The sequence below is a fragment of the Streptomyces sp. NPDC030840 genome, from assembly GCF_055572015.1.
On the sequence record NZ_JBVIEE010000006.1, the window covers coordinates 72499 to 129035 of the forward strand.

The window sequence follows — 56537 nt, forward strand, 5'->3', positions numbered from 1 at the left end:
GTCATGTTCCCGATCGTGTCGGCGGCCACCATCGTGCCGGTGCTCTACCTCGGCCTGGCCGGGCACTCCTCGCTCATCGCACTCCTGGTCGGCGGCTTCTTCCTCGGCATCGGCGGTACCGCGTTCGCCGTCGGCGTGCCACTGGTCAACGCCTGGTTCCCGCCCGAGCGGCGCGGCCTCGCCATCGGTGTCTTCGGCGCCGGCATGGGCGGCACCGCGATCAGCGCCCTGACCACGGTGAAGCTGGTCGAAGCGAACAGCATGGCCACCCCGTTCCTGATCACCGCCGCGGTGCTGGCCGTGTACGCCGTGGCCGCCGCGCTGCTGCTGCGTGACGCCCCCGGCCGCACGGTGCCGACCGAGCCGCTGGCCCGGCGCCTGGCGGCCACTGCCCGGCTGCCCATCACCTGGCAGGCGTCCGCGCTGTACGCGGTCGCGTTCGGCGGGTACGTGGCCTTCTCCGTCTACCTGCCCACCTACCTCAGGACCGGCTACGACCTGACCCAGGCCGACGCCGCGAACCGGATGGCCGGGTTCGTGCTCCTGGCGGTGGCGATGCGCCCGATGGGCGGCTGGCTGTCCGACCGGCTGGGCCCGGTGCGGGTGCTGGCCGGCTCGCTGGCCGTGGCCGGGGCGGTCGCGCAGTCCTTCACCCTCCCCCTGGCGCCGGTGGGCACCCTCGCCTTCCTGGCCATGGCCGCCGCGCTCGGCGCGGGCAGCGGGGCGACCTTCGCCCTGGTGGCCGCGCGGACCCCGGCCGACCAGGTGGGCTCGGTCACCGGCGTGGTCGGTGCCGCGGGCGGCCTGGGCGGCTTCCTGCCACCGCTGGTGATGGGCTCGCTGTACGGCGAGTACGGGACGTACGCGGCCGGCCTCGCCCTCCTCGCGATCGTGGCCACCGCCGCGCTGGTCTACACCCTCACCGGCGTCCGCACGGCAGCCGGAGGCGGCGAGCGCAAGCGCACCGGCAGCTCGCGCGGGCACCGCGCCGCCGGCACCACCGCGTAACGGCGATCGGACCAGACCCCCAGCGCGCGGCAACCGGCCCCGGACACGGGGCCGAACGGCACCAGAAACCGACACCATGCCGCGTGGTAGGGTGACGCCACCGGAAGTAAAAACGTGAGATGTCACCGCTCACGCGCACACGCGGTATCTGACGAGCCGCCACTTCTTCACATCGAAGGAGTGGGCAGTGAGTACCCGTCATCACCGCGAAAACGTGGAGAACTCCGCAGCACCGGCCAAACCTTCTCCCTCCCCGCGATCCCTCCGAGAAGCGTGGGCGGCACTCGCCGGCCTTGCGGCCGTGTTCCTGTTCGAGATGCTCGACAACTCGATCCTCAACGTCGCGTTGCCCACCATGGGGCGCGAGTTGTCGGCGTCGACGACCGCGCTGCAGTGGGTCACCAGCGCGTACGCCGTCGTGTTCGGCGGGCTCATGCCGGCCCTCGGCGCGCTGGCCGACCGGGTCGGCCGACGCAGGATCATGCTGACCGGGCTGGTGCTGCTCGGCGTGACGAGTCTGACCACCGCGTTCGTCACCACGGCGGAGCAGCTCATCGCGGTCCGGTCGGTGATGGGCCTGGCGGCCGCGATGACGACACCGGGCTCACTCGCCCTGGCCTTCCGTCTGTTCGATGACGACGGGCTCCGCGTCCGCGCGACCACCCTCATATCGACGGTGGGTCTGGCCGGGCTCGCGGTCGGGCCCACGGCAGGTGGCTTCGTACTCGCCTTTGCCCCGTGGCAGGTCCTGCTGCTGGTGAACGCGCCGATCGCCGCGCTCGCGTTCGCCGGCATCCGGCGCGGCATCCCCGCTGACCAGGCGGACGACCTGCACCGCGACCCGTACGACACCGCGGGCGCTCTGCTCGGCACGGCGACGATCGTGCTTGCGCTGGTCGCGCCGACGTTGTTCGTCGAGGTGGGCGCCGGGTCGTACGTCCCGTGGCCGGCCACGGCGGGCGCCCTCGTGATGGGGGTCCTCTTCGTGGCCCGCGAGCGGTCGACCCGCTACCCGCTCCTCGACATCGAGCTCGTTGCCCGCCCCCTCGTGTCGAGCGGCCTGGCGTTCAAGGGGGCGGCCGGGCTGGCGACCGCCGGCCTCGGCTACCTGGTGACGCTGCAACTGCAGCTCGACTGGGGCTGGACACCGGCGCAGGCGGCCATCGGGATGCTGCCGCAGGTCGTGGTTCTCATCGTCGGCGGCGCGGTCATCGGTCCCCTCGTCAAACGTGTCGGTCTCGACAAGGCCGCCTGGCTCAGCGCCGGAGCGGTCGTGTGCGGACTGGCCGTCTACGGGCTGCTGGGCCGCTTCGGGTACCCGTGGGTCGCCACCGCGCTCGTGCTCGGCGCCGCCGGCACGCGCGTGGTCGGCGTTGTCGCCGGGACCAACGTGCTGCGCGGCCTCCCGCAGAACCGCACCACCGTCGGCGCGGCGCTGGTCGACACCGCCGGGGAAGTCACCACCGCGATCGGCATCGCTGTCAGCGGCACCATCCTCGCGGCGCTCTTCACCGGCGACATCGCCGCCTCGCGCTGGAGCGCCCGTCAGACCGCGGAGTTCCGCGAGGCGGTCACGTGCGCCGGCCTCGTGCTGACCGCCGTGGCCGCGGCGCTCGTCGGATGGGGCATCGCCCGTGCCCGCGTCGCCGGCCACACGACACCATCGACCGCCGCCGACGCGCACACAGAGTAGACATCGGTGCTGATCTCCCACCGAGCCGGGCTGTCACGCCTGGTTACTATGCTCACTTCATCCCGGAGACCCGAAGCAAGGGGCGCACATGCTGAGAAAGGTCATCGCCACCCGCTACGTCGCACCCCTCCGCACCGGCGGTTCCGTCCCCGGAATCGTCGAGGCCGACGACCTCGGCACCTACGTCGTGAAGTTCACGGGCTCCGCGCAGGGCCGCAAGGCACTGGTCGCCGAGGTGATCGTCGGTGAGCTGGCACGGGCCCTGGGCCTGCGCTTTCCCGAGCTGGTCCTCGTCCACTTCGACCCGGAGATAGCCGCGCACGAGCCCCACCAGGAGGTCCGGGAACTCCACGGGGCGAGCGCCGGCGTCAACCTCGGCATGGACTACCTGCCGGGCGCCGAGGACTTCACCCCGGAGGTCGCCCAGAGGTTCCCGGTCGATCCGCTGGAGGCGGGCAGGATCATCTGGCTGGACGCCCTCACGGCCAACGTGGACCGCACGATCCACAGCTCGAACCTAATGGTGTGGCCCACGTTCGGCGTCGCGCCCCCACGCCTGTGGCTCATCGACCACGGTGCCGCCCTGGTCTTCCACCACCGCTGGGACACCTCGGCGCCCGACAAGGCGTACGACTTCCGCCACCACGCCCTGGGTCACTACACCCCCGACACCCGGGCGGCCGACGCCGAGCTCGCGCCGCGCGTGACCGACGAGCTGCTGCGCGAGGTGACGTCGGAGGTCCCCGACGCCTGGCTGGCCGACGACCCCGGCTTCGCGACGCCCGGCGAGGCCCGTGAGGCGTACGTGACCTTCCTGTCCGCACGGGTGAGGGCGTCCGCGACCTGGCTGCCCACGGACTTCCCCAGCCGCGAGGAGCTGGCCGCCGAGAACGCCCTCCGCGCGGCGAGGACACAGCGAGGCCGCCCGGACTGGCTCAAACGGGTCCCCGACCTGCACGGCAAGCCGGCGGCGAAACAGGATTGGTCGGTGCACCTGGGATGACGGAGCCCTCCTTGACCGAGATCAAGCGCGTGCAGATCGAGTACTGCACCCAGTGCCGCTGGCTCCCGCGCGCGGCCTGGCTGGCGCAGGAGCTGCTGACCACCTTCGAGACCGAGCTGACCGAGCTGTCGCTGAAACCGGGCACCGGGGGAGTCTTCGTCGTGCGTGTCAACGACGAGGTGGTGTGGGACCGCCGCGAGCAGGGCTTCCCGGAACCGACGGCCGTGAAGAGGGCCGTACGCGACCGAGTGGCCCCGGGCAAGTCCCTGGGCCACTCGGAGAGGTGAGCCGGTCGGGCGTCAGCCCTTGAGCTGCTCGTACGCCGGCAGCGTCAGGAAGTCGGCGTAGTCCTCGTCGAGGGCGACCTTGAGCAGCAGGTCGTGGGCCTGCTGCCAGTTGCCCGCCGCGAAGGCCTCCTCGCCGATCTCGGCCCTGATGTTCCCGAGTTCCTCGGCGGCGACCTTGCGGGCCAGGTCGGCGGTGACCTTCTCGCCGTTGTCGAGGACGACGCCCGCGTTGATCCACTGCCAGATCTGGGAGCGGGAGATCTCGGCGGTGGCCGCGTCCTCCATGAGGTTGAAGATCGCGACCGCGCCGAGGCCGCGCAGCCAGGCCTCGATGTAGCGGATGCCGACCTGGACGGCGTTGACGAGACCGGCGTACGTCGGCTTGGCGTCGAGGGAGTCGACGGCGATCAGGTCGGCCGCCTTGACGTCGACGTCCTCACGCAGACGGTCCTTCTGGTTCGGCCTGTCGCCGAGCACCCTGTCGAACGACTCCATGGCGATCGGGACCAGGTCCGGGTGGGCGACCCAGGAGCCGTCGAAGCCGTCGTTCGCCTCACGGTCCTTGTCGGCGCGGACCTTCTCGAAGGCGACCTTGTTGACCTCGGCGTCCCGGCGGGACGGGATGAACGCCGCCATGCCGCCGATGGCGTGGGCGCCGCGCTTGTGGCAGGTACGGACGAGGAGTTCGGTGTACGCCCGCATGAACGGGGCCGTCATCGTCACCGCGTTGCGGTCCGGGAGGACGAACTTGGCGCCCCCGTCACGGAAGTTCTTGACGATGGAGAAGAGGTAGTCCCAGCGGCCCGCGTTCAGCCCCGAGGCGTGGTCGCGGAGTTCGTAGAGGATCTCCTCCATCTCGTACGCGGCGGTGATCGTCTCGATGAGTACGGTGGCGCGGACCGTGCCCTGCGGGATGCCCACGTAGTCCTGCGCGAAGACGAACACGTCGTTCCAGAGGCGGGCCTCCAGGTACGACTCCGTCTTCGGGAGGTAGAAGTAGGGGCCCTTGCCGAGGTCCAGCAGGCGCTGGGCGTTGTGGAAGAAGTACAGGCCGAAGTCCACGAGCGCGCCCGGGACGGGGGTGCCGTCGGCGTCGACGAGGTGGCGCTCGTCCAGGTGCCAGCCGCGCGGGCGCATGACGACGGTCGCCAGCTCCTCGTTCGGCCGGAGGGCGTACGACTTGCCGGTGCGCTCATCGGTGAAGTCGATGTTCCGGGTGTAGGCGTCGGCCATGTTCACCTGGCCGAGGACCACGTTCTCCCAGGTCGGTGCGGAGGCGTCCTCGAAGTCCGCGAGCCACACCTTGGCTCCCGAGTTGAGGGCGTTGATCGTCATCTTGCGGTCGGTGGGGCCGGTGATCTCGACACGGCGGTCGTTCAGGGCGTCCGGTGAGGGGGCCACCTTCCAGGAGTCGTCCGCGCGGATCGCGGCGGTCTCCGGGAGGAAGTCGAGCGTCGAGGTCCGGGCGATCTCGGCGCGGCGCTCCGCGCGGCGGGCGAGCAGCTCGTCACGCCGCGGCGTGAACCGCCGGTGCAGCTCGGCCACGAAGGCGAGGGCCGCGTCGGTGAGGACCTCGTCCTGCCGGGGCAGGGGCTCGGCGTCGGCGATGGCCAGCGGGGACGGCGCTGGTGCGGACATGACCTGTCACTTCCTTCAGCGAGCTGACGTGAGTACTCCGCGGCACCGTGTGCCAGGGGCATCGGACGCGGCCGACGGTGCCTGATGAGGCGGTCAGCCGCTTCTGGGCTTCTGATCAGTGGATACTAGTTTCCTCATGGTGGAAGTTCAATTACTCAAGGTGGACGAGGTCGCTCTCGGTGTCGATGTCGTACGGCCGTGCCACGTCCCCGCACTCGACGAGCGCCACACCGTCCGCGTGCGCCCTCAGATACGCGCGTGCCCCCCGGTCGCCGGTCGCCGTCGCGGCGATTCCCTCCCAGTGGGCGGCGCCGAAGAGCACGGGGTGGCCCCTCTCCCCGTCGTACGCGGCTGCCGCGAGCGACCTCTTTGACCGGTACGCGGCGCGTACGCGGGCCACCGCCTCCGGCCCGATCCCAGGCTGGTCGACCAGGGACACGAGGACGGCGCGGGCCTCGGTGCCGGCCAGCGACTCCAGCCCCGCCCGCAGGGACGACCCCATGCCTCGCTCCCACTCCGGGTTGTCCACGAGCGTGCAGCCGGGCAGCACGGCCCGCTCGCGTACCGCCTCCGCCTCGGCGCCGAGCACCACATGGATCCGGGAACAGCCGCCCGCGCGCAGTACTCCGGCCGCGTGTTCGACGAGAAGGTGTCCCCGATGGGGCAGCAGTGCCTTGGGGCGTCCCCCGAGGCGCCGTCCGCCGCCCGCGGCCAGCAGCAGCCCGGCGACCTGGTCATTGGCGTGCGTCATGCACCCTGCATACCCGACGGGGCCCGCGCGTGCCCAGGGACTCCCCCGTGGGCGTTCCGATGCCCGAGGGCTGAATTTCCGTCCGCATGGTGGCGCCCGCGGTGTGCGGTGGCGTTTACTGGCCCGCATCTCCGGGCGGCTGACCAACGCTGGGGGCGTTGGGTCGTACGAACGGTGCCAGCGGTACGAGCGGTACGGCGGTACGGGAACGACGAGGGCACGAGGACGTCATCGCGCACGAGGGCGTGCGAGGGGGGAGAGCTGTGTTGCGGAGCTTGGGACAGAGGCCAGTGACCGGCAGCGGTGAGGACCCGAGGGTGGCGGAACTGAAGTACGCCGTGTCCCGGCTGCGCCGTGAACTCGCCGCGCATCCCGCCGAGTTCCCCGACCGGGCGATAGCCGAGGACGAGCTCGCGGCGCTGGCCGCCATGGCCGTCGGCGGGAGCCCGGAGATTCCGCGCCTGCGGCGGTCCCTGCTGCTGATAGCGGGTTCCATCGGGTCGGTCAGCGCGCTGGCGAGGGGGCTGGCGGATGTGAGGCGCGCGGTGGAGTTGTTCGGGGAGCCGCCGCGGGGGTGAGGGGTGGGTTGGTCTCGCCCCCGCCGCCCCTACCCGTCCCACCCCCCGGGGGCTCCGCCCCTTCGACCCCGCTCGGGGCTCCGCCCCGGACCCCGCTCCTCGAACTCCCCCAGCTACCGCTGGGAGGTGCCCCCAAGGGGCTGATTGTTTCAGCCCGTCCGGCGTTCGAGGACGAGGCCGAAGGCCGATACGCGGGGGGCTGGGGGCGCAGCCCCCAGGGACGGTGGGGGTCCCCCGCTCGAGCGAAGCCGAGAGTGGGGGAGGGTAGGGGCAGCGGGGGCGGACAACTCCTGCCCCCGGAGGGTCAGGCGCCCGGCCCCGAACTCGCCAGCGCCTCCGACAACTCCACGGCGACCTGCTGCAGCACCGGCACGATCCGCTCCGTCGCCGAGTCCGTCACCCGCCCCGCGGGCCCCGAGATCGAGATCGCCGCGGCGGTGGGGGAGTCGGGCACGGAGACGGCCAGACACCGCACCCCGATCTCCTGCTCGTTGTCGTCGACGGCGTAACCGAGACGCCGCACGTCCTCCAGCGCGACGAGAAACCCCTCAGGTGTGGTGATCGTCTTCTCGGTGGCGGCCGGCATCCCCGTACGGGCGAGCAGCGCGCGCACCTCCGCGTCCGGGAACCCCGCGAGCAGCGCCTTGCCCACCCCCGTGGAGTGCGGCAGCACCCGGCGCCCCACCTCGGTGAACATGCGCATCGAGTGCTTGGACGGCACCTGCGCCACGTACACGATCTCGTCGCCGTCCAGCAGGGCCATGTTCGCCGTCTCCCCGGTCTCCTCGACCAGCCGCGCGAGGTAGGGGCGCGCCCAGGTGCCCAGCAGCCGGGAGGCGGACTCGCCGAGCCGGATCAGGCGGGGACCGAGGGCGTACCGCCGGTTGGGCTGCTGGCGGACGTAACCGCAGGCCACCAGCGTGCGCATCAGCCGGTGGATCGTGGGAAGCGGCAGTCCGCTGCTCACCGAGAGCTCGCTGAGCCCCACCTCGCCGCCGGCGTCCGCCATTCGCTCCAGCAGGTCGAAGGCGCGCTCGAGGGACTGGACGCCACCGGTCGCGGCGGACGGCTTGTCGGTGGTGCTGGCGCTCGACGACGGCACGGCGCGTTCCTTTCGGCTGGCAGGCAAGGCGACAGCCTACCTGTGCGTCGCTTCCCGCCCCGGTCGTGAAAAACTACGTTCTGCGCACTGGAATGTTAATTCCGTCTTATGGAAACGTACAGAGCGCGGGAGATGGGTGCACAGTGGGCGAGGGGCCTCTTGACGCTCCTGTCGGCGGAGTGAAAACTCCTTCAACAGATCGTTGAAAGCCCTGGTGCGGTAGGGCTCGAGAGAGGAGTCCGAGTGTCCGGCGACAGAGGGAACGAAGTCGAGCTGGTCCTGCGTTCGACGCGCGTGATCACCCCGGAGGGGAGCCGCGCCGCCTCGGTCGCGGTCACCGGCGGCAGGATCACGGCCGTGCTGCCGTACGACGCGCGGGTGCCGGCCGGAGCCCGGCTGGAGGACCTCGGCACCGACGTCCTGCTGCCCGGCCTCGTCGACACCCACGTACACGTCAACGACCCGGGCCGTACCGAGTGGGAAGGCTTCTGGACCGCGACACGCGCGGCGGCGGCCGGCGGCATCACCACCCTCGTCGACATGCCCCTCAACTCCCTCCCGCCGACCACGACGGTCGGCCACCTCCGTACGAAGCGGGAGGTCGCCGCGGCCAAGGCGAACATCGACGTGGGCTTCTGGGGCGGCGCGCTCCCCGACAACGTGGCGGACCTGCGGCCACTGCACGACGCGGGCGTCTTCGGCTTCAAGGCGTTCCTGTCGCCGTCCGGCGTCGACGAGTTCCCGGAGCTCGACACCGGGCAACTGGACCGGTCGATGGCGGAGATCGCCGGGTTCGGCGGACTGCTGATCGTCCACGCCGAGGACCCGCACCACCTGGCCGCCGCCCCGCAGCAGGGCGGTCCGAAGTACGCCGACTTCCTCGCCTCACGCCCGCGCCGCGCCGAGGACACGGCCATCGCGACCCTCATCGAGCTGGCGAGGCGGCGTGACGCCCGTGTGCACGTGCTGCACCTGTCGTCGAGCGACGCGCTGCCGCTGATCGCCGAGGCCAAACGCGACGGCGTGCGCGTCACGGTGGAGACCTGCCCGCACTACCTGACCCTGACGGCCGAGGAAGTCCCCGACGGCGCCAGCGAGTTCAAGTGCTGCCCGCCGATCCGTGAGGCGGCCAACCAGGACCTCCTCTGGCAGGCCCTGGCCGACGGCACGATCGACTGCGTGGTCACCGACCACTCCCCGTCCACGGCCGACCTCAAGACCGGTGACTTCGCCACCGCCTGGGGCGGCATCTCCGGCCTCCAGCTCAGCCTGCCGGCGGTGTGGACGGCGGCGCGCGAGCGGGGGCACGACCTGGACGACGTGGTCCGCTGGATGTCGGCCGCCACGGCGCGGCTGGTGGGACTCGACGACCGCAAGGGCGCCATCGCGGCGGGCCGCGACGCCGACTTCGCCGTGTTCGCGCCCGACGAGACGTTCACCGTCGACCCCGCTGCCCTCCAGCACCGCAACCGCGTCACGGCGTACGCCGGCCGGACCCTGTACGGCGTGGTCAGGTCCACCTGGCTGCGCGGCGAACGCGTCGTCGCGGGCGGCCGGTTCACCGAACCGAAGGGCCACCTGCTCACCCGGCCCTCCTGATCCCGCTCCCCACCCGCGTCCGCACCCGCGGTGGCCGACTCCGAAAGGCAGACCTGATCACAGTGACGGCGCTCCCCAGCTTCACCGGCGACGCGAACCCCTACGGAGGCGGTGACCCCTACGCGGACTACCGCACCGCCGACTTCCCCTTCACCCACCACGCCAACCTCGCCGACCGCCGGCTCGGTGCCGGGGTCATCGCCGCCAACGACGAGTTCTTCGCCCAGCGCGAGAACCTGCTCGTACCCGAGCGCCCCGAGTTCGACCCCGAGCGCTTCGGGCACAAGGGCAAGATCATGGACGGCTGGGAGACGAGGCGCCGCCGCGGCGCCTCGGCGGACCACCCGTGGCCGGCCGCCGAGGACCACGACTGGGCGCTGGTCCGCCTCGGCGCGCCGGGCGTCATCCGGGGCATCGTGGTCGACACGGCCCACTTCCGCGGCAACTACCCGCAGGCGGTGTCGGTGGAGGGCGTGTCCTTCCCCGGCACCCCGTCGCCGGAGGAACTGCTGGCGGACGACGTGAAGTGGACGACGCTCGTTCCCCGCACACCCGTCGGCGGTCACGCGGCCAACGGCTTCGCCGTCCGTGTCGAGCAGCGCTTCACGCACCTGCGCCTGAACCAGCACCCCGACGGGGGGATAGCGCGCCTGCGGGTCCACGGCGAGGTGGTCCCGGACCCGGCGTGGCTCGCGGCCCTCGGCACGTTCGACGTCGTGTCCCTGGAGAACGGCGGCCAGGCGGAGGACGCGTCCAACCTCTTCTACTCGCCCGCCACGAACTCCATCCAGCCGGGGCGGGCGCGAGTGATGCACGAGTGCTGGGAGACCCGGCGCCGCCGCGACCAGGGACACGACTGGATCCGCTACCGCCTGGCCGCCCAGTCCGAGATCCGCGCGATCGAGATCGACACGGCGTATCTGAAGGGGAACGCGGCCGGGTGGGCGTCGGTGTCGGTACGCGACGGCGAGGATGGTGAGTGGGTGGAGACCCTTCCGCGCACCCGTCTCCAGCCCGACACGAACCACCGTTTCGTCCTCGGGACCCCGGCCGTCGCCACGCACGCGCGCGTCGACATCTACCCCGACGGCGGCATCTCGCGACTGCGGCTGCACGGCTCGCTGACGGAGGAGGGGGCTGCGGGGCTGGCGGCACGGCACCAGGAACTGGGCGGCTGAGAGGCCCGGAAAGGGGCGCGGGGCTGTGCCGGCACGCGGCTCCGCCGCGTGGGCGCGACCAGCCCCGTCGCCCCTGGACGGGACGGGTGGGCGCGGCGGGCGGAGGCTACGCCGCGTGCCCGCCGTCCACCGCCAGTTCCGCTCCCGTCACGTAACCCGCCTCGGCACCCGCCAGGTACGCGACGAGGGACGCCACCTCGTCGGCCGTGCCGAAGCGGCCCACGGCCGTCATGGCCGCCTGGGCGGGGGCGAACGGGCCGTCCCCGGGATTCATGTCGGTGTCGACGGGCCCGGGGTGGACGAGGTTCGCGGTGATCCCGCGCTCGCCGAGTTCTCTCGCGAGCGCCTTCGTCAGACCGGTCAGGGCCGCCTTGCCGGTCGCGTAGAGCGTGCCGCCCGGGCCGGGCACCCGCTGGGTCATGCACGAGCCGATCGTGATGATCCTGCCGCCGCGGGACATACGTGCCGCCGCGGCCCGGGAGGTCAGCAGGACGCCGCGGACGTTCACCGCGAGGACCCGGTCGATGTCGGCGAGGGCCAGCGACTCCAGGGGGCCCAGCAGACCCACTCCGGCGTTGTTGACCAGGACGTCGAGGCGGCCGAGGGCCTCCACCGCGCGGTCGACCGCCCCGGGAGCCTCCGTCGCGTCCCCGGCGTCGGCGCGCAGGGCGAGCCCGCGCCGCCCCAGCGCCTCGACGCGCCGTACGACGTCCTCGGCCGCCTCCTTGCCCTGGACGTAGGTGATCGCCACGTCCGCACCCTCCCGGGCGAGTCGTACCGCCGTCGCGGCGCCGATGCCACGGCTCCCGCCGGTCACGAGGGCCACCCTGCCGTGCACGCCGTCATGAGATGCCGATGCCGATTTCGCTGCTGATGTCGATGTCATGCCTCCATCCCAGCGACCCCGCGCACCCCGCGCTGGCGGCGAACGGACGACGACCTCGCAGAAGGCGCAGGGCGGCGGACACACGCGGGGTGGCCCGAAGGGCCGACCGATGAGTTGCCGGTGCCGGCGGGGTCTGCACTGATGACACCTGACGGCAGCAGACCACGCGGACGGCAGCAGGCCTCCGCGCCGGTCTCCCCCTCGCGGAAGGCACCCCACCATGGGCAAGCTCACCCTCACCCAGTTCGTCACCCTCGACGGCGTCTACCAGGCCCCCGGCGGCCCCGAGGAGGACCGCCGGAACGGCTTCGAGCACGGCGGCTGGACCGTCCCCTACGCGGACGAGGACTTCGGCCGGTTCATCGACGAGGTCTTCGCCCGCGTGGACGCGTTCCTGCTGGGCAGGCGGACGTACGAGATCTTCGCCGGTTACTGGCCGAAGGTCACCGACCCGGCCGACCCGGTCGCGGCCAAGCTCAACTCGCTCCCCAAGTACGTCGTTTCGGGCACCCTCACCCAGCCCGAATGGCAAAACACGACCGTCCTCGCGGGTGACCTCGAGAAGGAGGTCGCCGACCTCAAGGAGCGCACCGAGGGCGAGGTGCAGCTCCACGGCAGCGGGGCCCTCGCCCAGTCCCTCCTCGCCCTCGGCCTGATCGACACCGTTCACCTGCTGACCTTCCCGGTCGTCCTCGGCTCCGGCTTCCGCCTGTTCGCGCAGGGCCTGGTCCCGACCGCGTTCCGGCACACCGGGGGACGGATCACCGGCCGGGGCGTCTCCATCCAGACGTACGAACTCGAGGGGCGGCCCACGTACGGCTCGTACGACCTGCCCGAGAACGCGCAGGGCTCCGCGACGTCCTGAGACCGGAGGCTTCCCGGGCGAGGGCCTGCCCGCCTGCCAGTCGCGGGCGGCCCGCCGTAGCGTCAGGCGGTCTTCCGCCGCGTCGTCACCGGTCGGACCGGCTGTCGGCCACCGCGAACAGCGCGAGGGCCAGGACGATCAGCGCGACGCTCACATAGATCTCGTAGCCGTCGAGGGCACTCCAGCGCTGCGTGATCCCCCACTTCAGCTTGCCCGTGAGCTCGTACACCAGACCGCCCGAGCCCTGCAGCAGGGCGATGAACCCGAGAAACTCCAGTAACTGCTTCATGTGCAGGATCCTCGCCCCGCGGCCCTTCCGTGCCATCGGCCGCGGGGCGAGGTGTGTCCGACGGAAGTCCCCGCTCCGCGAGCGGGCGGGCGCCGAAAGTCTCCGGGCGTACGACTTTGGTCGTGCATCAGGTGCGGGGGGAGGTGCCGCCCGCCGTCACTGCGTAGATTTGCCGACCGTGAGAGGTGACAATCCGGCCCCCGGGCTGCCGCAGGCCCCCGGAGGGCCGGAGATGCTGCCCCGGGGGGAGTCCGAGGCGTCGCTCGCGCAGGCGCTGTCCGGGCGGCGCTGGCTGCTGCCGTCGGCCGTGGTCAGCGCACTCGACCCGGACCGGCCGCAGCGCGTCACCCGCTCCGGCCGGCCCCGGCGCACCGCGCGCGACTGGATCGTCGACTTCGCCGCCTTCCTGGTGGCCGTCCTCATCGGCATGATCGGCGCGGACGAGGTCTCCAAGGACCCCGAGATCCCCCAAGCCCTGGCCGATGCCGACCAGTTGATCGGAGCTCTCGCCTGCGCGGCGGTCTGGCTGCGGCGCCGCTGGCCGGTGGGCCTCGCCGTGGCGATGCTCCCGGTCAGCCTGGTCTCGAGCACCGGGGGCGGGGCGGGCCTGGTCGCGTTCTTCACACTCGCCGTGCACCGCCCGTTCCGGTACATCGCCTGGGTCGGGGGTGTCTCCCTCGCACTCAACCCGATCTTCTTCTGGTGGCGCCCCGATCCCAGCCTGCCCTACGCCGTGTCCGTCGTCCTCGCGACCCTGCTCGGCGTCGCGATCATCGGGTGGGGCATGTTCGTCCGGTCCCAGCGGCACCTCATGCTGAGCCTGCGGGACCGGGCGCGGCGTGCCGAGACGGAGGCCGCGCTGCGGGTCGAACAGGCGCAGCGGCTCGCCCGCGAGGCGATCGCGCGCGAGATGCACGACGTGCTCGCCCATCGCCTCACCCTGCTCAGCGTGCACGCGGGAGCGCTGGAGTTCCGCCCCGACGCACCCCGGGAAGAGGTCGCCCGCGCGGCGGGCGTCATCCGGGAGAGCGCGCACGAGGCGCTGCAGGACCTGCGGGAGATCATCGGAGTGCTGCGCGCGGGCGACGCCGACGACGCCGGCCGTCCCCAGCCGACGCTCGCCGCCCTGGACACGCTGGTCACCGAGTCCCGCCAGGCCGGCATGAAGGTCCTCCTGGACAACCGCGTCGGCGAGCCCGCGGCCGTCCCGGCCTCCGTCGGCCGCACCGCGTACCGCATCGCCCAGGAGGGACTGACCAACGCCCGCAAGCACGCACCCGGAGCGGAGGTCACCGTGACCGCCGAGGGCGCCCCGGGCGACGGGCTCACCCTGCGCGTACGGAACCCCGCGCCTCCCGGTGACGTCCCGCCCGTCCCCGGGTCGGGCCAGGGCCTCATCGGCCTCACCGAGCGCGCCACGCTGGCCGGTGGCCGCCTGGAGCACGGCCCCGAGGAGGACGGGGGGTTCCAGGTGCGGGCCTGGCTCCCGTGGGGCTGACCGACCGGCGGGAGCCGGGGGGTACCCGGAGCGTACGAGGAACCAGGCGCTGACCGTCCGTCCCGTACACCCGCGCCGACGTGTCCTCGATAACTCCGAGGGTGACCCGGACCGGGAGTCAACCACCGCGGCCGGGGAGAGCGATCGCATCGTCGGCGAGCTGCCCACCTCGGGCCGCCCTGCCGGCCACCTATGGCCGAACCCGCGCGCTCCGGCGCGTACGGCCTCGCGACCCGCCCTCATTACGGTGGCCGCATGACTGCGATCCGAGTGCTCCTGGTCGACGACGACCCCCTGGTGAGAGCCGGCCTGACCTTCATGCTGGGCGGCGCCGACGACATAGAGATCGTCGGCGAGGGCGCCGACGGAGGCGAGGCCGAGGCGCTCGTCGACCGCACCCGGCCGGACGTCGTCCTCATGGACATCCGGATGCCGACGGTGGACGGACTCGCGGCCACCGAGCGGCTGCGCGCCCGCAAGGACGCCCCCCAGGTCGTCGTCCTCACCACCTTCCACGCCGACGAACAGGTACTGCGCGCGCTGCGCGCGGGCGCGGCCGGGTTCGTCCTGAAGGACACCCCTCCCGCGGAGATCGTCGAAGCGGTGCGCCGCGTCGCGGCCGGTGACCCGGTTCTCTCGCCCGCCGTCACCCGCCAGTTGATGGACCACGCGGCGGGGCCAGGGCCCGACACACGCCGTACGCACGCCCGTACCCGCGTCGCCGCCCTCAACGACCGCGAGCGCGAGGTCGCCGTCGCGGTCGGCCGGGGCGCCTCGAACGCCGAGATCGCCGCCGGACTGTTCATGAGCGTCGCCACCGTCAAGACCCACGTCTCCCGCATCCTCGCCAAGCTCGGCCTCAACAACCGGGTGCAGATCGCGCTGCTGACCTACGACGCGGGACTCCTGGAGGAGCGGGAGGAGGACGGGCACTAGCGGGGCGGCCCGTGCGTTGTACGGGCTGAACGGGCAAGGGAGACACGCGGGTTGTACGGGATCGAGGGGCAGCTCATGGGGCAAGTGATCGATCTGGGGGAGTACGGGCCTGCGTTCACCGATGACCCGCACCCCGTCTACGCCGAACTGCGCGCTCGCGGGCCGGTGCACAGGGTGCGGCCGCCGGGGGCGGAGTCGCACGAGGCGGTGTGGCTCGTCGTCGGGTACGAGGAGGCGCGGGCCGCGCTGGCCGACCCCCGGCTCGCCAAGGACGGTTCGAAGATCGGAGTGACGTTCCTCGACGAGGAGCTGATCGGCAAGTACCTGCTGCTCACCGACCCACCGCAGCACACGCGGCTGCGCAGGCTGATAGCGCGCGAGTTCACCGCCCGCCGCCTTGAGCGCCTGCGGCCGCGGGTCCAGGAGATCACCGACTCGCTGCTCGACGCCATGCTGCCGCGAGGACGCGCCGACCTCGTGGAGTCGTTCGCGTACCCGCTGCCGATCACCGTCATCTGCGAGCTGCTCGGCGTGCCCGAGCTCGATAGGAAGACGTTCCGTGCGCTGTCGACGGAGACGGTGGCGCCGGTGAGCGCGGAGAGCGAATACGACGCGATCGTGCGACTCGGTGAGTACCTGACCGAGCTCATCGAGGACAAGCGCTGCTCCGCGCCCGCCGACGACCTGCTCAGCGCCCTGATCCGGACGACCGACGAGGACGGTGACCGGCTCTCGGCGGAGGAACTGCGCGGCATGGCCTTCATCCTGCTCATCGCCGGTCACGAGACGACGGTCAACCTCATCACCAACGGGGTGCGGGCGCTGCTCGCCCACCCCGGCCAACTCGCCGCGCTGCGAGGCGACATGGGCCTGCTGGACGGGGCGGTGGAGGAGATACTGCGGTACGAGGGGCCGGTGGAGAACGCGACGTACCGGTACGCGGCCGAGCCCCTCCACATCGCCGGCACGCCCATAGCGGCGGGGGAGGGGGTGATGATCGGCCTCACGGCGGCCGACCGCGACGCGGCGCGCTTCCCGGCCCCCGACCGCTTCGACATCCACCGCGCCCCTCAGGGCCACCTCGCCTTCGGCCACGGCATCCACTACTGCCTGGGCGCCCCTCTGGCCCGCCTGGAGGGCAGCATCGCCCTCCAGGCCCTGCTGGAACGCTGCCCTGATCTGGCGCTGGACGGTGCTGCGGGGGGCTGGCTGCCGGGGATGCTGATACGGGGGGTGCGGAGCCTGCCGGTGCGCTGGTGAGGGTTTTCCGCCCCAGCCCTACCCATTCGCGTCCCCTGGGGGCTGCGCCCCCAGACCCCCGCTGTCGGCCTGATGGCCTCTGCCGCGAGAATTCAGCCCCTTGGGGGCACCTCCCAGCGGTAGCTGGAGGAGTTTGAGGAGCGGGGGTCCGGGGGCTGGCCCCCGAACGGGGCCCGGGGCGGAGCCCCGAAAGACCGGGTCGGGGGCGCACCCCCCGACGTGCCCGGGGGTCCAGGGGGCGCAGCCCCTGTGGCCGGGGTTCAGGGGGTGCCCCTGGCGGGGTTCAGGGGATGCAGCCCCTGGCGGGGTCGAAGGGGCAGCGCCCCTGGGGATGGGACGGGTAGGGGCGGCGGGGGCGAGAACAAACCCCCGGCCGAGCGCACGCTCTCAGTCCCGCGCCCCCGCGATCTCCCCCAACTGCACAGGACGCCGCTCCAGACGCGACAGCTCGCACGCCTCCGCGATTCGGAGAGACTGCAGAGCCTCACGACCGTCACACGGATTGGCCCGCTCCCCCCGCACCACCTCCACGAACGCCCCGACCTCCGCCTCGTACGCGAGCGCGAACCGCTCCAGGAACCCGCTCCACGGCTTGTCGGCCGGCGGTGGCCCGGACGGCTCGGTGGACGCGACCGGCGTTCGGTCGTCCAGCCCGACCACGATCGTGTCCAGCTCCCCGGCCAGTTCCATCCGCACGTCGTACCCCGCCCCGTTCTGCCGCGCGCCCATCGCCGTCGCCAGCGTCCCGTCCTCCAGCGTGAGCACCGCGACGGCCGTGTCCAGGTCCCCCGCCTCACGGAACATCGCCGGCCCGGCATCGGACCCGGTCGCGTACACCTCGGCGACCTCCTGCCCGGTCACCCAGCGCAGGATGTCGAAGTCGTGCACCAGGCAGTCCCGGTAGATCCCCCCGGACAGCGGCAGGTACCCGGCCGGCGGCGGCTCCTGGTCCGCGGTCGTCGCCCGCACCGTGTGCAGCCGCCCGAGCCGGCCGGACCGCACTGCGTCCCGCGCGTGGGTGTACCCCTCGTCGAAGCGGCGCTGAAAACCCATCTGCAGCACGGTCCCCGCCGCGTCCACCTCGGCCAGCGCGTTCAGCGTGGCCGGCAGGTCTAACGCGATGGGCTTCTCGCAGAAGACGGGGAGCCCGGAGCGTGCCGCCCGGCCGATCAGTTCGGCGTGGGCCGTGGTCGCCGCCGTGATGACCACGGCGTCCACCCCCCAGGTGAAGATCTCGTCGACACCGGGCGCCGCCGTTTCCCCCAGGCGGTCCGCGAGCTCATGGGCCCGAGCGGTGTCGACGTCCGTGATGATGAGCGAGCCGACATCGCGGTGGCGGCTGAGCGTGGTCGCGTGGATCGTACCGATGCGACCCGCACCTATGAGTCCGATGCGCATGGGAACAAACTGATGTCGAACACAGCTTCGTGTCAATGGTTTGTCCGGACAATCGGACTACACAACTTCCCGTCAACAAGAGCCGGAGCTACGCTCGGGCCGTGCCGAAACCAGAAGTGGACCCGACCGTGTCGCTCCAGCTCAGCGTCGACCGCAGCAGCCCGGTCCCGCTGTACTTCCAGCTGTCCCAGCAGCTGGAGGCCGCCATCGAGCACGGAACCCTGACCCCGGGCAGCCTGCTGGGCAACGAGATCGAGCTCGCCGGCCGTCTCGGACTGTCCCGGCCGACCGTCCGCCAGGCCATCCAGTCCCTCGTCGACAAGGGACTCCTGGTGCGCCGCCGCGGTGTCGGTACCCAGGTCGTGCACAGCCAGGTCAAACGCCCGCTGGAGCTCAGCAGCCTCTACGATGACCTGGAGGCGGCCGGCCAGCGCCCCGCGACCCAGGTGCTCACCAACACCTTCGTACCCGCCTCCGCCGAGGTCGCCGCCGCGCTCGGCGTGGGCGAGGGCAGCGAGGTGCACCGCGTCGAGCGGCTGCGACTGGCCCACGGCGAGCCGATGGCGTACCTCTGCAACTTCCTGCCCACCGGACTGCTCGACCTGGAGAGCGCCCAACTGGAGGCCACCGGCCTGTACCGGCTGATGCGCGCCGCCGGCATCACCCTCCACAGCGCCCGCCAGACGATCGGCGCCCGCGCGGCCACGGAACGGGAGGGCGACCGCCTCGGCGAACCCGAGGGCGCCCCCCTGCTCACCATGCAGCGCACGACGTTCGACGACACGGGCAGAGCGGTCGAGTACGGCACCCACACGTACCGCGCGTCCCGCTACTCGTTCGAGTTCCAGCTGCTCGTACGCTCGTGAAGTAGCCGGGGAGCCGTACTGGGCGGGGCCGCGCCCCCGTCCTTCAAGGGGCGCGGGGCTGTGACACGTGCGGCTCCGCCGCGCGGCGCGACCAGCCACATCGAACCCGCACCCGAGAACGAACCGCACCGCAACTGCGCCCCCCGCAGCACTCAGCGGCAGCGTTACGGCAGAATCGGCCCGATGAGCACCTACCGCGACTTCACCCACCGCGGCTCCGCGCGGGCCACCGTCCTGCGGACCGTGGGAACGCGCGAGCGCCGTTCCCACCTGACCGCCCCGCGCGTGCCCACGGTCGGCATCGACATCGGCGGTACGAAGGTGATGGCGGGCGTCGTCGACGCCGACGGCAACATCCTGGAGAAGCTCCGCACGGAGACCCCGGACAAGTCCAAGAGCCCGAAGGTCGTCGAGGACACCATCGTCGAGCTCGTACTGGACCTCTCCGACCGGCACGACGTGCACGCGGTCGGCATCGGCGCGGCCGGCTGGGTCGACGCCGACCGCAACCGCGTGCTGTTCGCCCCCCACCTGTCCTGGCGCAACGAGCCGCTGCGCGACCGCCTCGCCGGACGCCTCGCCGTCCCCGTCCTGGTCGACAACGACGCCAACTCCGCCGCATGGGCCGAGTGGCGTTTCGGGGCCGGCCGCGGCGAGGACCACCTGGTCATGATCACGCTCGGCACGGGCATCGGCGGCGCCATCCTGGAGGACGGTCAGGTCAAGCGCGGCAAGTACGGCGTCGCCGGCGAGTTCGGCCATATGCAGGTCGTGCCCGGCGGCCACCGCTGCCCGTGCGGCAACCGCGGCTGCTGGGAGCAGTACAGCTCGGGCAACGCGCTGGTCAGGGAGGCCAAGGAGCTGGCCGCCGCCGACTCCCCGGTGGCGTACGGGATCATAGAGCACGTCAAGGGCAACATCTCCGAGATCTCCGGCCCGATGATCACCGAGCTGGCCCGTGAGGGCGACGCGATGTGCGTCGAGCTGCTCCAGGACATCGGCCAGTGGCTCGGCGTCGGCATCGCCAACCTCGCGGCGGCCCTCGACCCGTCCTGCTTCGTGATCGGCGGCGGTGTCTCGGCCGCCGACGACCTGCTCATCGTCCCCGCGCGGGACGCCTTCCGCCGCCACCTCACCGGCCGCGGCTACCGGCCCGAGGCCCGTATCGCGCGCGCCCAGCTCGGCCCCGAGGCAGGCATGGTCGGCGCCGCGGACCTCGCCCGGCTCGTCGCCCGCCGCTTCCGCCGCGCCAACCGCCGCCGGGTGGAGCGGTACGAGCGCTACGCGCGGTACGCCGAGGCCCGCCGCACGACCCAGGACTCCGCATGACCGGTCCGGTGTCCCACCAGGGGGCGTCCGCGGACGAGCCCGGGCCGCCGGAGGACCGGCGCCATGTGATCCGCCGCCGCGCGCTGACCCTGCTGATCATCGTGCTGCTCATCGGCGTGCCCGCCGGCTACCTGGTGATCTCCGCCGCCCAGAGCCGCGACAGCGGCAAGGACAAGGAGAAGAAGTACTCGGCGACCGGCCTGACCGAGGGCTGGCCCTCCCGTGTCCAGCGGCGTCTCTACCAGGTGCCCATCCAGCCGTACTCGGACCACGTGGCGTACTACGAGACGAACAACTGGAAGACCAGCCGCCTGTACGTCCAGTTCCGCACCAGCAACGAGGGTCTTGACCGGTTCCTCTCCGAGGTCGGCGCCGAGACCGACGACCTCGAACGGGGCGAGATCGTCATCAGCACCCGCGACCGGCGGATCGTCGGCTGGGAGTTCACCGGCAAGGGCCCGTGGCTCGGGCTCGTCCGCGCGCGGAAGAACCCCACGCCGACGCTGGACATCGTCGTGAACCGCTCGAACTCCCGGCACCCCATGGTGTACGTCGTCTCGCGGACGACTCCGTGACGGTCCCCCGGGGCGTGCGCGAAGGGCCCGCCGACGGCCGCGGGAGCCGATTGTCAGACCCCGCCCGTAGAGTCGGAGACGTCTGATCCGACTGACGGGCGGGAGGTGACCGGGCGTATGGGGGACGGGGCTGTCGTGGCGGCCGAGGGTGCGGCGCGGGCGGTCGCGCCCGGAGCCGACGGCGCGCCCGTCGTCTCCGTGCGGCTCGCGGCCGTGTTCCTGCCCGCGCCGCTGCCGCGCCAGGGCCGGGTGGCCTTCTGGGACCCGGACGGCGAGCCCGTGCCCGCCTCCGCCGGGGGCCGGGACGGGGGCGTCGGGGACGGCGGCTCCGAGGACGGGGGTGCCGGCTCAGGGGAGTCCGCACGCGACGCCGGGCTCACCGTCGTACGACCGCACGGCGCCGGAGTCCGCAGGGCCACCGTGCCCGCGGTGACCCTCCCGGTCGGCGAGGCCCTGCCCCTGCTCGCCCGGGCCCGCCGCGATCCCGCCGCGCATCCCGCCACGGCCTGCTGGGGCGCCGCGGCACTGCACGCCCTGCGGCTCGTCGCGCGGGGGCGGCTGCTGCCGGGGCTCACGGCCGAGGGGCACGACGCGTGGCGGGCCGGGCCGCTCGACCCGGACGACATCGCGCACCTGAGAGCGGTGGCGGCGGCCCTGCCGTACGAGGGCCACGCCGTCCCGCTGCCCGGAAAGGGGCCCCTGCGCCTGCCGGAGCCGGAGGCGCTGATGCGGTCCTTCCTGGACGCGGTCGCCGACACGCTGCCCCGCACCCCGGCCGCGTCGTACATCTCGGGCAGGCCGTTCGCGGCGGCCGGACCACAGCGCCTGCCCGGCGCGCGCGACTGGGCCGCGGAGGTCGCCGCGGGCATGGACGCGGGCGTACGGATCTCGCTGCGGCTCGACCTGTCGGCGTCCGACCTCTTCGACGACGGCGAGGGCGCGCGGCGGGCAGGTGCGGCCGTCGTCCAGGTGCACAGCCTCGCCGACCCCACCCTCGTCGCCGACGCGGCCGCGCTGTGGGCGGGGGACACCGGGGACACGGCCGACGCCTTCGGGCCGCGGGCGCGCGTGGACGCCGCTCTCGCCGTTCGCCGGGCGGCCCGCGTCTGGCCGCCCCTGCAGCGGCTCTCCGAGCAGGACGTGCCCGACGTCCTCGCCCTCTCGGAGGAGGAGCTGTCCGACCTGCTGGGTGTGGCGGCCACCCGGCTCGGTGCGGCCGGTGTCGCCGTCCACTGGCCGCGGGACCTGGCGCAGGACCTGAGCGCGTCGGCCGTGGTCCGGCCCGCGCCGGGCTCGGCCACCGACGGCACGGGCTTCTTCGAGAGCGAGGAACTGCTGCAGTTCCGCTGGCAGTTGGCCCTCGGCGGTGATCCGCTCACCGAGGCCGAGATGGACGCCCTGGCCGAGGCCCACCGTCCGGTCGTCCGGCTGCGGGACCAGTGGGTTCTCGTCGACCCGGCCCTCGTCCGCAAGGCCCGCAAGCGCGAACTCGGCCTGCTGGACCCGGTCGACGCGCTCTCCGTCGCGCTCACCGGCAGCGCGGAGGTGGACGGGGAGACGGTGGAGGCGGTGCCGGTGGGCGCGCTGGCCGCGCTGCGGGACCGGCTCACGGCCGGGGTGGAGGCCGTGGAGCCCCCGGCCGGACTGGCCGCCCGCCTGCGCGACTACCAACTCCGGGGCCTGGCCTGGCTCGACCTCATGACGACCCTCGGTCTTGGCGGCTGCCTCGCCGACGACATGGGCCTCGGCAAGACCATCACGGTCATCGCCCTGCATCTGCGCCGCGACCGGCGCGAGCCGACCCTCGTCGTCTGCCCGGCGTCCCTCCTGGGCAACTGGCAGCGGGAGATCACCCGATTCGCGCCCGGCGTCCCGGTCCGCCGCTACCACGGCCCCGACCGCACCCTCGACGGCCTGGACGGCGGCTTCGTCCTCACCACCTACGGCACGATGCGGTCGGCGGCGGCCACGCTGGCCGAGCAGCCGTGGGGGATGGTGGTCGCCGACGAGGCACAGCACGTCAAGAACCCGTACTCGGCGACCGCGAGGGCGCTGCGGACCATCCCGGCACCCGCACGCGTGGCCCTCACGGGCACACCCGTCGAGAACAACCTCTCGGAGCTGTGGGCCCTGCTCGACTGGACGACACCGGGCCTGCTGGGCCCTCTGAAGTCCTTCCGCGCCCGCCACGCGCGCGCCGTGGAGAACGGCGAGGACGAGGAGGCGGCCGACCGTCTCGCCCGCCTGGTCCGCCCCTTCCTCCTGCGCCGCAAGAAGTCCGACCCGGGCATCGTCCCCGAGCTCCCGCCGAAGACGGAGACGGACCACCCGGTGCCGCTGACCCGCGAACAGGCCGCGCTGTACGAGGCGGTGGTGCGCGAGTCGATGCTCGCGATCGAGACCGCGGACGGTATCGCGCGCCGCGGCCTGGTCCTCAAACTCCTGGGCGCCCTCAAACAGATCTGCGACCACCCGGCGCTGTACCTGAAGGAGGAGACCCAGGGGCAGCCCCACGGGGCCGACCGGCTCTCGGCCCGTTCCGGCAAACTCGCCCTGCTGGACGAGCTCCTGGACACCCTCCTCTCGGAGGACGGCTCGGCACTGGTCTTCACCCAGTACGTGGGCATGGCCCGCCTGATCACCGCGCACCTCGCCACCCGCGCGATCCCCGTGGAGCTCCTGCACGGAGGCACCCCGGTCAAGGACCGCGAGCGGATGGTGGACCGCTTCCAGAGCGGAGCCACCCCGGTCCTGGTCCTCTCGCTCAAGGCGGCGGGCACGGGCCTGAACCTCACCCGCGCGGGTCACGTGATCCACTTCGACCGCTGGTGGAACCCGGCCGTCGAGGAGCAGGCCACCGACCGGGCCTACCGCATCGGCCAGACCCAGCCCGTCCAGGTCCACCGCCTCATCACCGAGGGCACGGTGGAGGACCGCATCGCCGAGATGCTGGAGTCCAAACGCGCCCTCGCCGACGCCGTCCTCGGCTCCGGGGAGTCGGCCCTGACCGAGCTGACGGACCGCGAGCTGTCCGACCTGGTGTCGCTGCGGAGGACGTCATGAACGAAACCCACGGTTCGCGGCCCGCCGACGCCGCTCGCCGGGCGCTGAGGGCCGCACGCGAACGGGACACCCGCGAACGCGACGAGCGTGAAGCCGCGCCGCCCGCGGAGCGGGAGGCACGGCCGGGCGACGCGGCGAGGGAGGCGCTGCGGCGGGCCGTACGGGGAGAGCGGGTGCGGGAGGCCACAGAGAGCCCCGGAGAGCCACCGCTTCGGGATGAGGGCGTCCCTGCCGAGCAGGGGCCCGCCGAGCAGGGCGCCGGATCCGACACGGCCGAGGCGGACACCGCCGAGCCCGACACGGCCGAGCCGGACGCGTCCACGTCCGCTCGCCCGGGGGACATCGCGCGCGAGGCGTTGCGCGCGGCCCGGCAGTCGCGCTCCGAGGCCATGGCCAAGGAGGAGGCCAGGTCACCGCGCCGCGCCGCCCGCCCCGCGCCGCCCCGTTCCGGCGCAGCGAGCCGGGACCCCAGGGCCCAGGAACGAGGCGGCCGGGTCCGGCAGCTGCGCGAGCTGCTCGCGGACGTCTTCGAGCCGCCAGCCGCCGGCGACCCGGACGAGGCAGCGCACAGGCACCCCGGCACACCGCCGCACCACGCGGCGCCCTCACCGCACCACGCCGCACCGCCGCGCTCCCACGCCCTCGCACAGCCGGCGGCACCCGCCGCCCCCGCCACCCCTCACCTCCCCCGATCCATGGCCGCCCCCGCCCGGGACAGCGAGCTGCGCCGTACCTTCGCCGCCTTCCCGCCGCGCTCCGCGCCCCAGGAGGACGCCGGAAGGTTCGCCGGGACGTGGTGGGGCAACGCCTGGGTGACCGCGCTGGAGGAGGGCGCCCTCGACGCGGCCCGGCTGGCGCGGGGACGGGCGTACGCCCAGAAGGGGCACGTGGACGCGATCACCGTCACCCCCGGGCTCGTGCTCGGCTACGTCCAGGGGAGCCGGCCCCGGCCGTACCGCGCGCAGGTGCGGCTGCGGACGCTCTCCGACGCCGACTGGGACCGCTTCCTGGACGTGGCGGCCGAACAGCCGGGCCGCATCGCGGCGTTGCTCGACAAGGAGATGCCCCACTCGCTCGCCGAATGCGGAGTACCGCTGCTCCCCGGCCCCGGCGACCTCGAACCGCGCTGCAGCTGCCCCGACTCCGGCCACCCCTGCAAGCACGCGGCGGCGCTCTGCTACCAGACGGCACGGCTGCTCGACGAGGACCCCTTCGTCCTGCTCCTCCTGCGCGGCCGGGGAGAGCGCGAGCTGCTCGACGCGCTGTCCCGGCTGAGCGCCGCGCGCGCGGCCCGCGCCGCGCAGGACCAGGATCCCGCACCCCTGCCCGGCGTCCGCGCCCGAGACGCGCTCGCGCCCCGCGCCCTTCCACCGCTGCCGGCGCCGCTGCCCCCGCCCCCGCACCCGGAACAGCCCCCGGTCTACCCAGGTGTGCCGGGCGGCCCGGACCCCTTCGCGCTCGACCAGCTGGCCACCGACGCTGCCGCCCGCGCCCATGCCCTGCTCACCACGGGCCGCGACCCGGTCGCCGACATCACGTTGTGGCAGGACGCGGTACGGCTCGCCGCGGCCCGCCCCGGATCCGGCCTCACCGCCGGCACCCGCGCCCTCTACTCGGCGCTGGCCACCGCGACCGGCCGTACACCGGCCGACCTGGCCCGCGCGGTCGCCGCCTGGCGTCAGGGCGGACCGGAGGGGCTCGCCGTGCTCGAAGAACCCTGGGACCCGCCCGCTGGCCGCTTCGACCGGGCCCGGCCGCTCCTCCTCGCCGCCGACCTGCCCGCCTTCCGCCCCCGGCGCAACCACCTCACCCACCCGCACGGCCACGTCCAGCTCCGCCTGGGCCGCGACGGCCTCTGGTACGCGTACGAGTCGGAACCGGGCCGCGAGGACTGGTGGCCCAGAGGGTCCCCCGACCCGGACCCGGTGGGCGCCCTGACAGGGCTGGGAGCGGCCGGCGGGATATGAAGCCCTCGCCGGCCGCGCGCCGGCCGGCGAGGGTTGCCTGGGCCGCGGTAATCGGCGACCGCCCGGCCGTGTCCTGCCGCAGTCTCGTGGTGTCTGACGACACGTCACTCCGTGTGTCGTACGAGGGGAGCACCCATGTCGCATCTGAAGGCGCTGTCCGCCGAACTGACCGCGTTGCGGCCCCGTATGGACGCCGTCAGCCTGTCCATCCACGCGCGTCCCGAGCTGAAGTTCGCCGAGTTCCACGCCCAGCGGGTGCTGACCCGCTGGCTCGCCGAAGAGGGCTTCGCAGTGACGGCACCCGCGGGCGGCCTCGACACCGCTTTCGTGGCCGAGCACGGGGGGAGCCACCCGGGGCCCCGTGTCGCCGTACTCGTGGAGTACGACGCGCTGCCCGGCGTCGGCCACGGCTGCGGCCACAACCTCATCGCGGCCGGAGGGGTGGCGGCGGCCCTCGCCGTCGTACGGACACTGCCCGAGCATCCGGGCACGATCGCCGTGATCGGCACCCCGGGTGAGGAGATGGGCGGCGCGGGCAAGGTGCGGCTGGCCGGTGCCGGGATCTTCGACGGGGTGGACGCGGCGCTGATGTTCCATCCCGGGGACCGCTGGCTGACCGGTCGGCCCGGGCTCGCGGCGGCGCACCTGCGGGCCGTGTTCACCGGGGTCGCCGCGCACGCCTCGGTGTCCCCGTGGGAGGGGCGCAGCGCGCTGGCCGCCGCCCAGCTGTTCCTGGCCGCCCTCGACGCGATGCGGCAGTTCGTACCGCCGAGCGCCCGGCTCCACGGCATCGTCGTCGACGGCGGGCAGGCACCCAACGTGGTCCCCGCGCGGGCCGTGGTCGACCTGTACGTCCGGGACCGCACGGCCGCGTCGGCCGAGGCACTGGTGGAGCGCGTGCGTGCGGCCGCGGAGGGGGCGGCGCTCGCCACCCAGACACGGGCGGAGGTCTGTGAGACCGGGCCGCTGTACGCGGAGCGGCGCAACAACGCCGTTCTCGCGGAGCGGTTCGCCGACGCGGTGCGCGAACTCGGCGGGGACATCGCACCGTACGACCCCGACAGCCCCGCCGGATCGTCCGACATCGGCAACCTCTCCGCGCTCGTGCCGGTCATCCACCCTTACGTCCAGATCGCCGACGCCGGCACACCCGCCCATTCCGAGGCGATGCGAGAGGCCGCGGCGACGCCCCTCGCGCACGACCGCACGCAGATCGCCGCGACCGCGCTCGCCGAGGTGGCCGCCGCCCTGCTCACCGAGCCGGCGTTGTCGGCGGCCGCGCGTTCCGCGTTCGAGGGGGTGCCGGTGTGAGACCGCCGTACACTCCCGCTCATGTCGGTCGTGTTCGTCCTGGAAGGCGCCGCCTCCGACCGGTTCACGGTCACCGTGTCACCACTGGCGGAGCTGGCCGCGAGCCTGCACGTGCTGACCGGGCACGCCCACCACACCGAGCACGCCGCCTGGGCCGAGAGGACCACCGCCGCCGCGCCGGCCGCCTTCCGGGCCGGACTGCGACGGTTCGCCCCGCTGTGGACGCCGCTGCGCTGGCGGGGCTTCTATCCCGGGTTGGAGACACCGCTGGCCGAGCTCCCGGTGGACCGGTTCGCCGAGCTCACCGCGTACACCTGCGCCAGCGGCTACCGCGCCTTCCGCTTCGGCAGCGTGCTCCGCGACCTGGCACAGGCACGGGCGCTGCGCCAGGCCGCGTCCGCACTGCCGGATCCGCACTCCGCTCTGGCCGAGGACCTGCTGCGCGGCCCGGAGGCCCTGCGCGCCGACGTCCTGGACTTCCTCGACCTGTGCCGGCGCGTCTACTTCGACGAGTTGTGGTCGCACACCGAGCCCGTCCTGTCCCGGGCCGCACACCGGATGCGCCGACGGCTCGCGGACGAGGGGGCCGAGGCGGCCCTGCTCTCCCTCAGCCCGTCCAGCGCCCGCCTGCACAGCCCGGCCCGGGTCGTCCTGGACAAGGTGCACCACGCGGTGATCAGCCCCGCCCGTACTCCGCTGCTGCTGATCCCCACCCGGTACGGTGCCCCGCACCTGCTGGTGAAGGACGAGCCGGGACTGCCTCCCGTCGTGCACTTCCCCGTCGACGCCCCGGAGATCGGCGTCACCCTGGCCCGCAGCCGCATGCTGGCCCTCACCGACCCGCGCCGGGTACGACTGTGCCGCCTCATCGCGCGCCAGGCGATGACCACCGCGGACCTGGCGGACCGGCTGTCGATGACCCGCCCGCAGGTCTCGCGGCATCTGCGCGCCCTGCGCGATCTGGGGCTGGTCCGGGTGGAGCGCCATGGCCGCTATGTGCACTACGGGCTCGACCTCACCGCCGTCGAGCGGATCGGACACGACGTGGCGACGGCCCTGCAGTACTGAATTCGGCACCGAACTCCTCGCCGGGGAGCGCCGCATGAGGGATCGTTACCCGATCGTCCGGCACCGCGAGCTGCGGCCCGGCTGGCGGTGGAACGCCTGGCGCGAGCGGCGCCGTCCGCTGGTGGCGGGACACGGTCAGGTTGTTGTGCGCCTCGTCGAGGGGGAGTACACGACCGGGCCGGCCGATCCCGCGCGGTGCGGTGCGGTGACCCTGGTCGATGTCCGCCCCGACAGACACGTGTACGCCCACTGGGAGCTGACGGCGTCCGGCAGCGACTGGGACTTCCCCGTCACGGTGGCGCTCCGCTGCGCGGTCGTCGACCCCGTCGCGGTCGCACGCAGCCGGCGTACGGGCGCCCCGTGGAACGTGGCGTACGTCCTCTCGCAGGACCCCAGGCCAAGGGAGCTGACGCGGACGCACCCCGTGGGTGACGAGGACGGCCTGCGCCTGGCCCTGATCGCGCGGCTCCAGTCGCGACCGGCCCACCGGGACATCGCCGGGGTGCGGGTGGAGCTCGCGGAGGTGAGTGTGGGGGAGGCCCGGTTCCTGTCCGTCGACGAGGCGTGAAGCCCGGGGTGGCAGCCGCTCCGAGGCCCCGCTCGCTAGCGCGCCCGTAGCGGGCGCTTCACTCGTGGCGCAGGACGACCTTGAGGGCGCCGGTGTCGGTGCCGTGGGCGAAGACCTCGTAGGCGTCCTCCATCTGGACGAAGGGGAAGGTGTGGGTGACGAGCTGCGAGATGTGCAGGCGCCCGGATGCCACGAGGTCGAGCAACCAGGGTGTGGAGGAGGTGTCGACCTGGCCGGTGCTGATCGTCAGGTTCTTGCGTCACAGGGCCTCGAGGTGCAGCGTGGCCGGCTTGCCGTGCATGCCGACGTTCGCGATGTGCCCGCCCGGACGCACGACACGTGTGCACAGGACGAAGCTCTCCGGGACCCCGCCGGGCCTGGCTGACCGATCCCGGCAGCAGCCCGGCGAAACCGCCTCCTTACTCATGCGGTACGACGGCCACCGGGCAGCCGACGTGCTGGATGACGGCGTGGGTGACGGGCCCGGTGCGCGGACCCACCGGCCGCTCGGCCAGCCGGTGGCCGACGACGAGCAGGCTCGCTCCCGAAGCGGCCCGGACCAGCGCGGTCACAGCCTTGCCCCGCGACACCGACTCCACGACCTCGACGTCGGGGTACTTGTCGCGCCACACCTGGAGTACGGCGGACAGGAAGCCCTGCCACTCCTCCTCGCGCGTCGGGTCACCCACCAGACCGATGTCCCCGGGGCCCAGGCTGAGCGGGGAAGGCGCGCGCCAGGCGTGGACGACCCGCAGCCGGGCGCGACGCAGCCGGGCCGCCGCGAAAGCGAACTCGATCACCTCGTCGCACCGGTCGCCGACGTCGAGGCCCAGCACCACGTCCCGGTATCCGGTCCGGGTGGAGGCGCCCCCGTCGTCCGCCGGGAGACGCTCGTCCGCCGCCTCCTCCCCCGACCGTACGAGGACGACAGGAAGCGTGGCCCTCGCCACCACGTCCTGTGCGACCGAGCCCACGACGAAACCGGCGAGGCCGCTCAGCCCGCGCGAACCCAGCACCAGCAGGTCGGCCCGATCGGCCGCCTTCAGCAGGGCCGCCGCCGCGGGTCCCTCGACCTGCTCGTCGCACAGGCGCACGCCGGGCACGGCACCGCGGATCCGCTCCTCCGCCTGGCGCAGGGCACGCCGGGCCAGGTACCGCTGAGCGGCGTCGGCCGTCACGCCGTCCGACTGGCGGGGGTGCCAGTTCCAGGCGTGCACCAGCCGCAGTGGTCGGTCGCGCCGTTCGGCCTCGCGGGCGGCCCACTCGGCCGCGGCCAGACTCTCGGCGGATCCGTCGACTCCGGCGATCACGGGCTGCAGCATGACGCGCACCTCCGGCGCTCTCGGTCCTTCTCGGTCTGCTCCTCATTGACCAGCGTCACGCCGCGGCGGCCGGGCCGCGAGGGGCTGTCCGGGACCTCACCGGGGCCGACCGGCCCATCTCAGGGACAGGCAGGTGAGCCAGAACGCGTCACGGTGTCCGGCCCAGGTGCGGATGCCGGCGGGTGGAATGGCGAAGCCGTTGAGGAAGAGCCGGCACAGAACGGCCGTGCCCGGGGCTGCGGTGAAGCGGGCGCGCAGTCCCAGCGGGGCCGCGAGCAGGGACAGAACGGCCTGGGCGAGTGCGGGCCGATTCGGACCCGCGAGCGTGTTGAGGAGTGCCACCAGCAGCAGTGCACCGCCGGACGCCGCAGCCCGCACCAGCGGCGTTGCCACGGGCCGGGGGACGGGCGGGGCGGGCGGCCAGCAGCAGTGTGGCGGGCCGCAGGCTGCGACGCCGTCGCCATCCCCATCGCCGCCGGCGCGCTCAACTGGGCCGGGATCAACATGCCGCCCGCCCTCGCCGCAGTGCTGATGAGCGTCTCAACCATCGTCGTCGCCCTCAACGCACAGCTACTGCGCCGAGTCGACCTTCGCCCTCCAGGGATCAGTGAGGACGTTCGGCAACCTGCGACCACCCGCGCGACGCCGTGAACGCACGAAGAACCGCCCATCGGGCGGTGCCCGGACCGACGGCGGAAGCAGCGCCCGGCCGTGGTCGCCTCACCATGGTTCCGGCTTCAGGAGGAGGTCACGGCGGCATGAGCCAGGGCAGCGGTCTCCTGCGGCGTACCGTCGACCGGGATGGCCGCGCCGAGTTCGTCGTCGCCCAGCGTTTCGAGGTCGGCAAACTGACTGTCGAGCAGGCCGGGCGGCATGAAGTGGCCCTTTCGCGCAGTGATCCGTGCGGCAATCAGCTCACGCGAGCCATCGAGGTGCAGAAAGAAGACGTGCCGCGCGGCGGAAACCAGCCGGTCACGGTAGCGCCTCTTCAGCGCTGAGCATGACACCACTCCTCCGCTGTCCGCATGATCAGCCAGCCATCGTGCGATCTCGTCCAGCCAGGGACGGCGGTCTTCGTCATCGAGCGGGTGGCCGGCTCGCATCTTCGCCACATTGGCTGGGGGGTGGAAGTCGTCCGCCTCGGCGTAAGGAACCCCGAGGCGCTGCGCCAGCAGCTGTCCCACCGTGCTCTTTCCCGAGCCCGACACGCCCATGATCACGACCAATGGAGCGGTGTTGTGCGACATCCGTCCAGGCTAGGGCCTGCCTCCGGATCGTGCCCGCTACAACTCGATGACCACCTTGACGTCGTCCGGTTGCGGCGTGAACGCCTCTGCCGCGCGCTCCAGCGGCACACGCCGGGTGATCAGGCGCTCAAGCCATGACAGGTCGGCCCTGGCCAGCGCGTCGGCAGCCTGGCGGTAGTGCCGCAGGTTGGCGTTGACCGATCCCACTACCGCGTCGTTCTCCAGCACGATCTCCCTGTTGATGGCACCCGCGTCCACGGTCACCCTGCGGCCGGCGGGCGACACACCGGTCAGGCACACCACCCCGTAGGGCGCGGTGCCCGTCAGCGAGGCGAAGACAAGCTCGCTCGCGCCCGTGGCTTCGATGACGACATCCGGGCACACGGCGGAGATGACCTGCTCAATGTCCTCAGTGTGGAAAGCGGCACCCAAGTCCCGAACCAGAGCGGGCTTGAGCCCTTCGGTCACCCGGTCGAGCACGTGCACCTCCAGCCCGCGCTGTGTACCCAGCAGGGCGGCGAGCATGCCGATGGGCCCCGCACCGGTCACCAGGACGCGGCGCGGCTCGAACCACGAACGGGCACCGACACGCTCGACCTGTTCCCATGCCTTCGCCACCACGGTGGTCGGTTCCATGAGCACACCGACGCGCTCCAGATGGGGCTCCAACCTCACCGCGTAGTCGGCTTCCACGCACCACTCCTGCGCGCCGTAACCGTCGATTTCCTTGATGCCGCGTTCGGTGTAGCGGCCGTTGCGGCACATGTCGAACTCCCCCCTGGCGCAGGCCCCACAGGGCTCGGGGTCCGGCCGGCGCACCACCCCGGCGACAAGGTCACCGGACGAGAAACCGCTGCCAGGAGGCGCCTGGCGCACCCGCCCGAGAGACTCATGTCCGAGCACCAGCCACTCACGGCCCGGAGGGGCCGAGCCGTAGTCACCGCGTGCGATCTCCCTGTCCGTTCCGCACACCCCCACCGCCAGTCCCCGCACCAACAGATCACCGGCTGCCGGGAGGGCCTCCGGCACATCCCGTACCTCAACGGATCCCCGTGCGCCGGGCCGCACCGTCAATGCACGCATCGCCAACCTCGTCCCACTCGTCCGTCGGCGCCTCGACTCCGCGCGCCGCTGCTTTCCGTCTGTCCCTCCTTGAGGTGTGTCCCGCTCAGAGCCTTTCAGCACCGGATGTCAGGCGGGAGGGACGCGTCCTTGCGCCGCCTTCCTGCCACCGGAAATCGGGGCCGAGGGCGGCAGCCGTACGCCACTACGTTCCGTGCCCGGATTGCCCGCCGGCGATGTTGTGGCACCTCCGCGCTCGGCGCGAGTGCGGAGCTCACCCCACCGCCGCTGTCAGTCCCGGAGCAACTCTGCGAGTACTTCGGCTTCGCTGATCTCGGGATGCTTGGTTGCGGTGAGCAGTGTCAGGGTCCGGTTCTGGGCAAGCTCGCGCAGGTGTGCCACAGCCGCTGCGTGCTCGGGGTCTTTGAGTTCGGTCCGGTAGCGGCGGCTGAATTCAGGGAATCTCTCAGGGGCGTGGCTGTACCACTTGCGCAGCTCTGTCGAGGGTGCGACCTGCTTGCACCACTCGTCGAGTTGGGCGTGCTCCTTGGTCATTCCCCGAGGCCAGATGCGGTCGACCAGCACTCTGGTGCCGTCGGTCCGCGCAGGCTCCTCGTAGACGCGGCGCACGTGAACGGCCCTTTTGTGTGCCATCGGGGGACCTCCTGGTGGGTGTCATACCCAGTAGCGAGCGATGATCTCGGGCCGCGCCACTTCGTCGGGTCCTGAATGGGCCACCAGGACGGGCAGGCCGCTGGGGTCCCGGCCCTCGATGAGGGTGAAACCGTCCCCGTGCCGGGTGTCGACACGCTCGGAGCGTGCTCCGAGCACGCGCTCGCACCGTGGCGGTGCGGACCGTGATCCATCCTCAGCAGTTCCTGGTGGAAGTCCGCTGATCAGTCGTGGTCGTGGACGAAGAGCACGACCGAGGCCAGGTTCTGTACACATTCCCCGTTCCCTTTCCACGCTACTGGGCCTGCGTCTTGCCCATCGGGATCACGCAGGGAAACGCGTTGTCAGGCCGGCCAGGCGAGGAAGCCTCCGACGAGGGTTCCGTAGGCGAGGTGTGCGGCCAGGGTGACGGTGGGGGTGCTGGGACCGTAGTTGAGCATGAGGAATCCGGGTGGTTCGAGGAGGGCGACGTCAGGAGCACTGGTCTGGGAGGTGCCCATTCGCGGGTGGATGAGGGGCAGCAGGATGTTGACCAGTGCGGTGGCGGCGAACAGGCCGTGGACGAGGCCGAAGACACATCCCAGCCACCAGCTGCAGTAGCCGATGGCGACGAAGACCGCGTAGTACAGCAGGGCGAAGATCTGCCCGTTGATGAAGTGCGCGCCGTAGCCGAGGGCCTTGGCGCGAGTCCGGTCGCCGGTGAAGGCGGTCCCCAGCAGGAACGGCAGGTCAATGCGGGTCAGATTGAGAGCGTTGGCTGCGCGCAGACCCGTGGTCAGGACCAGGGTGCCGGCGAATCCGCCCGCCAGGGCCGCCCAGACGCTCATCGCGCCGCCTCCCCGATCGCGCAGGCCGCGCTGATCAGGGCCAGGTGAGTCAGACCCTGGGGCAGGTTGCCCAGGAAGGCACCGGTCGGCGGGTCGATTTCCTCACTGTAGAGGCCGACGTCGTTGCCGAGCGCCACGAGCTGCTCCATGAGGGACACGGCTTCGTCGGCGCGGTCACAGCGGGCGAGGGCTTCGGCGAGCCAGAAGGAGCAGGCGAGGAAGGCGCCCTCGCTGCCGGGGACGCCGTCCGCGCCGAGGTAGCGGTGGACGTAGGGGCCATCCCGCAGAGCCTGCTGGACGGCGGTGAGGGTTCCGCGCATGCGCGGGTCGCCGGGCGGACGGTAGCCGTGCAGCAGCCCGAGCAGCAGACTGGCGTCCACGTCGTCACTGCCGGCGGAGCGCACGTAGCTGTTCAGCCGCGCGGAGAAGCAGCGATCGTCGACGAACTCGGCGATCGCCTGTCGCGCGTGGTGCCACCGGGCCGCGTGCCGGTCCGGGATCAGCTGCCGACGGGCGAGGTCGAGGGCGCGGTCAAGGGCGATCCAGCACATCATCTTGGACTGCGTGAAGTGTTCAGGGGGGCTGCGTACCTCCCAGATGCCCGCGTCCGGCTGCTGCCAGACGGTGCAGACGAAGTCGGCGGTCTCGGCCAGTCGGCGGGCGATGTCGGCGTCGAGCCGGTTGCCCGCGGTGGTGTACAGCCAGGCGGTCTGCAGCAGTTCCCCGTAGGTGTCCAGCTGGAGTTGGTCGGCGGCGGCGTTGCCGACGCGTACGGGCGCCGAGCCGCGGTAGCCCGCCAGGGGAAGCGTCCTTTCCGGTGCGTGGGCGCCGCCGTCGAGGCGGTACAGGACGTGCAGGCGGGGGTGGGTGAGCTGGGAGGCGTGCATCAGCCACCAGAAGTAGCCGGTCGCCTCCGGGGCGCAGCCCAGCCTGAGGAAGGCGTTCAGGGTGAAGGCGGAGTCGCGGATCCAGCTGAAGCGGTAGTCCCAGTTGCGTTCCCCTCCGAGCCTCTCGGGCAGAGAGGAGGTCGCGGCGGCGGCGACCGCGGCGGAGGGCGCGAAGACCAGCAGCTTGAGGGCGAGCGCGCTGCGCAGCACCTCGTCGCGCCAGGGGCCCGCGCGTGTGCGCTTGTCCGCCCAGTGCCGCCAGGTGGCGCTGGTGTGCTCCAGGCGGGCCTCGCACTCGGCGCGCGTGGGCAGAACCAGCGGTTCTTGGTGCGCGTACGGCAGGGCGAGCAGAGCCCGGGTACCGGCCTCGGTCCGGAACCCGGACGCGACGGCACCGCCGGTGAGCCGCGGCTGTCCCGCGTTCCAGGCGCAGACCGCGACGGCATCGGGTCCGAAGGTGGCCACCGGGACGCCGGCACGGTGGGTCACGTGCGGCGCCCGGGCACCGTAGCCGAAGCGCGGCTCGACGCTCCAGCACATGGGGACGCTGCCCGCAAGGCCCTCGATCCGCCGGACCAGCTCCCGCCCGGGTGCCAGGGCGTGAGGGGTGGCGATGGTCAGTGCGTCGGTGACCCTCACCGTGCCGCCGGCAGTGGTGAACGTCGTCTCCAGCACGTTGGTGCCGGGCAGATACCGTCGGGCGGTGCTGTACGGAACGTCGGGCTGGAGGAGGAACCTGCCACCGCGGACGGGGTCGAGGATGGCGGCGAACAGCGTTGGCGAGTCGAGGTCCGGCCAGGCCAGCCAGTCCACCGAGCCGTCCCGTGCGACGAGCGCGACGCAACGGCCGTCACCGATCACCGCGTAGTCCCGCAGCTCCGCGTACCCGTCCACGCGTACCGGCCGCCCGGCCGGGACATCTGCCGGATCCGGCAGGTCCGCTCGCCGGCTCCAGGATGTGCCGGGCGACGGCGACGCGGGCCCCGGACTGGACGGTGTGGAGGTCACGAAGGCACCCTCCCGGTAAGGGGTGCGTCGGCGTCACACGCCTGGTGACGCCGGCGGTACGCCTCAGCCACAACCGCGCTGGACGCTGGTCTGGCCCGGCTCGACACGACTGTTGTGCTGGCGGACACGTCCGTCCGTTCAGCTTCGGCCGGGAGCGGCCTGCCTGCGCCTGATCAACTCACGCGGTGCAGGTGGAGCGGTTGGGCGTTCTGCACCGCCTGTTCATCGCTTTCCTGGAGGGGGGTGAGCCGGATACCGACGTGGTAGTCCTGGACCAGCATCCAGCCCAGGAAGCCGGCCCCGAGCGTGCAGGCGAGTCCGGCCGCGGACAGGGCCAGTCCGGGAGTGGCGCCAGTCGCGGGGCCGTCCCAGTGGGTGGCGTAGATGGCAAGGCTCGCGCCGAAGAGGCCGAGCGCCGCGACATTGAGACTGCCGTGGGCGATGCCGACGGTCTTGGCCGCTGACCGGCGGGGAATGCCGAACGCCAGATCGGCGATGCCTGGCAGGGCTGCCAGCAGTGCTGTGCCGACTCCCGCGATGTTGAGGGCGATGGCCAGGTTGAGCCAGAACTGCTGCCCGTTGGCCGCATAGACGGCATAACCCACCAGGGTGCCGGTGTAGCAGGCCACGGGGTAGCCGATGAGCATCGGGTGGATGGGATGACCTGCGATGGTGACCTTGCTGTACATGGCACCTCCAGGCGGTTGTTCGTGCTCTTCCAGGCTCTCCCCCGATGGACAGCAGCGCCAACGGGGGCCCACCAACGGTTCCGGGACTGCCGCCCGCCGAGGATCGTTTGCCTCTCTCCTCTGTTGGCCCGAAGGCCTGTCAGGGCGACGGGCGGTTGTCCACTACGGAGAAGCTACCGAGCGGGCCGCCGCCCCGACGGTGGTCGCTCGTCTCGCGGTGCTGGGGGGCGCAGCCTTCTCATCGCGAAGGCGATGGGGAACAGGACGACCAACGTGAGCAGCGATGTCACAACGACCATGGCATTGACGCGAGGGTCGTGGAAGCTCTGCGTCGCGACGACCATGGATGCCGCGATGTTGCGTTGCGCCGTACCCAGCCCCAGCACCTCGCGGCGGTGTCGTTGTTCACCACCGAAACCGTAGCCGATCACGAAAGCACCCACGATCGCTGAGACGCCAGCCAGAATCGGCGTCCCTTGACCGAGCAGGTCGGCGATCGCGGCGGCATTGCGCCATATCGTTGCCGCGACGAACACCAACAGCGCCACCGTCGAGACGGTCTGCAGCCGCCGCAGCAACCGGGGTGCCCACTCCTTCAGTCGCGCGTGGAAGATCAGCCCGACCACCAGTGGCAGCAACATGGTCAAAACGAGCGGTGTGGCGATGGCCACCGCGCTGACCTTGGTCCCAGGCACGAGCACGGGCACGGCGAGAGGCATGTACAGCACCGTGACCGGCAGCAGAGCCACCAGTAGTGCCGCGCTCGTTCCCATCCGTCCCTCGGCGGCCTCGGTCAGCTTGACCAGAAACGGTGCTCCTGCTGCCGTGGCGAGCAGCAGCAGACCGGTTTCCAGCGGCCGGTCGAGTGGCAGGAGCCGCAGGATTCCCAAGGCCAACAGTGGGACCAGGACGAAATTGGCGATCAGGGCACGTGCCACCGCACCCACATCGCGCAAAGGCCCCAGGACATTTCGCAGAGCGGTACCCAGGCCGACCGAGAGCATGGAGGTCACCGAGTACACCAGCACCGCTACCGGGATGATGTAGGAGAGCGAGTTCGACACACGGGGTCCCTCTCCTGTTCATGGATACCTGCGGGTTGTCAGTCGGGTTCACTGACCACCAGCCCCTCGCGAGGTACGCCCGGATGTTCTGGAGGATAGGGGAGCAGTTCGGATTCGATGCGATCCCACGTGGATTTCATCGCGGCGAGCAGGTCAGGATGGTGCTCGGCGAGGTTGGCCTGTTCCCGGCCGTCGACCGTCACGTCGTAGAGCAGGTGGTATTCGCCGGGCCAACGTGGCCAGTTGCCCAGCACAGGGCGATCGCGCTTGTCGAAGAGATACTTGAGTCTGCCTCGCCGCAACGCCCCCTGGTTGGACGTGCGCCAGAACAGATCGTGCTCGGGAAAGTCCGCGCCGTCCAACAGCCACGGCAGCAGGCTCATCCCGTCCAGCGGCCAGTCGGGCTCTGGAGAGGTCCCCGCGGCATCGATCAGGGTGGCTGTCCAGTCCATGGTGCTGACCGGCTTGTCGCTGACCTGGCCAGCCGCCACGGCCTCAGGCCAGCGCAACAGATGTGGCACCCGGATACCGCCCTCGGTGAGGTCTCCCTTCTCACCCACGAACGGCCAGTTCTTCGACCAGCGTTCACCGCCGTTGTCCGACGTGAACACCACGATGGTGTTGTCGCTCTTCCTCGCGTTTGCCAGCGCTGTGAGAACGCGGCCGATGCCGGCGTCCATGGCCTCGACCATCTCGCCGTATTTCGCAAGCGATCCCCGGTCGAAATGCATCAGCGGCGAATGGGTCCAAGCCTCTTCGTACCTGCGGCGAATCTCCCTACCGACCTCGCGGTCGTGAGGCCCCTCCCACGGCCAGTGGGGCGCCGTGTAGTTGAGCTGCACATAGAAGGGTTCGGCGGATTCCGCGGCGACGAACTCGGCCGCCCGGTCGGAGATGAGATCCGTGTAGTAACCCACGCGTTCGACCGGAGTCTCGCCCTCGTACAGGTCGTGCTCGCCGATCGTGTTGACGTGCTCGAAGTAGTCCATCGCGCCGTCGAAATTGCCGAAGAAGGTGTGGAAGCCGATGCGCAAGGGGCTGTACCAGGGCAGCCAGCCGCAATGCCACTTGCCGAACATAGCGGTCCGGTACCCCACCTCGGCCGTCAGCGAGGGCAGCGTGGGATGTCCCTCCGGGATGCCGTTGCCCTCGGCATGTGTGGCGAGAGGTTCTTCCAAACCCGCCGGCAGTCTGGTCGGGAACCGCCCCGTGTACAGGCTGATCCGGGTCGGGGAGCACCACGGTGAGCCCGCATAGGCGTGAGTGAAGCGGACTCCTTCCGCGGCCAGACGGTCAATGTTCGGTGTGCGGATCGATGGCGAGCCGTAGCACGCCAGGTCGCCCCAACCCAGATCGTCGGCCAGGATGTACAGGATATTGGGAATTCTGGCCGGTCGACCGCCCCTCAGGCTCTCGAACGAGAATTGCCTGCCCGGGATAATGTTCGACATAGAACTAGCCTCCACTCTTCTCGCGGAGCCGCCAGCTTTCAGAAGCCGTCCTACTTCGACCGGACATACCACGGCAGGCCCGCCCACAACGCGGTGAACAGGACCAGGGCCGCCCCGGCGGCAGCCGCCCCCTGGGCCCGGCCGAGCGTGAAGTCCACGACGAGCAGCACCGAACCGGTCAGAGCCAGGGCGAGGATGACGAGCCCCAGGATCGTCATCCGGGACGACAATTCGGCGATCTGCCTCTTGGCGTGGCGGCGGTAGAGTACCCGGTGCAGCGGGGCGGGGGCGGTCAGTAGCGCCATGGCGGTCACCGAGAGCAGCAGCGTGACCACATAGGTGCCGCGCTGGAAGTCGTCCAACTCGGCGAACCTCGGTGCGAAGGCCAGGGAGAGCAGGAAGGCGACGAGGATCTGCACGCCCACCTGAGCCACGCGCAGTTCCTGCAGCACCTCGGCGTAGTTGCGGTCGGCCTGCTCCATCTCCGTCTCGCGCCGCCCGATGTCCCGGCGGTCGGACGCGCCGGAACCGAGATCGGTGTTTTCTCTCTCTCCCTGGTTCATGAGGAGAATCCTTGTCCGCGCGGCGGCGCCGACCCACCGCGCCGCCGTGCGCCCGTGCGTCCGTCGTCCTGCAACCGCACCTGGCCTGACGGGCGGCTTCGAGTCTCAGCGGCTTGCCTGAACTTCTGCGCGTAATCCATAGCAGTGTCCATCTGGGCCGATGGCTGCCGGTGCGAGGACTTCGCCGGGTACCGCGTCAGGGTTGGAACAAACCGCAGCAAACCTGGCGCGATAAGGCCAAGTATGTGCCCGGTATCCGTGTCTGCTTCTCAGAGCGTGGCCGCCAGCGCGAAACAGGCGAGTGCCACCGTGCAGGCCGCCGCGGCGACCGCGGCACGCCGGGCGAGCGGCACCGGCCGGGCGGCCGTCAGGGCTTTGATCCGCCAGTGCGCCACCACCAGGAAGCCCAGCCAGAGCAGCGCGCTCAGCGCCACTGTCACCGCCCGAGGCGCGGTGACCCCCTCGTGGACGGCCTGTCTGCCGGCCAGTACAGCGACGACCGTGCAGGCCAGCGTCGTACGCCGCCAGGCGAGCCGAGTGCGCTCCGGCTGCAGGCCGGGATCCCTCAGTCCGGCGTCTGGCGGGCCGGACTCCCGGGCGCCGCGGTCTCGAGGGCCGGGATTGCTGGGCCGGGGGGCCCTCATCGTCCTTCGCCCCAGCCGGACAGCACGACGGCCAGCATCACCAGCGCCACGACGCCCACTACCAGACTCAGCAGCACCGGGAATCGGGATACCGGCAGCTCCTCCCCGCGCCGCACGGCCCGCTCACACCGCGCCCAGTGATGCATCGCCCACAGGGCCACCGATGCGCCCGCCGCCAGAAGTGTGAGCGCCGTCCCGATCCGGACGGGCGCCCACAGGTCCGTCAGGAACAGGCCCACCGCGAAGCCCCCGACCACGAGGGCGAGTGCGGTGCGGATCCAGGCGAGGAAGGTGCGCTCGTTGGCGAGCGAGAAACGGTAGTCGGGGGTCCGGCCCTCGTCACGCATCCGCTCGGGCGCGAACCACAGCCGCAGAATCGGCATGAAGCCGGAACCGGAGCCAATCACGGCCGCACCCTGCTCGGCCTCGGACTCCTCTCCGTGACCCCGAGCGCAATATGCGAGTGTCCGATCAGCCGCGTTTTCCGATGTTGATTCCCCACGCGGGTCGCCGACTCTGCCGACCTGCGAGGACGCACCAACCGAGCTGACTGTCGACAGTCGCCTGACCTACAACTACGAGACCAGACCCGAACGCTCCGAGAGCATGATCCAACTCGCCGCACATCCCCAACCTCGCCAAACGAGGAATCGGCGAAACTGCCACAAAGTCGCGAGACGCATACGGCGCAATCGCTCATGAACTGCATCGAATCAGACGCCCTCGTAGTGTTCAAGGACTGCTCGGGACAACCTCGTCGCGTTCGAGGAGCCCGATGGGGATCTGGTCGTGGTGGCCGAGGGCGTCTGCTACGACGGGGGTGTCCCCGTACTCGTCTTCCTGGCGGCCGTGCAAGGTCTCGCCGGAGAGGCGGCGGACGGCCGCCTGGGCATGGGTTGCTCGGCTGCGCCGCCGGGAAGGGCGAGGGCAGCAAGGCCGACCGCTTCTGGACCATCCGCACGGGCACCGTTGCTCTCGACATCCGCGTGCCCGGCCGCCCCGCGGCGGTCATCGAGAGACTCGGCGTCGGGGAACTGCCGGGCTGGTCCTGGCTGGTCCCTCCCCATTACTGGTACCTGGGAGCCCAGGCCACCAGCCCGGTGCGCGCCTACGAGTTCGACGCGACGGTGGTCCGTGAGCTGTGCGGGAAGGACCCGGAGCCGCGGCACGAGCTGTGGGCCTGTGTCGCCGAGGTGATCGGAAGCCGGCTCAGAGCCGCCCCGGTGCGACTGCTCGACCTCTACGCGCCCTACGGCGCCGGCGGTGTGCGGATGCGGGCCACCGGGCTTCCAGAGACGATGGAGCGACAGGCAGGCTCTGGTGCGGGCTGCGGACGAGCAGCAGGAAGTTCGTCCGCTTGGCGCGCGGGAGGAGCGGCAGCGTGATGAATCCCTTGGACGCACTGAGCGATGCCGGCGTGTCGATCTGGCTGGACGATCTCAGCCGGGATCGGCTGGTGTCCGGGAGCCTCGCGGACCTCGTCGCGCGGGACCGGGTGGTGGGGGTGACCACCAATCCGACGATCTTCGCCAAGGCCATCACCAGCGGCGATGCCTACGACGCGCAAATCCGTGACCTGGCCGCTCGCGGAGTCAGGGTCGGTGAAGCGCTGCGGGCACTGACCACAACCGACGTCCGGTGGGCCTGCGACGTGCTGCGCCCGGTCTACGACGCGACGGACGGCGTCGACGGGCGGGTCTCCATCGAGGTCGATCCTCGGCTCGCGCACGACACCGTGGCGACGATCGCTGAGGCGCGAGCGCTGTGGTGGCTGGTCGACCGCCCCAACCTGTTCGTGAAGATCCCGGCTGCCCGTCAGGGCCTGCCGGCGATCGCCGCGTGCCTGGCCGAGGGCATCAGCATCAATGTCACGTTGATCTTCTCCCTCGCTCGCTACGACGAGGTCGTGGATGCCTTCCTCGACGGTATGGAACGTGCCCGCGATGCGGGCCGGGAACTCTCCGGGATCGGCTCGGTGGCTTCGTTCTTCGTCTCCCGCGTAGACGCTGAGGCAGACGCACGCCTGGACAAGATCGGCACCACGCAGGCGGCCGGGCTGCGCGGCCGGTTGGCGATCGCCAACGCACGGCTTGCCTACCAGCACTACGAGCGGGTTCTCTCCTCACCCCGCTGGCAAGCCCTTCGGAGGGCGGGAGCGCATCCGCAGCGTCCGCTGTGGGCTTCGACCTCTGTCAAGGACCCCGCCTACCCCGACACCCGCTACGTGACCGAACTGGTCGCACCCGGCGTGGTCAACACCATGCCGGAGGCCACCTTGCGCGCCGTCGCCGACCACGGCCACGTACCGGCCGACCCTGTCGCCACCCACTACGGCGACGCTGAGCAAGTTCTCGCTGGGCTGCGGGCCGTCGGCGTGGACTACGGCGACCTCGTGCAGACCCTTGAGGACGAGGGCGTGTCGAAGTTCGACGCCAGCTGGGAGCAGCTCTCCGAGCAGCTCGCCGAAACGTTGCGGAGCCGTCCCGCAGCCCAGGGAGGGAACTGACGATGCCCATGAACGACACGTGTGTGATCGTCGGGGCCGGCCTGGCCGGGGCCAAGGCCGCGCAGACCTTGCGTGATGAGGGCTTCGACGGCCCGCTGGTTCTGATCGGGGACGAAAGCGAACGGCCCTACGAGCGGCCGCCGCTGTCCAAGGGCTACCTGACGGGTAAGGACGCGCGGGGAGCAGGTCTACGTCCATCATGACACTCGCCGACGGCAGCCGGGGGTCGGCGCGTCCAGCCATGCGGGACTGTTCGAACGGCACACCAGCGGATGGAAGCCACACATACCTGGAGACCGCACACATGCAGGAGATCTCCCTGGACGCACAGGCCCGCGAGCAACTGGAACGGGCCGCTTCCACCTCCAGCGGGCGCAGCGCCACCACCGTCTACGGCGGCCATGAGCACACCCTGCGCCAGACCGTCCTCGCCCTGACCGGCGGCACGTCGCCGGCCGAGCACGGGAACCCCGGAGAGGCAACCCCGCTCGTGCTGCGCGGACGGGTGCGGCTCACCAGCGGTGAGACCACCCGGGAGGGGCGCAGCGGCGACCTGATCGTCATCCCCCCAGCCCGCCACTCCCTTCAGGCGATCGACGACGCGGCGGTGCTCCTCACCGTCGCCCAACCCGGCTGACGTGTGAACCGCACAGAGGAGAGCCGCGGACAGCTGCTCACCTTCGGGCACAGCACCGCCACCAGAGAACAGATGGCCGCCCTCCTCGACGGTGCCGAGGTGTTGGCGGTGGTCGACGTCCGCACCGCTCCGGGAAGCCGCCACAACCCGGACACGAACCGCGGAGCACTGGAGCAGTGGATGCCGCGCCAGGGGATCGACTACCGGTGGGAGCCCAGACTCGGGGGGTTCCGCAGGACCGCGCCGGACTCACCCGACACGTTCTGGCAGAACGCCTCCTTCCGCGGATACGCCGGGTACACACGGGACCCGCAGTTCGTGGCGGCGATGGACGAGCTGCTCACGCAGGCCGCGGCTGTACGCACCACGGTCATGTGCGCGGAGGCGGTGTGGTGGCGCTGCCACCGGCGGATCATCGCCGATTTCGCCGTACTCGCGCGCGGGACCCCGGTGTTGCACCTGTCCCATGACGGGCGGCTGACCGAACACCGGCCGACGCCTGGCGCCCGGCTGCGTGACGACGGCCTCCTGGTGTATGACCAGCACTGAAGGGCGATATGCGGCCCCGCATCCGGGGATCACATCGGTGCCTGCCGTCGGCCGACGGTTACGCGGTTCATAGGGCCCGGACTCACTGAGTTCTGCAGGGCTGCGGCTGCTTGGTCCGTGCGCGGTCGTCGCGAAGAAGCCGTGCAGGGCGTCCATCTCGACGACGAGAACCAGCAGCACCATCACGGCGCCCCCGGCGACGAACATGGAGGGGTCCTCCAGCGCCCGCCTGGGAGGACGTCGACTTTGAGAATGCCACGATCGCTATTGCGAACACGCGCACAATGATGGGGAATCGGCACGTGGTGGAGAAGGACACCAAGTCCCTTGCGGGTGAGCGGGAGCTGCCGATGCCGACTCTCGTGCTGGGTGCCCTCAAAGCGTTCCGGACTCTTCAAGCTGAGGAGAGGCCGCACTGGGGATATCCAGGCGACCAAGCGGTGGTGCGTCAAGCCGGACGTAGAAAATCTTCGTGGAGCCGCCACGACTTGGGATGACATGCACGGGTTCGGTGGAGAGGGGGCGTGACGAAGGGGGAGGAGTTGATCCTGGGACTGGGGAGAGGGCAGGCGCCGGGAGGGCCCACTGGCGCCGCAGAGAACATGTACCTGGGCTCGCGCCGGCAGGACCGGCAGCGCCGGAGCGGGACAAGGCCCGCTACCCCACCCCGGCGATGTGACATCTCGTGACAGATGAGAGGCTCAGGCGGGTGAGTGAGACACCACCGAACACCCTGCAATACCGCTTTGACGGGCCAGAAGACGCTCCGGTCCTGATCTTGGGTCCCTCACTGGGCACCACATGGCACATGTGGGACCGACAGGTCCCGGAGCTCTCCAAGCAGTGGCGGATCTTCCGCTTCGACCTTCCCGGGCACGGCGGCGCACCGGCGTACCCGGCCGGTTCCGTCGCCGAGCTGGCGGGCCGCCTGCTCGCCACGCTCGACAGCCTCGGTGTGCACCGCTTCGGTTACGCCGGCTGCGCGCTCGGCGGCGCTGTCGGGATCGAGCTCGCGCTGCGCCATCCCGAGCGCGTCGCCTCCCTCGCGCTGATCGCGGCCTCGCCCCGCTTCGGCACCGCCGACGAGTTCCGGCAGCGCGGAGTGATCGTCCGGACGAACGGCCTCGACCCCATCGCCCGTACGGCACCGGAGAGGTGGTTCACCGGAGGGTTCGCGGCCGCGCAGCCCGCGATCACCGAGTGGGCCGTGCAGATGGTGCGCACCACCGACCCCGGCTGCTACATCGCGGCCTGCGAGGCGCTCGCCTCGTTCGACGTGCGGTCCGAGCTCGGCCGCGTCGGCGTCCCCGCCCTCGTCCTCGTCGGCTCCGACGACCAGGTGACCGGGCCCGCCGAGGCCCGCACCCTGGTCGCGGGCATCCCGGACGCCCGTCTCGCCGTCGTCCCCGGCGCCTCGCACCTCGTCCCCGTCGAGCAGCCGGCCGCGGTCACCGACCTGCTCGTACGGCACTTCTCGTCCGCGTGGCAGCCCGCCTACGACACGGCCACCGGCCAGATGGCGATCTCGGCCGCCCCGGTCAAGCCGGCTCTGACGGTGCCCTCGCCGATCGGGCCCGTGGCGGAGATCGCCCCGGCCGTCGCCCAGCCGGAGGCGGCGGGCAGGACCGACCCGTACGACGCGGGCCTGAAGGTGCGCCGCGAGGTGCTCGGCGACGCACACGTCGACCGGGCGCTGGCGTCGGCGGACGAGTTCTCCGGGGACTTCCAGGAGTTCATCACCCGGTACGCGTGGGGCGAGATCTGGAACAGACCGGGCCTCGACCGCCGCTCCCGCAGCTGCGTCACCCTGACCGCCCTGGTCGCGGGCGGCCACCTCGAGGAGCTCGCCTTCCACACCCGCGCCGCCCTGCGCAACGGCCTCACCCCGGCCGAGATCAAGGAGGTCCTCCTCCAGGCGGCGGTGTACTGCGGCGTCCCGGCCGCGAACAGCGCGTTCAAGGTGGCGCAGCAGGTCATCCGCGAGGAGACGACACCCGAGGAGTGAGCCCGGAGCGGGCCAGGAGTGAGCCGGGAGTGAGCCGGGCGCGCGCGCCGGGGCAGGATGGACCCATGAAGCTCACGAAGAAGTCGCACGCCTGCGTCCGTCTCGAGAAGGACGGACGCACGCTCGTCATCGACCCGGGGGGTTTCAGCGAGGAGGACGCCGCCGCCGGCGCCGACGCGATCCTGGTCACGCACGAGCACCCCGACCACTTCGACGAGGCGCGGCTCCGGGCCGGCCTGGGGTCCAACCCGGCCGCCGAGATCTGGACCCTCAGGTCCGTCGCCCAGCAGATCTCCGCGGCCTTCCCGGGCCGTGTGCACACCGTCGGCCACGGCGACACGTTCACCGCCGCGGGCTTCGACGTCCAGGTCCACGGTGAACTCCACGCCGTCATCCACCCGGACATCCCCCGCATCACCAACGTCGGGTACCTCGTCGACGGCGGCCGGGTGTTCCACCCCGGTGACGCCCTCACCGTCCCCGGCCACGCCGTCGAGACGCTGATGCTCCCGGTCATGGCCCCCTGGAACAAGATCTCCGAGGTCATCGACTACGTCAGGGAGGTCAAGCCGCAGCGCGCGTACGACATCCACGACGCGTTGCTCACCGACCTGGCCCGCCCGATCTACGACAAGCAGATCGGCGCCCTGGGCGGCACGGAGCACCTGCGGCTGGCACCTGGATCGTCGGCGGAGCTCTGAGCGCGCAGCCCCGGACCCTGTTGTCGGACCCTCCGGGTAGGTTGTGGGGCATGCGCATCGCGACCTGGAACGTCAACTCGATCACCGCACGCCTGCCCAGGCTCCTGGCCTGGCTGGAGAGCAGCGGCACGGACGTGCTGTGCCTCCAGGAAGCCAAGATCGCCGAGGAGAGCTTCCCGTACGGCGAGCTGCGCGAACTGGGCTACGAGGCGGCGGTCCACGCGACCGGCCGGTGGAACGGCGTGGCGGTGCTCTCCCGCGTCGGCCTCGAGGACGTCGTCAAGGGCCTGCCCGGCGACCCCGGCTACGACGGCGTCCAGGAACCCCGCGCCGTCTCCGCGACCTGCGGGCCGGTCCGCGTGTGGTCGGTGTACGTGCCGAACGGCCGCGAGGTGGACCACCCCCACTACGCGTACAAGCTCCAGTGGTTCGAGGCCCTCAAGGCGGCCGTCGCGGGCGACGCGGCGGGCAGCCGCCCCTTCGCGGTGCTCGGCGACTACAACGTGGCACCGACGGACGACGACGTCTACGACGTGACCGCCTTCGAGGGCTCCACCCACGTCACCCCGGCGGAGCGCGCCGCCCTGACGTCCCTGCGCGAGGCAGGCCTGTCCGACGTGGTCCCGCGCCCCCTCAAGTACGACCAGCCCTTCACGTACTGGGACTACCGCCAGCTCTGCTTCCCCAAGAACCGCGGCATGCGCATCGACCTGGTGTACGCCAACGCGCCGTTCACGAAGGCCGTGAAGGACGCCTACGTGGACCGTGAGGAGCGCAAGGGCAAGGGCGCCTCGGACCACGCGCCGGTGGTGGTGGACGTGGAGGTGTAGGACCCATCAGCCCGTCCGGCGTTCGAGGACGAGGCCGTTCAGGCCCATCGGGGGTCCGGGGGCGGAGCTCCCAGGAGGCGGTCATCGAACCAGCGCGCCCAGATCCACCGAGTCGGCCAGCGCGGCGAGCCCCGCGTCGCCCGGGTGCAGATGGTCCCCGCTGTCGTACGCGGGCAGCATCCGCGAGGGGCGCTCCGGGTCCCGCAACACCGCGTCGAAGTCGAGCACGCCGTCGAACTCCCCGGCCTCCCGGAGCCACGCGTTCACCGCGGAGCGCTCCGCGTCCACGGCCGCCGTGCACCGTGCCTCCCCCTCGCAGGGCGCGATCGTCGCGGCCAGCACGCGCAGCCCCCGCGCGTGCCCCCGGGCCGCGATCTCGCGCAGCCCGGCGATGACCTGGTCCGCCGTGGCGCCCCAGCGGACGTCGTTGACACCCTGGAAGACCACGACGCTCCGGGCGGAGGTCTGGGCGAGGACGTCGCGGTCGAAGCGGTGCAGGGAGCTGACCCCGCCCGTGCTGGTCGACACCCCGTCGCCGGAGTAGACGTCGGTGACCAGGCGGTTCGCGGAGATGCCGTGGTTGAGGACCCCGTAGCGCGGGACCGTGTTCTGCCGCAGCAGCCGCCCCGCGAGGACGTCGGGCCAGCGGCGGTTGGCGTCGGGCGTGGACTTGTCGCCGTCGGTGATCGAGTCGCCGAGCAGCACGACGGACCCCGGACCGCCGCCCACGTCCACCCCGGTCAGCAGTGGCCAGGTGGTGATCGTCGAGGTGTACGCCGTCGCCGAACCCTCGCTCGCGTGGTCGCCCGGTTCGCTGACGTAAGAGGTCTGCAGGGCCATCCGGTGCACCGGCGCCGCCGTGACCGTCCCCGGCAGGTGGAAACTCACCAGGAGGTTGGCGTCAGCGGGCACCTCGAAGCCCAGCGGGTCACTGAACGCCTGCGCCCCCGCCGGGATGTCGGTCCCCGCCGCGCCCCCGAACGACAGCGGCACGGGCGCGCTCCGCGCGGCAGCCCCCTCGGCCTGCACGGCCACGGTCGCGTTCCCGATCCGCACCGGCGCGCTCGCGAACGTGTTGTCGAGCCGGACGCGCACCCGGGGCCCGCCCGCGGAGGTGTGCACCACGAGCCGCAGCGTCCGGTCCGTCCACGGCCCCACGGCCGTGTAGCCGGAGGAGGAGCGGGCCCAACTCCCCGTCCAGCCACGGGTCACGGGCCGCACCGACAGGGAGAAGACATGCAGGTCCCGGTCACGGGGCAGCGACACCGACGCGACCTCACGCCCGCGCGCGACCGGAACCGTCACCACGTACAGCCGTGCCTTCTCGGCGAGCCGGCCGTCCGGTGTGTTGATGTGCGGCAGCGCCACCGCCTTGGTGGCGAGCGGACCGGTGCGCCAGTCGGAGGCGGTCAGACGGTACGCGGAGCGGGTGCCGTCGGCGTACCGCACCGTGCCCGTGCCGCCCGAGTCGGTACCGCCGGTGCCCGCGACGAGGAAGGCGAGCGCGTCGCCGCGCCCCCGCACCCGTACGGACTGACCGTCGGCGCGCACGTTGTCCGGTTGCCCCGCCGCCCTGTGCGGCCACGTCAGACGGGCGCCCTGCACCGTCAGCGAGCGCCCGGGCGTCCAGCCCGCCGCCGCCAGGTCCTGGGCCGACAGCGAGGCACCGGAGCCGTCGAAGTCCGCCTCGCCCGGCCGGGCGTCGTCGCTGACGGCGCTGTTGTCGAAGTGCCGCTCCAGTGGGAGCGGACCTCCACCGGACGAGCCCGCGGTACCGGCGGCCCGGGCGGACGCCACCGGCGTGAGAGCCGCCAACAGGCCGAGCACGACAGCCGTACCCCACACGCGTCGACGCACGCGCGACCCCTCTCCTGGACCACTGAGGTGACAGTTGCGCCCTGAAGCTAAAGAGGTGTCAGAAACCCGTCAATGAGGCCTGCGCGAACTCGCGGCGAACTCCACCGGAACGCCGGGGGAGGAAGTCCACTGGAACAGGTGGTTCCGCGCGCCTGTGGTGCGCCGGGGGGCGTGAATGCGACGCTGGTGGTATGGGCATCCCTTTCCTGGGCCAATGGCGCAAGAAGCACGGTCCCGCCTCCGGGGTCGCGGTGTTCCCCGGTGATGACGGCGACAACGAGGGGCACGAGGAGATCGGGAGGCTGCTCGCCGAGTGCGAGGTGCTGCGCTCGCAGGCGGACGACGCGGGTGTCGAACTCGACGACAGCGCCGCTTCCTTGGAGGCGCTCGACCAGCTCGTGCCGCGCTGGCGCGACGACGAGGAGATGCTGCCGTGGCTGGGGAACGACGCGGGGCTCTACCTCGGCACCGTCATCGTGCGCACGGTCCCGGGAACGAGCTGGGCGATCCTGGCCAGTGGCCGGCCCGTCGTGCGACTGGCCAGCGGCCGGGAGATCGACGTGGTCGCCACCGGCCACGAGTGGGCGGCCAACGGCGCCCCGCAGCTCTCGCAGCTCTACGCCGAGGTGGCCGAGGGCTGACCCTGCCCAGCCCGGAGAGGACAGGAGGGCGACCGTCGGCCGCCGGCGGTGACGGCCCTGGTCCCGGGGCGGTCGAACACCCCACCGCCTCCCGTCAGTCGGTGGACTACGATGTGCCGTTCAGCCCCGTTCGGGACCCGGGACCGTAGGGGGAGGGCAGCAGCTCACAAGGCCAGGCCCGCCCGGTGGCAGCCGGAGATCACTGCTCGCGCAGCGGCACCGACACATAGGAGGGATCGTGCCGCGGTGAGGAGAAGGTCAGCTGTGCGCCGGACGGGTTGTGCTCGATGTAGAGCGGGTCGACCGTGTCGACGACGAGGGCGAGACGGTGACCCGCGGGAACGTCGTAGGCCGTGGAGAACAACTCCAGGTCGACGCCGAACGGCTTGCCGGGCGTCTGCCCGTGGAAGGTGTACGGCGCGTTGCTGACCAGCTTGCCGAGGCCGAGCGGCCCCACGTCGTAGAGGTACGCGACGAGGGTGCCGCTCTCCTTGGTGCTGGTGACCGTCGTGTGCAGCCGGGCGGTGCCCCGCACCTGCTGGGTGGAGGCGTACTTCTCCGACCGCCACACGGCGGCCCACCGGCGGGGCAGCAGGGGAATGGACGCCATCGGGGGCAGCTGGGCCACCTGGTCGAGGACGCTCGACAGGAAGATGAGGCCGCCGTCCGCGCCGGAGTTGACGTTCGTGTGGATCGTGGTGGTGCCCGCGAGGGCGATCTTCCTGTTCGTGGCGCTGACGGACTTCCAGTCCGGGTAGCCCTCGTAGCCGCCCGAGGAACGGGACTTGAGCTGGACGGGCTGCTCGCGGTCGATGCCGTTGTTCTCGCCCTTGAGGTAGTGGTCGAACCAGCGCTCGGTGTCCGTCCACACGTCGTTCGGCAGGCCGAGCAGCCCGGTGATCTCAGTCGTCGCGTGGTCGCCGGGGCGCAGTTCCAGTCTCTTGGGACCGGTCAGTTTCTCGTAGAAGTCGGCGTACTGGTTGGGCGGGAAGACGGAGTCGCCCCAGGCGTTGGCCAGCATGATCGCCGCGCCATTGGTGTTGATCTTGTCGACGTAGGTCGCGGGGGAACGTTTCTTCCCCCAGTCGATCATGTCCTGTTCCTTCGCCAGGTTCGAGGCGAAGAAGTTCTTGAAGATCTCGCGGAGTTCCGGGCTCGGGCGGCCCGTGATCTCCCCGGCGCCGTCCAGCAGGGCGGCCGCCTGAGCGTGCTGGGTGCGGCCCGAGTAGATGGAGTCGATCAGGTCCGCCCAGCCGCTCAGCGCGGCGACGGCCCTGACGCGCTTGTCGTGCGCGGCGGTGAGCAGGCTGATCCCGGCGCCGTACGACAGGCCCGCCATGCCGACCTTCCGCGCGTCGGCCGGGGTGTTGGCGAGCGCCCAGTCGATCACCTTGGAGGCGTCGGCCGTGTCGGGCGGGCCGGCCACCTCGATGTAGCCGCCCGACTGCCAGAAGCCGCGCACGTTGTAACTGACCACGACGTAGCCGGAGTCGGCGAGCTTCCGGGCCTGGGCCAGGTACTCCACCTGCGGCAGGCCCCAGCTCGTGGGCAGCACGATCAGCGGGTAGGTACGGGAGCCGTCGGCGTCCGCGGGTGTGACGACGTTGGCCTTGAGGGTCGTGCCGCCGTCGCCGGTGATGTCGACGAACCGGACCGACGGGGCGGCGGCCTGGGCGGCCGGGGCCAGGCCGGCGAACGTCCCGGCGACCAGTGTCGCCGAGACGGCACCGACGGCGGACGTACGCAGGGCGTTGCGCGCATGCCCACCCGTCGCCCGCCGCCACCCTGTTCGAAGGCGGTTCGCGCCCCCTTGAACCATGGGTCACTCCTCACTCGTGTCAGTGCAAAGTGACCCGACGGTAACCGCGGCCGTTTACCGGAGGTAACCCGTCGGTAAGTTACGCGCGGGTAACGATTGTTGAAAAGTGTTGAAACCTAGGAGGCGCGGTGTGAATTGCGCGGAACCACGGCCGGTATCGGAGTCTGCGCCGCCTTCGTCACGTCGGCGACCAGCTCGACCACATCGGGGCCGTACGCCTGGGAGTTCACGACCTTCAGCAGCAGGACGAAGGTGCTGTCGCCGTGCTTGCGGGCCAACCGCTCGTGGTTGCGGGACAGATAGCGGGTCGCGGCCTGGGTGGTGACCGCGCGCTGACCGCAGAACAGGAACACCGGGCGGGCCGCGTGCCCCTGGTCCATGGTGAGCCGGGCGAGGAGCACGTACTCGCTGCGCCCCGGCTCCAGCCGGTACTGCTCCTTGCCGATCAGGAACGCGCCCCGGTCCGGCCCTGGTTCGGGGTCGGAGTTCACCTGCACGCCGGGCAGCAGGGACGCCAGGTGGGCCGCCATGCGGCGGTTCGGCGCCGGGTGCCCGACGCAGAACTCCGTGCGCTCCCCGAAGCCCTGCTGGGTGGCGTCGTGGGCCACGATCTGCGCGTTGGCACCGCAGTCCTTGATGAGCGCGGAGAGTTCGAGCAGCGCGGACACGTCGTGACGCGTCACCGTCAGATCCGGGCCGCCCGCGGCCTCGCGGTTGACCACCAGCAGCGACTCGGCGTTCTCGGGCAAGCCGAAGAAGGCCTGCTTGCGGCGGAGCTTCCGGTTCCACAGGTGGGTCCGGGCAGTCCAGCCCAGCGCGGCGGCGATGACCGCCACGATCGCCGCCAGGACGAGGGTGCGCACGTCGTCATTCATGGGCGCGCATGGTAGCGGGCGCTCCCGGACGCTGTCCGGGTCTGTGCGTGGTGCGCCTGACGCGCCCATGGCAACCGGGTTACGCTGCGCGGACGGTCGTCAACTGGAGGTAGCGGATGGCTCGCCCCGTCGCACGGAGACTGGCGGTTCTGGCGGTTTCGGCCATGGTGATGTCGGTGGGGGCGGCGGCGCCACCCTCCGCAGGGCAGGACAGTGTCGAGAAGGAGCCCGTCGCCGTCGGCCACGGCGGCGCGGTGGCGAGCGTCGACCCGGACGCCTCGGCCGCCGGTATCGAGGTACTCCGCGCCGGTGGCAACGCGGTCGACGCGGCGGTCGCCACGGCCGCGGCCCTCGGCGTCACCGAGCCGTACTCGGCGGGCATCGGCGGGGGCGGCTACTTCGTCTACTACGACGCCAGGACGCGCAAGGTGCACACCATCGACGGCCGCGAGACCGCGCCGCTGACCGCCGACGAGAACCTGTTCGTGGAGAACGGGAAGGCGATCCCCTTCGCCGAAGCGGTCAGCAGCGGCCTGAGCGTCGGTACCCCCGGCACGCCCGCCACCTGGCAGGCGGCGCTGGGCAGTTGGGGCAGCAAGCGGCTGGGCACCCTGCTGAAGCCCGCCGAGCGGCTCGCCCGCGGCGGGTTCACCGTCGACGCCACCTTCCGCGCGCAGACGGCGTCCAACGAGACCAGGTTCCGGTACTTCCCGGACACGGCGAAGCTGTTCCTGCCGGGCGGCGAGCTTCCCGTCGTCGGTTCCACCTTCAAGAACCCGGATCTCGCCCGTACGTACGCCGAGATGGGCCGCAAGGGCGTCGGCGCCCTGTACGACGGCAAGCTGGCCGAGGAGATCGTCGACACCGTCAACAAACCCCCGGTGGACCCGGCGTCGAACTGGAAGGCCCGCCCCGGCGACCTGTCGCTGAAGGACCTCTCCGCGTACCGCACCAAGCGCCAGGCGCCCACGAAGACCGCGTACCGCGGCCTCGACGTGTACGCGATGGCGCCCTCCTCGTCGGGCGGCACGACCGTCGGCGAGGCGCTCAACATCCTGGAGAGGACGGACCTGTCGAAGGCGAGCGACGTCCAGTACCTGCACCGCTACATCGAGGCGAGCCGGATCGCGTTCGCCGACCGCGGGCGCTGGGTAGGCGACCCCGCCTTCGAGGACGTGCCGACGAAGGAACTGGTGTCGCAGAAGTTCGCCGACTCGCGTGCGTGCCTTATCAAGGACGACGCGGTGCTCACCAGCCCGGTCGCGCCCGGTGACCCGCGCAACCCGGCGGCCTGCGACACCAGCGGCACCGCGGCCCCGACGACGTACGAGGGCGACAGCACGACCCACCTCACCGTGGCCGACAAGTGGGGCAACGTCGTCTCGTACACGCTCACCATCGAGCAGACCGGCGGCAGCGCCATCACCGTGCCGGGCCGCGGCTTCATCCTCAACAACGAGCTGACGGACTTCTCCTTCACCCCGGCCAGCCCGGCCGTCCACGACCCGAACCTGCCGGGTCCGGGCAAGCGCCCGCGCTCGTCGATGTCGCCGACGATCGTGCTGGACAAGCACGGCAAGCCCGTGGTGGCGCTCGGTTCGCCGGGCGGCGCGACCATCATCACGACCGTGCTCCAGACGCTGACCGGCTTCCTCGACCGTGGCCTGCCGCTGGTCGACGCGATCGCCGCGCCGCGCGCCAGCCAGCGCAACCAGACCACCACCGAACTCGAACCGGGCCTGTGGAACAGCCCGTTGAAGGCGAAGCTCGAAGCCGTCGGCCACGGGTTCCGGCAGAACCCCGAGATCGGCGCCGCGACCGGTGTCCAGCGGCTGCCGAACGGCAAGTGGCTCGCGGCGGCGGAGACGGTACGGCGTGGGGGCGGCTCGGCGATGGTGGTGCGCCCCTGAAAGGGACGCGGGGCTGTGACATATGCGGCTCCGCCGCGTGGGCGCGACGAGCCACAACGCACCCGCAGCCGTCAAGGCACCTCAACCCGGCAGATGCTATCCGGTGGCGAGGTCCGGGCCGGAGGCCGCGGCGGACGGTGGCGCAGGCGTGTCGAACGTCAGCCCGCCGTCCTCCGCGTCCACCACCACCCGGCGGCCGGCCGACAGCCGGCCGTCCAGGAGCAGCCGGGACAGGTGGTTGTCGACCTCCCGCTGGATGGTGCGGCGCAGCGGACGCGCGCCGTACTCGGGTTCGTGGCCGTGGCGGGCCAGCCAGTCCACGGCCCGCTCGGTGAACTCGATCGTGACGCCCTGCGCGTGCAGACGGCGCCGGGTCCGCTCCAGCAGCAGATCGGTGATGCGGCGCAACTGCTCGGCGGTCAGCTGGCGGAAGACCACGATCTCGTCGACGCGGTTGAGGAACTCGGGCCGGAAGTGCTCCCGCAGCGGACGCAGGATCCGCTCGCGCCGCGCCTCCTCGTCGGCCTCCGCCCCGCCCGCGGCGAAGCCCAGACCGGAACCGCGCCGGGAGATCGCCTCGGAGCCGAGGTTGCTGGTCATCACGATGACGGTGTGGGTGAAGTCCACGGTCCGGCCCTGGGCGTCGGTGAGCCGCCCGTCGTCGAGGACCTGCAGCAGGATGTTGAAGACGTCCGGGTGGGCCTTCTCCACCTCGTCCAGCAGGAGCAGCGAGTACGGGTGGCGGCGCACGGTCTCGGTGAGCTGACCGGCCTCCTCGTGGCCCACGTAGCCGGGCGGGGCGCCGACGAGACGGCTGACGGTGTGCCGCTCCTGGTACTCGCTCATGTCGAGCCGCACCATCCGCTCCTCGCTGCCGAACAGCGCCTCCGCGAGCGCGCGGGCCAGCTCCGTCTTGCCGACACCGGTCGGGCCGAGGAAGAGGAAGCTGCCGATGGGCCGTTCGGGGCTGGCGAGGCCCGCCCGCGAGCGCAGGATCGCGTCGGACACCGCGCTCACCGCCTCGTCCTGTCCGACGACCCGCTGGTGGAGGTGCTCCTCCAGGCCGAGCAGCCGCTCCTTCTCCTCCTGGGTGAGGCTGCTGACGGGGATGCCGGTCTGGCGTGAGACCACCTCTGCGATGTCCTCGGCGGTGACCTCCAGGTGCTGCCCGTCGTCGGCCGACCGCACCTCGGTCCCCGCGTCGCCGACCTTCTTCTTCAGCTCCACGATGCGGTCGCGCAGCTGTGTGGCCTGCTCGTACTGCTCGCTCGCGACCGCCTGGTCCTTGTCCCGGGTCAGCTGTTCGATCTCGCGCTCCAGGGCCCGGGTGTCGGTGCCCTTCGTGCCGGCGCGCAGCCGCACGCGGGCGCCCGCCTGGTCCATCAGGTCGATGGCCTTGTCCGGGAGCTGCCGGTCGGCGATGTAGCGGTCGGACAGTTCCACGGCCGCCACGAGTGCCTCGTCGGTGTAGCGGACCTGGTGGTGGGCCTCGTAGCGGTCACTGAGGCCCCGCAGGATCTCCAGCGCGTCCGAGACGGTCGGCTCGGGCACCATGATCGGCTGGAACCGGCGGGCGAGCGCCGCGTCCTTCTCGATCCTGCGGAACTCCTCCAGCGTCGTCGCGCCCACGATGTGCAGCTCGCCGCGCGCGAGGGCCGGCTTGAGGATGTTGCCCGCGTCCATCGAGCCGCTCTCGCCGGCTCCGGCACCCACGACCGTGTGCAGCTCGTCGATGAACACGATGAGCTGGTCGGAGTGGGCGCGGACCTCGTCGACGATGTTCGTCAGCCGCTCCTCGAAGTCGCCCCGGTAGCGGGTCCCGGCGACCACGCCGGACAGGTCCAGAGCGACCACGCGGCGGCCGGACAGGATGTCGGGCACGTCACCGTCGGAGATGCGCTGCGCGAGGCCCTCCACGATGGCGGTCTTGCCCACGCCCGCCTCACCGATCAGGACCGGGTTGTTCTTGCCGCGCCGGGACAGCACCTCCACGGTCTGCTCGATCTCCTCGTCACGGCCGATGACGGGGTCGATACGGCCCTGCCGCGCGAGGTC

General features: G+C 71.8%; 51 protein-coding genes and 3 pseudogenes (2 of these 54 only partly in view). 29 read left to right on the forward strand and 25 right to left on the reverse strand.

Annotation, left to right across the window (positions count from 1 at the left end):
• From ACZ49J_RS15530 to ACZ49J_RS15545, 4 genes are all read left to right on the forward strand, one after another.
• Positions 1-1008: the 3' portion of an MFS transporter gene (locus ACZ49J_RS15530; protein ID WP_467453262.1), read on the forward strand. Its footprint begins 195 nt before the window's first position; only the last 1008 of its 1203 coding nucleotides appear in the window; its start codon lies beyond the left edge, outside the window; the stop codon is at positions 1006-1008.
• A gap of 301 nt (positions 1009-1309) precedes the next feature.
• Positions 1310-2701: an MFS transporter gene (locus ACZ49J_RS15535; RefSeq protein ID WP_467453173.1), complete on the forward strand. Its 1392-nt coding sequence runs from the start codon at positions 1310-1312 to the stop codon at positions 2699-2701.
• 88 nt (positions 2702-2789) lie between these two features.
• Complete coding sequence (locus ACZ49J_RS15540; protein ID WP_467453172.1) at positions 2790-3704, forward strand: HipA family kinase; 915 nt, start codon at positions 2790-2792, stop codon at positions 3702-3704.
• The gene (locus tag ACZ49J_RS15545; RefSeq protein ID WP_467453171.1) at positions 3701-3991 is read left to right on the forward strand and encodes an Rdx family protein; all 291 of its coding nucleotides are present in this window, start codon (positions 3701-3703) and stop codon (positions 3989-3991) included. Before ACZ49J_RS15540 ends, ACZ49J_RS15545 begins: the two co-directional genes overlap by 4 nt.
• 12 nt (positions 3992-4003) lie before the next feature.
• On the opposite strand, the gene aceB is transcribed toward ACZ49J_RS15545, so the two are convergent.
• Entirely contained in the window at positions 4004-5629 is a 1626-nt protein-coding gene (gene aceB / locus ACZ49J_RS15550) for a malate synthase A (protein WP_467453170.1), read from the reverse strand.
• Between the two features lie 151 nt (positions 5630-5780).
• Positions 5781-6380 carry a nucleotidyltransferase family protein gene (locus ACZ49J_RS15555; RefSeq protein ID WP_467453168.1) on the reverse strand — a complete coding sequence of 200 codons (600 nt, stop codon included), beginning with the start codon at positions 6378-6380 and terminating at the stop codon, positions 5781-5783.
• 263 nt (positions 6381-6643) lie between these two features.
• Here ACZ49J_RS15555 and ACZ49J_RS15560 point away from each other — a divergent pair, with 263 nt between their 5' ends.
• Positions 6644-6958: a DUF5955 family protein gene (locus ACZ49J_RS15560; protein WP_467453167.1), complete on the forward strand. Its 315-nt coding sequence runs from the start codon at positions 6644-6646 to the stop codon at positions 6956-6958.
• 304 nt (positions 6959-7262) lie between these two features.
• On the opposite strand, the gene ACZ49J_RS15565 is transcribed toward ACZ49J_RS15560, so the two are convergent.
• Positions 7263-8060 (reverse strand): IclR family transcriptional regulator, encoded by a 798-nt coding sequence (locus ACZ49J_RS15565; protein WP_467453261.1) that lies wholly within the window; start codon positions 8058-8060, stop codon positions 7263-7265.
• A 243-nt stretch (positions 8061-8303) separates the two neighbouring features.
• Between ACZ49J_RS15565 and allB the strand changes: the two genes are divergently transcribed.
• Positions 8304-9659, forward strand: coding sequence for an allantoinase AllB (allB, locus tag ACZ49J_RS15570; RefSeq protein ID WP_467453166.1), 1356 nt, complete (start codon positions 8304-8306; stop codon positions 9657-9659).
• A gap of 62 nt (positions 9660-9721) precedes the next feature.
• A complete protein-coding gene (gene alc, locus ACZ49J_RS15575) occupies positions 9722-10837 on the forward strand; it encodes an allantoicase (protein WP_467453165.1) in 1116 nt (371 codons plus the stop codon).
• A gap of 106 nt (positions 10838-10943) precedes the next feature.
• Here the strand turns inward: alc and ACZ49J_RS15580 are convergent, their stop codons facing one another.
• Positions 10944-11723: an SDR family oxidoreductase gene (locus ACZ49J_RS15580; protein WP_467453164.1), complete on the reverse strand. Its 780-nt coding sequence runs from the start codon at positions 11721-11723 to the stop codon at positions 10944-10946.
• A gap of 220 nt (positions 11724-11943) precedes the next feature.
• Between ACZ49J_RS15580 and ACZ49J_RS15585 the strand changes: the two genes are divergently transcribed.
• On the forward strand, positions 11944-12588 hold the full coding sequence (locus ACZ49J_RS15585) for a dihydrofolate reductase family protein (RefSeq protein WP_467453163.1): 645 nt from the start codon (positions 11944-11946) through the stop codon (positions 12586-12588).
• A gap of 85 nt (positions 12589-12673) precedes the next feature.
• Here ACZ49J_RS15585 and ACZ49J_RS15590 read toward each other — a convergent pair whose 3' ends face one another.
• On the reverse strand, positions 12674-12877 hold the full coding sequence (locus tag ACZ49J_RS15590) for a hypothetical protein (RefSeq protein ID WP_467453162.1): 204 nt from the start codon (positions 12875-12877) through the stop codon (positions 12674-12676).
• Between the two features lie 232 nt (positions 12878-13109).
• On the opposite strand from ACZ49J_RS15590, the gene ACZ49J_RS15595 reads away from it, so the two are divergent.
• From ACZ49J_RS15595 to ACZ49J_RS15605, 3 genes are all read left to right on the forward strand, one after another.
• Positions 13110-14375, forward strand: a complete 1266-nt coding sequence (locus tag ACZ49J_RS15595) for a sensor histidine kinase (RefSeq protein ID WP_467453260.1) — start codon at positions 13110-13112, stop codon at positions 14373-14375.
• Between the two features lie 255 nt (positions 14376-14630).
• On the forward strand, positions 14631-15311 hold the full coding sequence (locus ACZ49J_RS15600; RefSeq protein WP_467453160.1) for a response regulator: 681 nt from the start codon (positions 14631-14633) through the stop codon (positions 15309-15311).
• Between the two features lie 75 nt (positions 15312-15386).
• On the forward strand, positions 15387-16571 hold the full coding sequence (locus tag ACZ49J_RS15605; RefSeq protein WP_467453159.1) for a cytochrome P450 family protein: 1185 nt from the start codon (positions 15387-15389) through the stop codon (positions 16569-16571).
• 387 nt (positions 16572-16958) lie between these two features.
• Here ACZ49J_RS15605 and ACZ49J_RS15610 read toward each other — a convergent pair whose 3' ends face one another.
• A complete protein-coding gene (locus ACZ49J_RS15610) occupies positions 16959-17969 on the reverse strand; it encodes a Gfo/Idh/MocA family protein (RefSeq protein ID WP_467453158.1) in 1011 nt (336 codons plus the stop codon).
• A gap of 128 nt (positions 17970-18097) precedes the next feature.
• Here ACZ49J_RS15610 and ACZ49J_RS15615 point away from each other — a divergent pair, with 128 nt between their 5' ends.
• From ACZ49J_RS15615 to ACZ49J_RS15650, 8 genes are all read left to right on the forward strand, one after another.
• Positions 18098-18835 carry a GntR family transcriptional regulator gene (locus ACZ49J_RS15615; protein WP_467453259.1) on the forward strand — a complete coding sequence of 246 codons (738 nt, stop codon included), beginning with the start codon at positions 18098-18100 and terminating at the stop codon, positions 18833-18835.
• Between the two features lie 183 nt (positions 18836-19018).
• Positions 19019-20164, forward strand: coding sequence for an ROK family glucokinase (locus tag ACZ49J_RS15620; RefSeq protein WP_467453157.1), 1146 nt, complete (start codon positions 19019-19021; stop codon positions 20162-20164).
• On the forward strand, positions 20161-20739 hold the full coding sequence (locus tag ACZ49J_RS15625) for a sugar kinase (protein ID WP_467453156.1): 579 nt from the start codon (positions 20161-20163) through the stop codon (positions 20737-20739). Before ACZ49J_RS15620 ends, ACZ49J_RS15625 begins: the two co-directional genes overlap by 4 nt.
• A gap of 117 nt (positions 20740-20856) precedes the next feature.
• On the forward strand, positions 20857-23802 hold the full coding sequence (locus ACZ49J_RS15630; protein ID WP_467453154.1) for a DEAD/DEAH box helicase: 2946 nt from the start codon (positions 20857-20859) through the stop codon (positions 23800-23802).
• The gene (locus ACZ49J_RS15635; RefSeq protein ID WP_467453153.1) at positions 23799-25769 is read left to right on the forward strand and encodes an SWIM zinc finger family protein; all 1971 of its coding nucleotides are present in this window, start codon (positions 23799-23801) and stop codon (positions 25767-25769) included. Before ACZ49J_RS15630 ends, ACZ49J_RS15635 begins: the two co-directional genes overlap by 4 nt.
• A gap of 135 nt (positions 25770-25904) precedes the next feature.
• Positions 25905-27080: an amidohydrolase gene (locus tag ACZ49J_RS15640; RefSeq protein WP_467453152.1), complete on the forward strand. Its 1176-nt coding sequence runs from the start codon at positions 25905-25907 to the stop codon at positions 27078-27080.
• A 21-nt stretch (positions 27081-27101) separates the two neighbouring features.
• Positions 27102-28148, forward strand: coding sequence for an ArsR/SmtB family transcription factor (locus ACZ49J_RS15645; protein ID WP_467453151.1), 1047 nt, complete (start codon positions 27102-27104; stop codon positions 28146-28148).
• A gap of 34 nt (positions 28149-28182) precedes the next feature.
• Positions 28183-28716 carry a hypothetical protein gene (locus ACZ49J_RS15650; protein WP_467453149.1) on the forward strand — a complete coding sequence of 178 codons (534 nt, stop codon included), beginning with the start codon at positions 28183-28185 and terminating at the stop codon, positions 28714-28716.
• Positions 28717-28774: 58 nt separating this feature from the next.
• Here ACZ49J_RS15650 and ACZ49J_RS15655 read toward each other — a convergent pair.
• The 15 genes and pseudogenes from ACZ49J_RS15655 to ACZ49J_RS15725 form a co-directional block, all read right to left on the reverse strand.
• Positions 28775-29086, reverse strand: a pseudogene (locus tag ACZ49J_RS15655) (alcohol dehydrogenase); the annotation flags it as partial.
• A gap of 49 nt (positions 29087-29135) precedes the next feature.
• On the reverse strand, positions 29136-30038 hold the full coding sequence (locus tag ACZ49J_RS15660) for a universal stress protein (protein ID WP_467453147.1): 903 nt from the start codon (positions 30036-30038) through the stop codon (positions 29136-29138).
• A gap of 126 nt (positions 30039-30164) precedes the next feature.
• Positions 30165-30431 (reverse strand): annotated as a pseudogene (locus ACZ49J_RS15665) (hypothetical protein); the annotation flags it as partial.
• A gap of 344 nt (positions 30432-30775) precedes the next feature.
• Positions 30776-31285, reverse strand: a complete 510-nt coding sequence (locus ACZ49J_RS15670) for a gluconokinase (RefSeq protein ID WP_467453145.1) — start codon at positions 31283-31285, stop codon at positions 30776-30778.
• Between the two features lie 36 nt (positions 31286-31321).
• On the reverse strand, positions 31322-32368 hold the full coding sequence (locus ACZ49J_RS15675; protein WP_467453144.1) for a glucose 1-dehydrogenase: 1047 nt from the start codon (positions 32366-32368) through the stop codon (positions 31322-31324).
• Positions 32369-32638: 270 nt separating this feature from the next.
• Positions 32639-33001: a DUF488 domain-containing protein gene (locus ACZ49J_RS15680; RefSeq protein WP_467453142.1), complete on the reverse strand. Its 363-nt coding sequence runs from the start codon at positions 32999-33001 to the stop codon at positions 32639-32641.
• Positions 33002-33022: 21 nt separating this feature from the next.
• On the reverse strand, positions 33023-33178 hold the full coding sequence (locus tag ACZ49J_RS15685) for a hypothetical protein (protein WP_467453141.1): 156 nt from the start codon (positions 33176-33178) through the stop codon (positions 33023-33025).
• Positions 33179-33363: 185 nt separating this feature from the next.
• Positions 33364-33846 carry a hypothetical protein gene (locus tag ACZ49J_RS15690; RefSeq protein WP_467453139.1) on the reverse strand — a complete coding sequence of 161 codons (483 nt, stop codon included), beginning with the start codon at positions 33844-33846 and terminating at the stop codon, positions 33364-33366.
• On the reverse strand, positions 33843-35741 hold the full coding sequence (locus ACZ49J_RS15695) for a glycoside hydrolase family 15 protein (RefSeq protein WP_467453138.1): 1899 nt from the start codon (positions 35739-35741) through the stop codon (positions 33843-33845). Before ACZ49J_RS15695 ends, ACZ49J_RS15690 begins: the two co-directional genes overlap by 4 nt.
• 173 nt (positions 35742-35914) lie before the next feature.
• On the reverse strand, positions 35915-36430 hold the full coding sequence (locus ACZ49J_RS15700; RefSeq protein ID WP_467453137.1) for a DUF2231 domain-containing protein: 516 nt from the start codon (positions 36428-36430) through the stop codon (positions 35915-35917).
• A 173-nt stretch (positions 36431-36603) separates the two neighbouring features.
• The gene (locus ACZ49J_RS15705; protein WP_467453135.1) at positions 36604-37494 is read right to left on the reverse strand and encodes a bile acid:sodium symporter family protein; all 891 of its coding nucleotides are present in this window, start codon (positions 37492-37494) and stop codon (positions 36604-36606) included.
• Positions 37495-37532: 38 nt separating this feature from the next.
• Positions 37533-38945, reverse strand: a complete 1413-nt coding sequence (locus ACZ49J_RS15710; RefSeq protein ID WP_467453133.1) for a sulfatase family protein — start codon at positions 38943-38945, stop codon at positions 37533-37535.
• A 50-nt stretch (positions 38946-38995) separates the two neighbouring features.
• A complete protein-coding gene (locus ACZ49J_RS15715; protein WP_467453131.1) occupies positions 38996-39508 on the reverse strand; it encodes a DUF6328 family protein in 513 nt (170 codons plus the stop codon).
• A 269-nt stretch (positions 39509-39777) separates the two neighbouring features.
• On the reverse strand, positions 39778-40152 hold the full coding sequence (locus ACZ49J_RS15720; RefSeq protein ID WP_467453130.1) for a DUF202 domain-containing protein: 375 nt from the start codon (positions 40150-40152) through the stop codon (positions 39778-39780).
• Positions 40149-40535 carry a YidH family protein gene (locus ACZ49J_RS15725; protein ID WP_467453257.1) on the reverse strand — a complete coding sequence of 129 codons (387 nt, stop codon included), beginning with the start codon at positions 40533-40535 and terminating at the stop codon, positions 40149-40151. Before ACZ49J_RS15725 ends, ACZ49J_RS15720 begins: the two co-directional genes overlap by 4 nt.
• 513 nt (positions 40536-41048) lie before the next feature.
• On the opposite strand from ACZ49J_RS15725, the gene ACZ49J_RS15730 reads away from it, so the two are divergent.
• From ACZ49J_RS15730 to ACZ49J_RS15765, 8 genes and pseudogenes are all read left to right on the forward strand, one after another.
• Positions 41049-41537, forward strand: coding sequence for a cyclic nucleotide-binding domain-containing protein (locus tag ACZ49J_RS15730; protein ID WP_467453129.1), 489 nt, complete (start codon positions 41049-41051; stop codon positions 41535-41537).
• Complete coding sequence (tal, locus tag ACZ49J_RS15735) at positions 41534-42658, forward strand: transaldolase (RefSeq protein WP_467453128.1); 1125 nt, start codon at positions 41534-41536, stop codon at positions 42656-42658. The genes ACZ49J_RS15730 and tal overlap by 4 nt, the downstream gene beginning before the upstream one ends.
• A 2-nt stretch (positions 42659-42660) precedes the next feature.
• Positions 42661-42837: pseudogene (locus ACZ49J_RS15740) on the forward strand (FAD-dependent oxidoreductase); the annotation flags it as partial.
• Positions 42838-42962: 125 nt separating this feature from the next.
• Positions 42963-43295, forward strand: coding sequence for a cupin domain-containing protein (locus ACZ49J_RS15745; RefSeq protein ID WP_467453127.1), 333 nt, complete (start codon positions 42963-42965; stop codon positions 43293-43295).
• Positions 43296-43367: 72 nt separating this feature from the next.
• Entirely contained in the window at positions 43368-43844 is a 477-nt protein-coding gene (locus tag ACZ49J_RS15750; RefSeq protein ID WP_467453256.1) for a DUF488 domain-containing protein, read from the forward strand.
• A gap of 709 nt (positions 43845-44553) precedes the next feature.
• Positions 44554-45849, forward strand: a complete 1296-nt coding sequence (gene pcaDC / locus ACZ49J_RS15755; protein ID WP_467453125.1) for a bifunctional 3-oxoadipate enol-lactonase/4-carboxymuconolactone decarboxylase PcaDC — start codon at positions 44554-44556, stop codon at positions 45847-45849.
• 65 nt (positions 45850-45914) lie between these two features.
• On the forward strand, positions 45915-46550 hold the full coding sequence (locus ACZ49J_RS15760) for an MBL fold metallo-hydrolase (protein WP_467453124.1): 636 nt from the start codon (positions 45915-45917) through the stop codon (positions 46548-46550).
• A 50-nt stretch (positions 46551-46600) separates the two neighbouring features.
• A complete protein-coding gene (locus ACZ49J_RS15765) occupies positions 46601-47380 on the forward strand; it encodes an exodeoxyribonuclease III (RefSeq protein WP_467453123.1) in 780 nt (259 codons plus the stop codon).
• 81 nt (positions 47381-47461) lie between these two features.
• On the opposite strand, the gene ACZ49J_RS15770 is transcribed toward ACZ49J_RS15765, so the two are convergent.
• Positions 47462-49237, reverse strand: a complete 1776-nt coding sequence (locus tag ACZ49J_RS15770; protein ID WP_467453121.1) for an SGNH/GDSL hydrolase family protein — start codon at positions 49235-49237, stop codon at positions 47462-47464.
• Between the two features lie 191 nt (positions 49238-49428).
• On the opposite strand from ACZ49J_RS15770, the gene ACZ49J_RS15775 reads away from it, so the two are divergent.
• Positions 49429-49878, forward strand: a complete 450-nt coding sequence (locus tag ACZ49J_RS15775) for a DUF6278 family protein (protein WP_467453120.1) — start codon at positions 49429-49431, stop codon at positions 49876-49878.
• A 199-nt stretch (positions 49879-50077) separates the two neighbouring features.
• On the opposite strand, the gene ACZ49J_RS15780 is transcribed toward ACZ49J_RS15775, so the two are convergent.
• Together ACZ49J_RS15780 and ACZ49J_RS15785 are read right to left on the reverse strand one after the other, a co-directional pair.
• Positions 50078-51697, reverse strand: coding sequence for an alpha/beta fold hydrolase (locus ACZ49J_RS15780; protein WP_467453119.1), 1620 nt, complete (start codon positions 51695-51697; stop codon positions 50078-50080).
• Between the two features lie 116 nt (positions 51698-51813).
• Positions 51814-52572: a hypothetical protein gene (locus ACZ49J_RS15785; RefSeq protein ID WP_467453118.1), complete on the reverse strand. Its 759-nt coding sequence runs from the start codon at positions 52570-52572 to the stop codon at positions 51814-51816.
• 116 nt (positions 52573-52688) lie between these two features.
• On the opposite strand from ACZ49J_RS15785, the gene ggt reads away from it, so the two are divergent.
• Positions 52689-54482 carry a gamma-glutamyltransferase gene (gene ggt / locus ACZ49J_RS15790; RefSeq protein WP_467453116.1) on the forward strand — a complete coding sequence of 598 codons (1794 nt, stop codon included), beginning with the start codon at positions 52689-52691 and terminating at the stop codon, positions 54480-54482.
• Between the two features lie 96 nt (positions 54483-54578).
• Here ggt and ACZ49J_RS15795 read toward each other — a convergent pair whose 3' ends face one another.
• Positions 54579-56537 carry the 3' portion of an ATP-dependent Clp protease ATP-binding subunit gene (locus tag ACZ49J_RS15795; protein ID WP_467453115.1) on the reverse strand. Its footprint extends 627 nt past the window's final position, so the window shows 1959 of its 2586 coding nt (coding positions 628-2586); its start codon lies off the right edge, out of view — the gene reads right to left on this strand; it ends in the stop codon at positions 54579-54581.

What these genes read in the sequence shown, in the direction of transcription:
- ACZ49J_RS15540 (WP_467453172.1), top strand. Translation starts at nt 2,790, where the DNA reads ATGCTGAGAAAGGTCATCGCCACCCGCTACGTCGCACCCCTCCGCACC.
- ACZ49J_RS15545 (WP_467453171.1), top strand. Translation starts at nt 3,701, where the DNA reads ATGACGGAGCCCTCCTTGACCGAGATCAAGCGCGTGCAGATCGAGTAC.
- aceB (WP_467453170.1), bottom strand. Translation starts at nt 5,629, where the DNA reads ATGTCCGCACCAGCGCCGTCCCCGCTGGCCATCGCCGACGCCGAGCCC.
- ACZ49J_RS15555 (WP_467453168.1), bottom strand. Translation starts at nt 6,380, where the DNA reads ATGACGCACGCCAATGACCAGGTCGCCGGGCTGCTGCTGGCCGCGGGC.
- ACZ49J_RS15580 (WP_467453164.1), bottom strand. Translation starts at nt 11,723, where the DNA reads ATGACATCGACATCAGCAGCGAAATCGGCATCGGCATCTCATGACGGC.
- ACZ49J_RS15585 (WP_467453163.1), top strand. Translation starts at nt 11,944, where the DNA reads ATGGGCAAGCTCACCCTCACCCAGTTCGTCACCCTCGACGGCGTCTAC.
- ACZ49J_RS15590 (WP_467453162.1), bottom strand. Translation starts at nt 12,877, where the DNA reads ATGAAGCAGTTACTGGAGTTTCTCGGGTTCATCGCCCTGCTGCAGGGC.
- ACZ49J_RS15595 (WP_467453260.1), top strand. Translation starts at nt 13,110, where the DNA reads ATGCTGCCCCGGGGGGAGTCCGAGGCGTCGCTCGCGCAGGCGCTGTCC.
- ACZ49J_RS15600 (WP_467453160.1), top strand. Translation starts at nt 14,631, where the DNA reads ATGACTGCGATCCGAGTGCTCCTGGTCGACGACGACCCCCTGGTGAGA.
- ACZ49J_RS15605 (WP_467453159.1), top strand. Translation starts at nt 15,387, where the DNA reads ATGGGGCAAGTGATCGATCTGGGGGAGTACGGGCCTGCGTTCACCGAT.
- ACZ49J_RS15610 (WP_467453158.1), bottom strand. Translation starts at nt 17,969, where the DNA reads ATGCGCATCGGACTCATAGGTGCGGGTCGCATCGGTACGATCCACGCG.
- ACZ49J_RS15620 (WP_467453157.1), top strand. Translation starts at nt 19,019, where the DNA reads ATGAGCACCTACCGCGACTTCACCCACCGCGGCTCCGCGCGGGCCACC.
- ACZ49J_RS15625 (WP_467453156.1), top strand. Translation starts at nt 20,161, where the DNA reads ATGACCGGTCCGGTGTCCCACCAGGGGGCGTCCGCGGACGAGCCCGGG.
- ACZ49J_RS15630 (WP_467453154.1), top strand. Translation starts at nt 20,857, where the DNA reads ATGGGGGACGGGGCTGTCGTGGCGGCCGAGGGTGCGGCGCGGGCGGTC.
- ACZ49J_RS15635 (WP_467453153.1), top strand. Translation starts at nt 23,799, where the DNA reads ATGAACGAAACCCACGGTTCGCGGCCCGCCGACGCCGCTCGCCGGGCG.
- ACZ49J_RS15640 (WP_467453152.1), top strand. Translation starts at nt 25,905, where the DNA reads ATGTCGCATCTGAAGGCGCTGTCCGCCGAACTGACCGCGTTGCGGCCC.
- ACZ49J_RS15645 (WP_467453151.1), top strand. Translation starts at nt 27,102, where the DNA reads ATGTCGGTCGTGTTCGTCCTGGAAGGCGCCGCCTCCGACCGGTTCACG.
- ACZ49J_RS15650 (WP_467453149.1), top strand. Translation starts at nt 28,183, where the DNA reads ATGAGGGATCGTTACCCGATCGTCCGGCACCGCGAGCTGCGGCCCGGC.
- ACZ49J_RS15660 (WP_467453147.1), bottom strand. Translation starts at nt 30,038, where the DNA reads ATGCTGCAGCCCGTGATCGCCGGAGTCGACGGATCCGCCGAGAGTCTG.
- ACZ49J_RS15670 (WP_467453145.1), bottom strand. Translation starts at nt 31,285, where the DNA reads ATGTCGCACAACACCGCTCCATTGGTCGTGATCATGGGCGTGTCGGGC.
- ACZ49J_RS15675 (WP_467453144.1), bottom strand. Translation starts at nt 32,368, where the DNA reads ATGCGTGCATTGACGGTGCGGCCCGGCGCACGGGGATCCGTTGAGGTA.
- ACZ49J_RS15680 (WP_467453142.1), bottom strand. Translation starts at nt 33,001, where the DNA reads ATGGCACACAAAAGGGCCGTTCACGTGCGCCGCGTCTACGAGGAGCCT.
- ACZ49J_RS15690 (WP_467453139.1), bottom strand. Translation starts at nt 33,846, where the DNA reads ATGAGCGTCTGGGCGGCCCTGGCGGGCGGATTCGCCGGCACCCTGGTC.
- ACZ49J_RS15700 (WP_467453137.1), bottom strand. Translation starts at nt 36,430, where the DNA reads ATGTACAGCAAGGTCACCATCGCAGGTCATCCCATCCACCCGATGCTC.
- ACZ49J_RS15710 (WP_467453133.1), bottom strand. Translation starts at nt 38,945, where the DNA reads ATGTCGAACATTATCCCGGGCAGGCAATTCTCGTTCGAGAGCCTGAGG.
- ACZ49J_RS15715 (WP_467453131.1), bottom strand. Translation starts at nt 39,508, where the DNA reads ATGAACCAGGGAGAGAGAGAAAACACCGATCTCGGTTCCGGCGCGTCC.
- ACZ49J_RS15720 (WP_467453130.1), bottom strand. Translation starts at nt 40,152, where the DNA reads ATGAGGGCCCCCCGGCCCAGCAATCCCGGCCCTCGAGACCGCGGCGCC.
- ACZ49J_RS15725 (WP_467453257.1), bottom strand. Translation starts at nt 40,535, where the DNA reads ATGCCGATTCTGCGGCTGTGGTTCGCGCCCGAGCGGATGCGTGACGAG.
- ACZ49J_RS15745 (WP_467453127.1), top strand. Translation starts at nt 42,963, where the DNA reads ATGCAGGAGATCTCCCTGGACGCACAGGCCCGCGAGCAACTGGAACGG.
- ACZ49J_RS15750 (WP_467453256.1), top strand. Translation starts at nt 43,368, where the DNA reads ATGGCCGCCCTCCTCGACGGTGCCGAGGTGTTGGCGGTGGTCGACGTC.
- ACZ49J_RS15760 (WP_467453124.1), top strand. Translation starts at nt 45,915, where the DNA reads ATGAAGCTCACGAAGAAGTCGCACGCCTGCGTCCGTCTCGAGAAGGAC.
- ACZ49J_RS15765 (WP_467453123.1), top strand. Translation starts at nt 46,601, where the DNA reads ATGCGCATCGCGACCTGGAACGTCAACTCGATCACCGCACGCCTGCCC.
- ACZ49J_RS15775 (WP_467453120.1), top strand. Translation starts at nt 49,429, where the DNA reads ATGGGCATCCCTTTCCTGGGCCAATGGCGCAAGAAGCACGGTCCCGCC.
- ACZ49J_RS15780 (WP_467453119.1), bottom strand. Translation starts at nt 51,697, where the DNA reads ATGGTTCAAGGGGGCGCGAACCGCCTTCGAACAGGGTGGCGGCGGGCG.
- ACZ49J_RS15785 (WP_467453118.1), bottom strand. Translation starts at nt 52,572, where the DNA reads ATGAATGACGACGTGCGCACCCTCGTCCTGGCGGCGATCGTGGCGGTC.
- ggt (WP_467453116.1), top strand. Translation starts at nt 52,689, where the DNA reads ATGGCTCGCCCCGTCGCACGGAGACTGGCGGTTCTGGCGGTTTCGGCC.